Below are 57,179 nucleotides of genomic sequence, written 5' to 3'. Positions count from 1 at the left end.
GGCGGCTCGGCACCGATCATCAGGCGCGAGAGCGAGGCATTGGTTTCCTCGGCCGGGTTGCACACGCCCGTGACCTTGCCGCCGCGCAGCACGGTGCAGGCGGTGCACAGTGCACGGATCTCGTGCAGCTTGTGGCTGATGTAGAGGATGCTGCAGCCTTCGGAGGCGAGCTGGCGCAGCACCACGAAGAGCTTTTCCACCGCCTGGGGCGTGAGCACCGAGGTGGGCTCATCGAGGATCAGCACCTTGGGGTTGGTGAGCAGCGCGCGGATGATTTCCACGCGCTGCATCTCGCCCACGCTCAGCGTGTGCACGGGGCGCAGCGGGTCGATGTCGAGGCCGTATTCGGTGGCCTTGGCGGTGATGCGCTGCGTGACCTGGGCCAGGTCCTGGCTCTTGTCCAGGCCCAGCCAGACGTTCTCGGCCACCGTGAGGGTGTCGAACAGGCTGAAGTGCTGGAACACCATGGCAATGCCCAGGGCCCGCGCCTCCTGCGGGTTGCGCACCTGCACGGCCTGGCCGTTGAAGTGCACGCTGCCCTCGTCGGGTTTGACCGAGCCGTAGATGATCTTCATCAGCGTGGACTTGCCGGCGCCGTTTTCGCCCAGCACGGCATGGATCTCACCGGGCCGCACCGTGAGCGAGACACCGCTGTTGGCCACCACGGCAGGATAGCGCTTGGTGATGCCCGTGAGCTGCAGCCGGGGCGCCAGGCCCGGGGCATGGGGAAGAGGTGGTGAACTCATGCGGTGGATTGTCTCTCAGTTTGGTGGGTCGTTATGGTGTTGAAACTGCCTGCCATCGCTTGATCTGCATACCCGTCAAGCTATTCTTTTCGTAGCGACGCAGCCACGCCCTTCACGCATTCGCGCAACCACACGGCTGCGGCGGAATGGTGGGTGCGGGCATGCCACAGCTGGTAGTACATGAGGCGCGGAAATTCGATGGGGCTTGGCAGGATGGCCAGCGGCAGGTGGCCGAGGTAGCGCTCGCAGAACTGCCGCCCCGTGGTCATGACAAGCAAGCTCGATGCCACGATGGGCGGGATGGCGCTGAAATGCGCGCAGCGCGCCGTGATGTTGCGCGCCAGGCCCAGGCCGTCGAGGTGCACGTCGATCACGCCGCGCGCGCCGGGGTGGGTGGGCGTGGGCGCGATGTGCTCGGCGGCCAGCCAGCTGTCGGCGTCCCAGCCGCGGCGCACGGCCGGGTGGTCGCGGCTGACCAGGCACACCGCCTCGTCGCCGAACAGGCGGCCCATGTGCAGGTCGTCCGGGGGCTGGGGCCAGTTGCCGATGACCACGTCCACATCGCCCTGCGCCAGGTGGGCGTGGTAGTGCGTGTCGCCCGACAGGGGCAGGATCTCGATGGGGCACAGCGGGGCCTCGACCTTGATGCGCGCCACGAGCTGGGGCAGGAACAGCGGGTCCAGGTAGTCGCTGGCGGCCACGCGGAAGGTGCGGGTGGCGGTGCGCGGATCGAAGCCGCGCGCATCGGAGAACAGGGCCTCGGCCGACCGCAGGATGGCGCCCGCAGGCTCCACCATGCGCAGCGCCGCGTCGGTGGGCATCATGCTGGCGCCCGAGCGCACCAGCAGCGGATCGCCCGCCAGGTCGCGCAGCCGCTTGAGCGCGGCCGACACCGCCGGCTGGTGCATTCCCAGACGGACGGCTGCCCTCGATACGCTGCGTTCAGTCAACACGGTGTGCAAGACCCTTATGAGATGGAGGTCTATCTTGTCGAAAAGGGCGTGGTCTCGCATACAGGGGCCTGCATTCTTGTCATACGCCATCACGTATGCCGCGGTGCGCAAGGGATGCGCTGCGCTGCCTGGTGGGGGCCGTGGGGCGTTGTGGGGTGGGGAAAAAAGTGTCGGCGCACTGTACACCGCGCACCTGCTGCGCCGTGCCCCTGGAAATCCCTGTGCGGCCGCGCGCGACCCGGGTCAGGCGCCGCGCAATGCGGCCGCAGCTTCGTCGCGCAGCAGGCCGCCTTGCACGGCCACCGGGGGGCGCGCCTGCGCCAGCAGCTCGGCGCAGGGCGTGGCCAGCTGCGGGCCGCCCAGGGCCTGCGCGATATCGTCCTGGCTGGCCGCATAGACCACACGCGCAATGCCGGCCCAGAACATGGCCCCCGCGCACATGGCGCAGGGCTCGCCGCTGGCGAACACGGTGGCGCCACGCAGGGCCTCGGGGCCGAGCGCGGCCGAGGCCTCGCGCACCAGCACCAGTTCGGCGTGGGCCGTGCAATCACGCGTGGTGTTCTGCTGGTTGCGCGCGGTGAACAGCAGCCCACCGGTGCGCGAGGCCAGCGTGGCGCCAAAGGGGTTGTCGCCCGCGGCCAGTGCCTGGCGCGAAGCCGCGATGGCCTGCCGCATCGCGGCCTGGTCCCGTGCGCTGAAGGCGGGGCTGTCCATGGCGTTCAGATCTCGTCGATGGCCGTGCTGCGCGCCTGGGCGGGTTCGTCCGCGCCGATGGCAAAGCGCTCGCCCGTCTTCACGTAGAAGCTGGCACCAAAACGCCCCACGGGGTGGAAGTCCTGCAGGCGCACGCGCCAGCGCTCGGTGTCCACCAGGCCGTCGCGCACAGCGAGCCACTGCACGCGGCCGATGAAGACGTAGCGGCTGGCGGTCTCCAGCGTTTCGTGCAGCACGCATTCGAAGGCCACGGGCGCCTCGGCGATGCGCGGCGGCGCCACGCTGCGCGAGGGCACGGGCGTGAGGCCGGCGTGCGCGAGCTCGCTCTCGTCCGGCGGCAGGCTGTCGCCGCAGGCATGCATCTGCGCGGCCATGGCCTCGTCGGTGATGTGCACCACGAATTCGCCCGTGCGCAGGATGTTGGCCGCCGTGTCCTTGAGCAGGCCGTCCTTCAGGCGGTTGATGCTGACCATGACCACGGGCGGGTCTTCGCCCAGCATGTTGAACATGCTGAAGGGGGCCGCATTGACGGTGCCGTCCTCGCCCAGCGTGGTGATCAGCGCGATGGGGCGCGGCACGATCAGGCTGGCCATGAGCTTGTAGCGCTGGTAGGCGTCCAGCTGTGCGAAATCGATGTCCATGGCCCGCCAATCAAAAAATCGTATACGAAATTTTATCAGATTTCCTATTAATTCATCCCAACCTAATAAAACGTATACGATTTCAAGAAGCCACCGGAACCTCTTCTGCAGGCAGGCGCAACCGTGCCTCCAGCGCCAGCAGATGGCGCTCCATGGCACCCGCTGCTGCTTCGCCATCGCGCAGCGCCAGCCACTCGACCAGCTGTTCGTGCTCCTCGTGCTCGCAGGTGGCTTCGCCGGGCACCTCGTACAGCGCAACGATCAGCGAGCAGCGCGTCATCAGCTCGCTCAGGATGCGCTGCAGTTCGGCATTGCCCGACAGCTCGGCCAGCGCGAGGTGAAAGCCTCCGGCTAGTGCCACCCAGCGCGCATGGTCCTGCTGGTGCAGGGCCTCGTGCTCGGCGCGCAGGCGCTGGGTGAGGCGCTGCACCTCGCCATGGGTGATGCGCGCAGCCACCATGCGCACGATGCCGGCCTCGACCACGCGGCGGGCGGCGAAGATCTCGCGCGTCTCCTTCGGCCCGGGCCGGGCCACGGTCGCCCCCTTGTTGGGCACGATGTCGAGGATGCGCAACTCGGCCAGCCGGTGCAGGGCCTGGCGCACCACGGTGCGGCTCACGCCGAAGCGCTCGCACAGTGCGGGCTCGCCCAGGCGCTCGCCGGGGCGCAGCTGGCCATGCATGACGGCATCGAGCACGGCCTCGTAGACCGGCTGGTCCAGGGTGGCGGCAGGCACGGCCTTTGCAGTGGCGGTTTTGCGGGGGATCGTGGCGGCAGGCATGGACGGTTGCAGGCGGGACAAAACGGTGAACAATGGTGCAGCGGCAGTGTATCCAGCAGAGGCCGAGCCGGGCCGCCCCATAGCGCGGCAGGCATCCCCGTTATACGCTCCGGCATATGCGTTCTCTCGCAGGCGCGCATACGCTCTGGTTTCGAATATTTGCCCGTTTTGAGCACCCCACGCATGACGATGACCGACCAACCTCTCCGCTTCATCCGCCGCGGCCAGCCCATGGCGCTGCACGACGTACCGCCCGACCGCACGCTGCTCGAAGTGCTGCGCGAGGACCTGGGCTGCACGGGTACCAAGGAGGGCTGCGGCGAGGGCGACTGCGGCGCCTGCACGGTGGTGCTGGGCGAGGAGCGCGGCGGCAAGCTGCACTACAGCGCCGTGAACAGCTGCATCCGCCTGGCCCACTCGGTGGACGGCATGGCGCTGTGGACCGTGGAAGACCTGGCCGAAGACCCGCTGATCCGCCCCGCCAGCCCGGCCCCGGCGGCCGAGAAAACCATCACCCTGCACCCCGCGCAGGAGGCCATGGTGCAGTGCCACGGCTCGCAGTGCGGTTTTTGCACACCGGGCTTCGTGATGAGCCTGTTCGGCATGTACCAGAACCATGTGTGCCAGGGCCAGCCCATCACGCGCGAACTGGCGCAGGAAGAACTCTCGGGCAACCTGTGCCGCTGCACAGGCTACCGCCCCATCCTCGACGCGGCCCAGCAGATGGCGGCCCTGCCCGCCATGGCGGTGGACGAGGCGCAGTTGCTCAGCCAGTTGGCACAGCTGCAGCCCCCTGCGATTGCCGGCACGGCCTACCTGGCCCCCACCACCCTGCCCGCCCTGCTGGCTGCGCGCGCGGAGCACCCCGGCGCCCAGGTGGTGGCCGGTTGCACCGATGTGGGGCTGTGGGTCACCAAGATGCACAAGCAGTACGCGCAGGTGCTGGACGTGACGCGTGCGGCCGAGCTGCTGCAGCTCGGGGAGGACGCGCACCAGATCACCATCGGCGCCGCCGTGTCGCTGACCGATGCCTTTGCCGCGCTCGTGCGCCAGTGGCCGCAACTGCACAGCTTTTCCACCCGCTTTGCCGGGCTGCCGGTGCGCAACTCGGGCACGCTGGGCGGCAATGTGGCCAATGGCTCGCCCATCGGCGATTCCATGCCGCTGCTGATCGCGCTGCGTGCGCAGATCGTGCTGGCCAGCGTGCGTGGCGAGCGCACGCTGCCACTTGAAGACCTGTACACCGGCTACCGCCAGAACGTGATGGCGTCCGACGAGCTGCTGGTGCGCATCATCGTACCCCGCCCCGGGGTGACCGAGGCCCTGCGGGCCTACAAGATCTCCAAGCGCTTCGACGACGACATCTCGGCCGTGTGCCTGGTGGTGAACCTCGACATGGAAGGCGGCGTGGTGCGCCGCGCCAGCATCGGTGCGGGCGGCGTGGCCGCCACACCGGCACGTGCGCGGCACACAGAAGCCGCCCTCACCGGCCAGCCCTGGTCGGCCGAGACGGTGCGCAAGGCGGCTGACGCCTTGCAGGCCGAGTTCAGTCCCATTTCCGACATGCGCGCCAGCGGCGCCTACCGCCGCACCGTGCTGGCCAGCCTGCTGCAGCGCTTCTGGCTCGAAAGCCAGGGCCAGGAGGCGGTGAGCGTGGAGAATTTTCGACTGGAGGCTGCGGTATGAACCAGCGTGACCCCCTTTCCCTGAGCCGCGACGCCGTGGACGACCCGGTGGTGGTGGAGGCCAATGCCCAGGCCGCCGAGCCCCAGGCAGCGCCCGCAGCACCGCCCGCCGAGCTGCGTGCCATGGGGCGCTCCCACATCCATGAAAGCGCACGCGCCCAGGTGGCCGGCGCAGCAAGCTACATCGACGACCTGCCCGAGATCAAGGGCACGCTGTACGCGGCGCCCATTCTCTCCACCGTGGCGCACGGCCGCCTGAACGGCGTGGACGCGAGTGCCGCCCTGGCCCTGCCCGGCGTGCGCGGCGTGGTGCTGGCGGCCGATGTGCCGGGGGACAAGATGCTGGCGGCCTTTGCGCACGACGAGCCGGTGTTCGCCCTGGACACGGTGCAGCACATCGGTCAGGTGATCGGCCTGGTGGTGGCCGACACGGTGATGCAGGCGCGCCGCGCGGTGCGCGCCGTGAAGCTCGACATCACCCCCCTGCCCGCCATCCTCTCGGTGCAGGCCGCACTGGAGGCGCAGAACTATGTGCTGCCCCCGGTGTTCGTGCGCCGTGGCGATGCGGCGGCCGGTCTGGCAGCCTCGCAGCACCGGCTGGAAGGCAGCTTCGAAGTCGGCGGGCAGGAGCATTTCTACCTCGAAGGCCAGATCGCCTACGCCATGCCGCTGGAGCAGAAGCAATGGTGGGTGTACTCCAGCACCCAGCACCCCGGCGAGGTACAGCACTGGGTGGCGCACGCCCTGGGCATCGACAACCACGCGGTGCGCGTGGAGTGCCGGCGCATGGGCGGGGGCTTTGGCGGCAAGGAGACGCAGGCCGGCCACCTGGCCGTGTGGGCCGCCGTGGCCGCGCACAAGCTGGGCCGGCCCATCAAGCTGCGCCTGGACCGCGACGAGGACTTCATGGTCACCGGCAAGCGCCACCCGTTCGCCTACCGTTACGACGTGGGCTTCGACACGACGGGCCGCATCACCGGGCTGAACCTGCACATGGCGGCCAACTGCGGCTTCTCGGCCGACCTGTCGGGCCCCGTGGCCGACCGGGCCGTGTTCCACAGCGACAACGCCTACTACCTGAGCGACGTGGAGATCGCCTCCTACCGCTGCAAGACCAACACCCAGAGCCATACGGCCTTCCGCGGCTTCGGCGGGCCGCAGGGCGTGGTGGTGATCGAGGCCATCCTGGGCGACATCGCGCGCGCCCTGGGCCTGGACGCGCAGGACGTGCGCCTGCGCAACCTCTACGGCCGCGATGCGGGCGAAGGCCGCAACGTCACGCACTACCAGATGACGGTGGAGGACAACATCCTGCACGAGCTCATGCCCCAGCTGGAGCGCGATGCCAACTACCGCAAGCGCCAGGCCGCCATCGCGGCGTGGAACGCCACCAGCCCCGTGCTCAAGCGCGGCCTGGCGATCACGCCGGTGAAGTTCGGCATCAGCTTCACGGCCACCCTGTTCAACCAGGCCGGCGCGCTGGTGCATGTGTACACCGACGGCAGCGTGCAGGTGAACCATGGCGGCACCGAAATGGGCCAGGGCCTGCACACCAAGGTGGCGCAGATCGTGGCCGACGAGCTGGGCGTGCCGCTGCACCGCGTGCTGGTCACGGCCAGCGACACCAGCAAGGTGCCCAACGCCAGCGCCACCGCCGCATCGAGCGGTACCGACCTGAACGGCCGCGCCGCCCAGTTCGCGGCACGCCATGTGCGCGACAACCTGGCGGCGTACGTCTGCGGGCTGGATGGCTGCGGCGCGGGCGCGATCCGGTTCGTGGGCGGCCAGGTGATCTCGCCCAAGCAGGTGCGCGCCTTCGACGACGTGGTCAAGGAGGCGTATGCCAACCGCATCCAGCTGTGGAGCGACGGCTTCTACCGCACGCCCAAGATCCACTACGACAAGATCACCCTCACGGGCCGGCCGTTCTACTACTTCTCGTACGGTGCGGCCTGCTCCGAGGTGGTGGTCGACACGCTGACCGGCGAGAACCGCGTGATCGCCGTGGACATCCTGCACGACGTGGGCCACAGCATCAACCCGGCCATCGACATCGGCCAGATCGAGGGCGGCTTCGTGCAAGGCATGGGCTGGCTCACCACCGAGCAGCTGGTGTGGAACGACAAGGGCTACCTGGCCACCCACGCACCCAGCACCTACAAGATCCCGGCCACGGGCGACATCCCCGCGCATTTCCGCGTGGACCTGTGGCCCGAGGCCAACCGCGAGGACAACGTGGGCGGCAGCAAGGCCGTGGGCGAACCGCCGTTCATGCTGGCCATCAGCGTCTACGAGGCCCTGCGCAATGCCGTGGCCGCAGGGCGTGGTGCGGGCGAGGACAGCCTGGCCCCCGTGCGCCTGACGGCCCCCGCCACGGCCGAGAACGTGCTGCGTGCACTGGGCCGTATCAACGACTGAGGGCCTTCAATACGGGCCTAGAGCCATGCGACCGGATGAAGTCATGTCGCGCGCATGCCGGGTCTCCACCCGGTTGCGCCCGGCGCGCTTGGCGTCGTAGCAGGCCATGTCGGCCGCATACAGCACCGAGGCCACGTCGTGCAGGTGTGCATCGAGCACCACCAGGCCGATGCTCACGCCCAAGGTGAAGCTGCGCCCCTGGTAGGACGGCTCCCAGGCCTGCACCGTGGCGCGCAGCTGCTCGGCCACGGCCTGGCCGCGTGCCAGCGTGCAGCCGGGCAGCACCACGGCGAACTCGTCGCCCCCCAGGCGCGCAGACCAGCCGACCTGGCGCACCTGGGTCTCGATGAGCCGGGCCACATGGCGCAGCACGTCGTCGCCCGCATCGTGGCCGGCCACGTCGTTGACCAGCGTGAAATGGTCGAGGTCGAGGAACAGCACCACGCCATCCTCGCCCGCGTCCGCCTCGCCCGAGTCGCCCGCGCTGGCCGGACCGCGCGCACGCGTGGAGCGCTCGGCCAGCAGCAGGGCCAGGCGGTGCTCGAAGGCCGAGCGGTTGTGCAGTTGGGTGAGTGCATCGTGCGTGAGCTCCCAGGCCTGCTGGTACTGTGCAGCCCGGGCGGCGGTGATGTCCTCCAGCATCCAGACGGTGCTGGCACCCAGCGCCTCCGAGCGCACCGTGCGCCCCTGCACGCGAGCCCAGACGGGGCTGCCGTCCTTGCGCACAAAGCACACATCCCCGTCGAAGGCGCCATGCGCGGCGAAGGCCGCCTGCACGCGCTCGCCCAGGCGGGCGTAGTCCGCGTCCGATCCGTAGAGCGCGCGTGCGGGCCGGCCCTGCAGCTCGCCGTCGGCATAGCCGAGCATGAGGCTGGCCTGCCGCCCCACTACCTCCAGGACGCCGTGGCGCGTGATGACGATGCCCACCGAGGAATGTTCCAGGATGGCTTCGAACTGCCCGCCCACCAGGGTGTGCAGGTGGTCGCGCTGCTGCTTTTGCTGCGCCAGGCCATCGAACACCCGCACCAGGGTGTCCACCTCGCCCCGGCTGACGGGCCACTCCACCACGGCCCGGGCATCGCGGCGCAGCAGCTGCAGTGCGCTGCGGCACAGCTGGGCCAGAGGCTGGGCCATCCACACCATCACGGAGGCCAGCAGCAGCACGCCCAGCGCGATCACCGCCGCAGCCAGCCACCAGGCCTCGCGCTGGGCCCCCTGCAGCGGCGCCAGCAGGGCCTGTGAATTGCTCACGCGCGCCACGAACCACTGCGGCAGCGGCATGCCTGCCACGCTCACGATGTGGTCGGGCAGCACTTCGGTCGATCCGCGCCCGACCACGGGCTGCGCCCGGCGCAGCCAGTCCGCGAAGACGGGCGCCAGCCCCGGCTCGTCGCGCACCTGGCCCATGATGCGCGCCGGATCGGTGTGCGAGAGGATGGTGCCATCGCGCGTGAAGACCACCAGGCGCGAGTCCTCGCGCGCGGGCAGCGCCATGGATTGCGGCAGCAGGCCCTGCGACTGCAGCTTGAGCGCGCCGGCTACTACGCCCAGCACGGTGCCTTCTTCGCTGTGCAAGGGCAGCGTGAACATGATGCGGGCATCGCTGGTGCGCCCGGCGATCAGTTCGGAGACGACCGGCTTGCCATCGATCAGGGTACGGCGCAGTGCATCGCGCTCCGCCGGGTCCAGGTCGGAGGCCTTGGCCAACTGGCCCGCGCGGATGTTGAGCTTGAGCTCGCCATCCTTGCGCACCACCTGCAAGGCATCGAAGAAGCCGGCCGCGGGCAGGCCCTGGCGCAGCATCCAGTCCAGCGAGGCCGGTGCATCCAGCATGCCCGGCGTGATGCCCTGGGCCACCGTGCGCAGCACCTTCTGGCTCTGCTCGATCTTGCTGGCCAAAAGCCGCGCCACGACCTCGACCTCGTCGGTCTGCTGACCCACCACCCGGCGCATGGCCTCCTGCCCTGCCGCGCGCGAAACCAGCCACACCGATGCCGCACTCGCCAGCACCACCACCAGCGCAGCCACCGCCATCAGCCGCAGCACCAGCGAACCTGGCATGTTCCAGGCAGGCGGCTCGGCAGCGGCGACGGGGTTGGCGGGTGGCGTCATGCGCTGTCCCGTGGTGGAGGGCTGCAGGTGTGAACGGCGAACGGGGCGGGCATGGGGCTGTGGGAAACAACAGGCTTTCCCAACAAATATACGCAGCCCCCGCGCGCCCGGGCTTGGGTGGAACCCTCAGGTTCTGCCGAGGAAAACCCTAACGGAGGTCCCCCCTGAGTCGCTTCGCGCCATCCCCCCCAAGGGGGGACGCTCCCGGTGCGGCGGGGCGGCCCTTGCACGGGAGCACTGGCATGGGGCCACGCCAGTTTCTCGGCGCCGCATAAATGGCCAGGCAGGAGGCCGGCTGCATGCCTCAGCCGCCGGCCACCGACTGCAAGGCTATGGGCTGGGGCAGGCGCAGCACGTTGCCGGTGCCGGCGACCAGGCCGTGCTCGCGCAGGTGGCGCATCACGCGCGAGAAGGTCTCGGGGGCGATGCCCAGTTGCGCCGCGATGAGCCGCTTGCGCTGGTGCAGGGTGACGCTCATGGCGCCGCCGCTGTCGGGTTCGGCGTTCTGCAGCAGCCACTGGGCGCAGCGTGCCTGGGCGTCCTGCGCCAGGCGGCTCACGGCCAGGCCCGATTGCTGCTGGTAGCCCGTGGCCATGTTGCGCAGCAGGGCCTGCGCGGCAAAGGGCAGTGCCGCGCAGCTGCTGCGGAACACCTCCACCGGCAGGTGGCGCAGGTGCACCTGGGTCTGCGCCACCATGTCCACCGCGCAGGGCTCGCCGAGCAGAGCCGACGCGGCGTCCAACCAGAACGGGGCCTCCACCACACCCAACTGGTGGCGCATCTGCCCCTGCTCGCACACGCCCAGCAGCACGCGCCCCTTCTCCAGGTGCGCCACGGTGGCCAGGGTCTGGTGGCGGTGGCGCAGCACGTCACCGGCCGCAGCGATCTGGACCTGGGCGGGCAAAGGGAAAAGCGTGGAGGGCAGCATGGCCCGAACTGTGCCGCGGCGCGGCCCGGCGCGCATTGAGCAAGATCAAACCCGGCCCAGCCTGGGCTTCAGTGCAAAGGGCCGTCCGGTGCGTGTAAGCAGCTGTTGCCAAGGGGCATGGAACTTGCGAACCCGGTCGGCTGGTTCCCACCCGCGCACCAAGGTGCGGCATGTGGCGGGTGCCAGATCCCCAAGCCGGACCTCCGGCCCTTTTCCTCACCCCAGGAGTACACAATGAAAACAAACCTGCTTGCACTCTCGCTCGGCAGCGCCCTGCTGTGCGCCGGCGCCGCCGCCCAGGCCCAGAGCTCGGTCCAGCTGATGGGCCTGACCGACGTGTTCGTCGGCTCCATGCGCAATGCCGGCGACGCCGGCCGCGCCACCGTGCTCAACAGCGGCGGCATGACCACATCGTGGTTCGGCGTCAAGGGCACGGAAGACCTCGGCGGCGGCCTCAAGGCCAACTTCGCGCTGACCTCGTTCATCAAGGTGGACACGGGCACGCAGGGCCGCTTCGTGAACGATACCTTCTTCTCGCGTGACGCCAATGTGGGCCTGTCGGGCGGATTCGGCACGGTGACCGTGGGCCGCGGCCTGGCGCCCAACTTCCTGCCCTCCATCCTGTCCAACCCCATGGGCGACTCGTTCACCTTCGCACCGCTGATCTTGCACATGAACGTGCCCCTGTTCAACGGCACGGGCTGGACGGCCACCACGCCGTCGGACACCGGCTGGGCCAACGAGATCATCTACAGCACGCCCAGCATGGGTGGCCTCACGCTGAACGCGCACTACCAGATCGGCGAGATCGCAGGCGACAACGGCAAGAAGAACATCGGCCTGAATGCGCTGTACTTCAACGGCCCGCTGACCCTCACGGGCTTCTACGAGCGCGACCAGATCAGCAACCCCGCCGTGCCCAGCACCTACCTGGGCACCACCAAGAGCGACTGGATGCTGGGCGGCGCCTACGACTTCACCGTGGTCAAGGCCTTTGCCAGCTACGGCCAGGCCAAGGCCGACAACACCACGAACAAGGCCAAGACGGTGCAGGTGGGCGTTTCCGTGCCGGTGTTCGGCACCGGCAAGGTGCTGGCCTCGTGGGCCCAAACCGAGATGTCGGCCACCGACGTGTCGCGCAAGACCTTCACGCTGGGTTATGACCATTTCCTGTCCAAGCGCACGGACCTGTACGCGATGCTGATAAACGACCGCATCACCGCCCGCACCACCGGCAACAGCTTCGGCCTGGGCGTTCGCCACAGGTTCTGATGCTCCCCCTGAGCCGCTTCGCGTCATCCCCCTGAGGGGGGCGCCCCCGGTGCAGCGGGGCGGCCCTTGCACGGGGGCACTGGCTTCGGCCGCGCCAGTTCGATAGCACGCGACCCATTGGAAGGCTGCAGATCTCCGGTGAGTCTGAGGGCTACAACACCAGGATCGCGCGGAAGTCGTTGACGTTGGTGTGCGTGGGCCCGGTGACCAGCAGGTCGCCCAGGGCCGCGAAGTAGTTCCAGGCGTCGTTGCGCTGCAGGGCGTCTTCGATGTCCGCCCCCACGGTGTGGCCGCGCTGCAGCGTGTCGGGCACCACGAAGGCGCCCGCATTGCTTTCCACCCCGTCGATGCCGTCGGTGTCGGCGGCCAGCGCCCAGACCGATGGCTCGCCCTGCAGGGCCTTGGCCAGCCCCAGGCAGAACTCGCCTGCGCGGCCGCCCCGGCCGCGGGGTGCGTCGGGTGCGCGCGGGCGCACGGTGACCGTGGTCTCGCCCCCCGAGAGGATGACGCAGGGTGTGCTGAACGGCTGCCCCCGGTGCACCGCCGAACGCGCCAGCGCCGCGTGCACCTTGCCCACCTCGCGCGACTCGCCCTCGATCTCGTCCGAGAGGATGACGGCGTTGAGCCCCGCGCCACGTGCCGCCGCCGCCGCGGCCTCCAGCGCCTGCCAGGGGGTGGCCACCAGGTGCACGGCATGGCCCTCGAACACGCCGTCGCCAGGCTTGGGTGTCTCCAGCGCACCTTCGCGCAGCGCCCGCAGAGTGGGCTCGGGCACCTCGATGCCGTAGCGCACCAGGATGGCCAGCGCATCGGCGCAGGTGCTCGCATCGGGCACCGTGGGCCCGCTCGCAATGACCGAGGGGTCGTCGCCCGGCACATCGCTGATGGTCAGCGTGACCACGCGCGCCGGCGCGCAGGCCGCTGCCAGCCGCCCGCCCTTGATGCGCGAGAGGTGCTTGCGCACGCAGTTCATCTCGCCGATGTCGGCGCCGCTTTCCAGCAGCGCGCGGTTGATGCGCTGCTTGTCTTCGAGCGTGAGGCCCTCGCCCGGAAGGGTGAGCAGTGAGGAGCCGCCGCCCGAGATCAGGCACAGCACCAGGTCGTCGGCCGTGAGGCCGGCGGTCAGCTCCAGCAGGCGCTGCGCGGCCACCTCGCCGGCAGCATCGGGCACGGGGTGGGCGGCCTCGACCACTTCGATGCGCTGCGCCAGGCCTGCCGGCCGCGGCGGGATGTGGCCGTAGCGCGTCACCACCAGGCCCGACAAGGGCGCATCCTCGGGCCACAGGGCTTCGAGCGCCTGGGCCATGGCGCCACCGGCCTTGCCGCCGCCCAGCACCAGGGTGCGCCCGCGCGGTGGCGTGGGCAGCCAGGCGCGCATGCCGTGCAGGGGCTGGGCGCTGCGCACGGCCACGTCAAAAAGGCCGCGCAGAAAGCCGCGGGGATCGGTCTGGAAGTCAGGCAACGGGCCGGGTGGGAAAGCAGAGGTTTCGGACATGGTGTGCATTGTGCGCGGCCTCCGGCAAACAGGTGTAAACCCGAACCCGCTGTAACCCAACTGTCACAAGCGGCCGGTATGGTGGACCCCCTAGAAGTGACAAATTGCAACCATGAAGCACGAACGTCTCCAGCGCATGCTGGCGCTGCTGTCGCCCGCCGCGCAGCTCGGCGCGGGGCCGCTGGCGCAGCTGATGCGGGATGGTGGCCTGCACTGCGTGTTCCAGCCGCTCGGAGACTTGCGCGAAGGCAGCATCTTTGCCCATGAGGCGCTGATCCGCGGCCCCAAGGGCTCGGCGCTGCACACCCCCGATGTGCTGCTGCAGCGGGCGCGCGACGAGCAGCTGCTGCAGGATTTCGAGCTGGTGTGCGTCTTCACCGCGCTGCAGGACTGGGGCGACCACGGTGCCCCCGGCCGCCTGTTCGTGAACATCAGCGCCGATGCGCTGGTGCACGCCGTGGCCCTGTTCGGCCAAGGCCGCCTGGGCGAGACAGTGCGCAGCTTCGGCGTGAGCGCGCGCATGCTGGTGCTGGAGATTACCGAGCACGAGCGCGTGACCGACATGCCCGCGCTGCGCGAGGCCATCCGCGAGGTGCATGCCTGCGGCGCGCGCCTGGCGCTCGACGATTTCGGCGATGGCCGCTCCAGCCTGCGCCTGTGGTCCGAGGTCAAGCCCGACTTCGTGAAGATCGACCGCTATTTCATCCACGACATCAGCGAGCACCCCGAGAACCTGCAGATGCTGCAGGCCATCAAGGGCATTGCCGACGTGTTCGGCACCACGCTGATCGCCGAGGGCATCGAGACGCGCGACGACCTGCGCGCGCTGCGCGACCTGGCCATTCCCTACGGCCAGGGCTGGGTGCTGGGCCGGCCCGCGCGCGCGCCGCGCGAGGCCATCGACGGGCCCGCGCTCGACGTGCTGCAGGACCGCCGCGTGGCCGTGCTGCCCCACCTGGGCCAGACCGCGCGCCCGGGCATTCTGCGCAGCCTGATGGTGCTGCAGGCCCCCACGGTGACACCGGCCACCAGCAACGACGAGGTGGCCGCCCTGCTGCAGGAGCGCACCGACCTGCACGCACTGGCCGTGGTGAACGGCACGCGCCCGGTGGCGCTGATCAACCGCCAGCAGTTCATGAACCACTACGCCACGCTGTACTTCCGCGAAGTGCATGGGCGCAAGCCCTGCGTCGGCTTTGCCAACAACACGCCGCGCGTGGTGGAGCTCGACTGCGACGTGGACCAGCTCGTGGGCATCCTCACCTCACAGGACCAGCGCTACCTGAGCGATGGCTACATCGTCACCGACAACGGCCGCTACGTGGGCCTGGGCACGGGCGACCAGCTGGTGCGCGCGGTGACCGAGACACGCATCGAGGCAGCGCGCCATGCCAACCCGCTGACCTTTCTGCCCGGCAACATCCCCATCAGCATGCACATGCAGCGCCTGCTGGAGAGCGGTACCGAGTTCGTGGCCTGCTATGCCGACCTGAACAACTTCAAGCCCTTCAACGACCACTACGGCTACTGGCGCGGCGACCAGATGATCCGCCTGGTGGCGCGCCTGGCGACCACGCACTGCGATGCACGACGCGACTTCGTGGGCCATGTGGGGGGCGACGATTTCATGCTCATCTTCCAGAGCAGCAACTGGCTGCAGCGCTGCAAGAACATCGTGGACGAGTTCGCGCGCGAGGCGCTCACCCTGTTCGACGACGGCGCCCGCGCCCTGGGCGGCATCCACTCGGAAGACCGCCACGGCGTGCGCCGCTTCTTTCCGTGCACCACGCTGGCCATCGGGGCGGTTCGCATCCAGCCCGGCGTGCACCGCCATGCCGAAGAGGTGGCCAACCTGGCCGCCATGGCCAAGCACGAAGCCAAGCTGGCGGCCAGCGGCGTGGTGCTGCATGGCGAGCCGTCCGGCGCCCACAACGCCCTGCGCGCACTGCAGAGCGTGCTCGCAGCGTGAACGGGGAATCTGCCTCTTCGCCCCACTCTGTACGTCTGAACCCAGAAGCGATCAAACGCGCACGGCCTGGGCCAGCGACCGCCGCGCTGGCGGTGTCCCCCTTCCCGAACTACGCAGTGGTTCGAGAGAAGGGGGAAGGCGCGAAGCGACTCAGGGGGTTGTCACTTTCGCGCCGTCCTGGAACCAGCGGCCGATGAGCGCGCGCTCGGCATCGGTCATCTGCGTGGCGTTGTTCATGGGCATGAGCTTTTGCACCACCGCCTGCTGGTAGACCGCCTGGGCATGCTGCTGGACCAGGGCCGGCGAATCCAGGCGCAGGTTCTTCATCTGCACCTGGGCGCCATGGCACAGGTAGCAGCGCTGTTCGAGCACCGTCTGCACGGCGGCAAAGTCGCTGCCAGCCCCGGCTGCAGCGGGCGCGGCAACGGGAGCAGCTGCAGCAGCCGTCGCAGGTGCCGCCTGGGACGCGGCGGAAGCCGCGGGCGCTGGTGCCGCAACCGCTGCCGGCTTGGCGGCGGCCACGGGCTCGGGTGCCGGTGCGGGCTTCATCCAGACGATGGCACCCAGCAGGGCCACCACGCCCACCAGGGCATAGGGCAGCGGATTGGGGTTGCGGCCGAGCTTGTAGCCGTGGCGCATCACGAAGAACTGGCGGATGGCGGCGCCCGCGAACATCATGATGATGAGCACCAGCCAGTTCTGCGGGTGGCTCCAGGTGAAGCTGTAGTGGTTGCTCAGCATCGCAAAGATCACTGGCAGCGTGAAGTAGGTGTTGTGCACACTGCGCTGCTTGCCGCGCTTGCCGTGGATCGGGTCCACGTTCTGGCCGGTACGGATCTGGCGCACCACGGTGCGCTGACCGGGGATGATCCAGAAGAACACGTTGGCGCTCATCGAGGTGGCGATCATCGCGCCCACCAGCAGAAAGGCCGCGCGCCCGGCGAACAGATGGCAGGCCAGCCAGGAGGCGATGCACACCAGCACCAGCACCAGGCCGCCGACGATGGCGTCGCCGTTCTTCTTCTGCCCGAAGATGCGGCAGATGCCGTCGTACAGCAGCCAGAACACGACCAGGAAGGCCAGCGCCGCGCCGATGGCCGCGGGCGGCGCCCAGTCCATGCGCGACTTGTCGATCAGGTAGGTGCCCGCGCTCCACAGATAGGACAGGGTGAACAGCGCAAAGCCGCTGAGCCAGGTGCTGTAGCTTTCCCAATAGAACCAGTGCAGGTGCTTGGGCAGCTCGGGCGGGGAGACGGCGAACTTGACCGGGTGGTAGAAGCCGCCGCCGTGCACGGCCCAGAGCTCGCCGCTCACGCCCTGCTTCTTGAGGTCTTCGTCCTCGGGCGGCGTGAGGCTGCTGTCCAGGAAGACGAAGTAGAAGGAGGAGCCAACCCAGGCGATGGCAGTGATGACGTGGACCCAGCGCAAGAGCAGGTTGGCCCAGTCGAGAAGGTAGTGTTCCATTTTTTTCTCAACCTCGGCGGCGTGGGGGGACACACCGCCTGAACAACCTGCTCACCACTGCGGGCGCTCTGAGCAGAAGATGGGGTCGCGCACCATGGCAAGCCAGGCTTGCCGGGGCACCGCTGCGACCCATGGGACCGGTGCCGCAACGGCCGACCATGTCCCGGGTGAAAGTGTATGCAAAAACTGTTTTCAATTCCAGCCCTGCAGTGATCGAATCAGGCCTGGGAATACCCTTGCTGTGGGATTGCCGCCACCTGGACTGCCGCCACTGATTGCAAGAGTTGTGCCGCCACGGCCACCGCAATCACCTCGGGCTCCTTGCCCGGGATGCCCGGCACGCCGATGGGGCAGGTCACGTGCGCCAGCTCGCGCGGGCTGAAGCCGCGCGCCGTGAGCCGGCTGGTGAAGGTGGCCCACTTGGTCTTGCTGCCGATGAGGCCGATGAAGGGCAGGTCGCCGCGCTCGCGCTGGCGCTTGAGGCAGGCGGCCACCACGTCCAGGTCCTCGGCGTGGCTGAAGCTCATGATGAGCACGCGCGAGCCCGGTGCCAGGGTGGGCACGGCCATCTGCACCGGCTCGGAATGCTCGCAGTGCACGTTGGGCGGCGGGGCGTCCGGAAAAATGCCGTCGCGGCTGTCGATCCAGGTCAGCGCAAAGGGCAGCGGCGCCAGCACGCGCGCCAGGGCGTGGCCCACATGGCCGCCGCCAAACAGCGCCACCGGGTGCAAATCGGCCGTGAGGCGCCGGGCCAGGGCGGGCGCGTCCTGCGCGGCCACGCGCTCGAATTCGAGGAACACCACGCCCCCGCAGCACTGGCCGAGCGCCGGGCCCAGGGCAAAGCGCATGGGCGCCGGGTCGTTGGCGGCGCCCGGGGTGGCCAGGCGGCGGCGCGCCTCGGCAATGGCCTGGTGCTCCAGGTGGCCACCACCGATGGTGCCCACCAACCTGTGGGCGAACACGGCCATCCACGCCCCCGATTCACGCGGCACCGAGCCTTGGGTAGACTCCACGGTCACCAGACATGCCGGTTCGGCCGCAAGGCCTGCCAGCAACAAACGCAAGTTCTCCACTGCAGCCGTCCTTTCGTTACACCCGCCCGCCATGCCCGATACCCCGCCCCACCACCGCCCCGGCACAGGCCGCCACTGGCTGCTGGCAGGCATCATGGCCGCTGGTGCCGCCCTGATCGCTGCCTGCAAGTCTGCGCCCGAACCCGCGCCCACGCCAGAGAGCCGCCCTCCTACCAGTACCGATATCCAGGGCGTCAAGGGCCCCGTGCCGGCCGCTGCCGGCTCGGCCCGCCCCTCGGCAGCGGCCACGCCCCGCGCCTACCGGCAGGACGGTGCCAGCCACCTCTATGGGCTGAACGCCGAGCGCATCTTCAAGGGCAAGCTGCCCCCTCAGCTGTACGCCATCGGCGTGATCGAGGTGGACATCGACCGCACCGGCAAGGTCACGCGCGTGAACTGGCTGCGCGCCCCGCGGCATGCGCCCGAGGTGGTCAAGGAGATCGAGCGCACCGTGCGCGCCGCGGCCCCCTACCCGGTGCCCACGCGCCTGGGCAAGGTGACCTACACCGAGACCTGGCTGTGGGACAAGAGCGGCAAGTTCCAACTCGATACCCTCACTGAAGGCCAGCTCTAAGAGCCGTCAAGAACCGCGGTAGGTGGAATAGCTCCACGGGCTCACCAGCAGGGGCACGTGGTAGTGCTGGTCTTCGTGTGCAATGCCGAAGTCCAGGCTCACCTGGTTCAAAAAGTTCGGCTCGGGCAGTTCCACGCCCCGGGCCTTGAAATACCCCGCCACATCGAAACGCAGCCGGTAGGTGCCGGCGCGCAGGCTGGCGTTGTCGAACAGCGGCGCATCGGTGCGCCCATCGTGGTTCAGCACCAGGCGCTTGATCAGCGTGGCGGCGTCGCCATGGGTGGAAAACAGCGCCACTTCCATGCCGGCGGCGGGGCAGCCATTCATGGTGTCCAGAACGTGAGTGCTCAAGCCCATAGGGATTCTCCTGAAGGATGGGAAAGTAAAAAACGCAATCTGTAGACTAAAAGTGTATACACTTTTCGCCAATCCTCCTATCATGTCGCCATGGAATCTTCATCCACCAGTGCCATCGTCGAGGCGTTGACCCGCGCCATCGTCGAACACCGCCTGCAGCCGGGCACCAAGCTGGCCGAGCAGAAGCTGGCCGACCATTTCGGCGTTTCGCGCACGCTGGTGCGCCAGGCGCTGTTCCAGATGGCCCAGAACAAGCTGGTCACGCTGGAGCCCGCGCGCGGCGCCTTCGTCTCCACCCCCTCAGTCGAAGAGGCGCGCCAGGTGTTCGCCGTGCGCCGCATGCTCGAGACCGAGATGACCCGCGCCTTCGTGCGCAGCGTCACGCCCGCCAAGATCAAGGCCCTGCGCGCCCACGTCGCCAGCGAAAAAGCCGCCATGGGCACGGCCGACGCCAGCAGCCGCACCGAACTGCTGGGCGACTTCCACGTGCGCATGGCCGAGCTCATGGGCAACGAGGTGCTGGCCCACCTGCTCGGCGATTTGATCTCGCGCTGCGCGCTGATCACGCTGATGTACCAGTCGGCCAGCGCCGCAGAACATTCGCATGAAGAACACGGCGAGATCGTCACCGCGCTGGCTGCGCGCGACGAGGACCAGGCCGTGGCGCTCATGCAATCGCACCTCGAACACGTCGAGGCCAGCCTGGTCTTCGACCGCAAGCGCCCTGCCAGTGACCTGGCCATGGCGCTTGCCCCCGTGACTTCCGTTTCGTGAGCAGACACACCATGATCTACGACGCCACCCATCCCTATCCCCGCGACCTCGTCGGCTATGGCCGCCACACGCCCCACGCCCAGTGGCCGGGCCAGGCGCGCATTGCCGTGCAGTTCGTGCTCAACTATGAAGAGGGCGGCGAGAACGCCACCCTGCACGGCGACGCAGGCTCCGAACAATTCCTCTCGGAAATGTTCAACCCCGCCAGCTACCCCGAGCGCCACATGAGCATGGAGGGCATCTACGAATACGGCTCGCGTGCCGGCGTGTGGCGCATCCTGCGCGAGTTCGACAAGCGCGGCCTGCCGCTCACCGTGTTCGGCGTATCGACGGCGCTGCAGCGCCACCCCGAGCTGACCCAGGCCTTCGTGCAGGCCGGCCATGAGATCGCCTGCCACGGCCTCAAGTGGATCCACTACCAGAACGTGCCCGAAGAAGTGGAGCGCGCCCACATGGCCGAGGCCATGGCCATCATCGAGCGCATGACCGGCCAGCGCGCCACCGGCTGGTACACCGGGCGCGACAGCCCCAACACCCACCGCCTGGTGGCCGACTTCGGCGGCTTCGAATACGACAGCGACTACTACGGCGACGACCTGCCCTTCTGGATGAAGGTGCAGCGCACCGACGGCAGCGTGGCGCCCCAGCTCATCGTGCCCTACACGCTGGACTGCAACGACATGCGCTTTGCCCTGCCCCAGGGCTACTCGCACGCCGACCCGTTCTTCCAGTACCTCAAGGACACCTTCGACGCCCTGTACGCCGAAGGCGACCCCGACGGCGACAACGCGCCCAAGATGATGAGCATCGGCATGCACTGCCGCCTGCTGGGCCGCCCCGGCCGCATCACGGCGCTGCAGCGCTTCCTGGACCACATCGCCCGGCACGACAAGGTGTGGGTGGCGCGCCGCGTGGACATTGCGCGCCACTGGGCCCAGGTGCACCCCTTCAACGACACCACCGCCACCAGCAAGGCCTGACCACCATGGCACTCACCATCACCCAACTCAACGCGGCCAGCCCGGCCGAGGCCCTGCAGTGGCTGGACGGCGTGTACGAGCACTCGCCCTGGATTGCCGAGCAGGCGCTGGCAGAGCGCCCCTTCCGTTCGCTGGCGCACCTGCGCCATGCCCTGGCCCAGGCCGTGCGCAATGCCCCGCAGGATGCGCAGCTGGCCCTGATCCGCGCCCACCCCGAGCTGGCCGGCAAGGCCATGGTGGCCAACAGCCTCACGGCCGAGTCGACCAACGAGCAGAGCAAGGCCGGCTTGGCCCAGTGCACGCCCGAGGAGTTCGCGCGCATCCAGCAGCTCAATGCGGACTACAACGCGCGCTTCGGCTTCCCCTTCATCCTCGCGGTGCGCGGTCCGCGCGGCGCGGGCCTGCCACGCCAGGAGATCATTGCCACCTTTGCGCGCCGGCTGGACAACCACCCCGACTTCGAGCGCGCCGAGGCGCTGCGCAACATCCACCGCATCGCCGAGATCCGCCTGAACGACAAGTTCGACGCCGAGCCCGTGCTGGGCAACGACGTGTGGGACTGGCAGGAGAACCTGGCCCAGCACTCGGACCCCGGCTTTGCCGAGAAGGGCCAGCTCACCGTCACCTACCTGACCGACGCGCACCGCGCCTGCGCCCAGCGCATCAGCCACTGGATGCGGGACTGCGGGTTTGACGAGGTCGAAGTGGATGCCGTGGGCAACGTGGTGGGCCGCTACCACCCAGTCCCCGGCGCCGCACAGGCCAAATACCTGATGACCGGCTCGCACTACGACACGGTGCGCAACGGCGGCAAGTACGACGGGCGGCTGGGCATCTTCGTGCCCATGGCCTGCGTGCGCGAGCTGCACCGCGCCGGCAAGCGCCTGCCCTTCGGCATCGAGGTGATCGGCTTTGCCGAGGAAGAAGGCCAGCGCTACAAGGCCACCTTCCTCGGGTCGGGCGCGCTCATCGGCCACTTCAACCCCGCCTGGCTGGACCAGAAGGACGCCGACGGCGTGACCATGCGCGAGGCCATGCAGCATGCCGGCCTGTGCATTGACGACATCCCCAAGCTGCAGCGCGACCCGGCGCAGTACCTGGGCTTCATCGAGGTGCACATCGAGCAGGGCCCGGTGCTCAACGAGCTGGACCTGCCTCTGGGCGTGGTCACCTCCATCAACGGCGGCGTGCGCTACGTGGGCGAGATGATCGGCATGGCCAGCCATGCCGGCACCACCCCCATGGACCGCCGCCGCGACGCCGCCGTGGCCGTGGCCGAGCTGGCCCTGTACATCGAGCAGCGCGCCGCGAAGGACGGCGACTCGGTGGGCACCATCGGCCTGCTGAACGTGCCCGGCGGCTCCATCAACGTGGTGCCGGGCCGCTGCCAGTTCAGCCTGGACCTGCGCGCCCCCAACGACCCGCAGCGCGACGCGCTGGCCAAGGACGTGCTGGCCGAGCTGGCCCGCATCGCCGAGCGGCGCGGCATGCGCTACACGCTGGAGGAATCCATGCGCGCCGCCGCTGCCCCCAGCGCCCCGGCCTGGCAGCAGCGCTGGGAACGCGCAGTGGACGCCCAGGGCGTGCCGCTGTTCCGCATGCCCAGCGGCGCCGGGCACGATGCGATGAAGCTGCACGAGATCATGCCCCAGGCCATGCTCTTCGTGCGCGGCCTGAACTCCGGCATCAGCCACAACCCGCTCGAATCCACCACCAACAACGACATGCAGCTGGCCGTGGACGCCTTCACGCACGTGCTGCAACAGCTCTCCGAGGAAACCCCCGCATGACCACCCCACAAAACGACTACAGCGCACTGGATGCGTGGATCGACCAGCACTTCGACGAAGAGGTGCAGTTCCTGCAGGCCCTGGTGCGCGTGCCCACCGACACGCCGCCGGGCAACAACGCCCCCCACGCCGAGCGCACGGCCGAACTGCTCAAGGACTTTGGCTACGAGGCCGAAAAGCACGCCGTGCCCGCGGCCGATGTGCAGGCCTACGGCATGGAGTCCATCACCAACCTGATCGTGCGCCGCCAGTACGGTGCAGACAAGAAGGGCCCCACCATCGCCCTGAACGCCCACGGCGACGTGGTGCCCCCCGGCGAGGGCTGGACGCACGACCCCTACGGCGCCGAGATCGTGGACGGCAAGATGTACGGCCGCGCCACCGCCGTGAGCAAGAGCGATTTCGCGAGCTTCACGTACGCCGTGCGCGCACTGGAGGCCGTGGCCAAGCCCAGCACCGGCGCGGTGGAACTGCACTTCACCTACGACGAAGAATTCGGCGGCGAGCTGGGCCCCGGCTGGCTGCTGCAAAAGGGCCTGACCAAGCCGGATTTGATGATCGCGGCCGGCTTCTCGTACGAAGTGGTCACCGCCCACAACGGCTGCCTGCAGATGGAAGTGACGGTGCACGGCAAGATGGCGCACGCCGCCGTGCCCCATACCGGCGTGGACGCGCTGCAGGGCGCCGTGCACATCCTGAACGCGCTGTACGCGCAGAACCAGGAGTATTTGAAGGTCACCTCCAACGTGGCCGGCATCAAGCACCCCTACCTGAACGTGGGCCGCATCGAGGGCGGCACCAACACCAACGTGGTGCCCGGCAAGGTAACGTTCAAGCTCGACCGCCGCATGATCCCCGAAGAAAACCCGGTGGAGGTGGAAGCCAACATCCGCCGCGTGATCGAAACCGCTGCGGGCGAGCGCGCCGGCATCTCGGTGGAGATCCGCCGCCTGCTGCTGGCCAACGCCATGACGCCGCTGGCCGGCAACAAGCCGCTGGTCGATGCGATCCAGAAGCACGCGCAGGAACTGCTGGGCGAGCCCGTGCCCGCCGTGGGCACGCCCCTGTACACCGACGTGCGCCTGTACGTGGAGCGCGGCATTCCCGGCGTGATCTACGGCGCCGGCCCGCGCACCGTGCTCGAATCGCATGCCAAGCGTGCCGACGAGCGCCTGGACCTGGAAGACCTGCGCCGTGCGACCAAGGTCATCGCGCGCACCTTGAAGGACTTGCTGGCGTAAGCCCGCCCCTTGGGGCTGGGCAAGCCATACACGCCCGGCCCCACAACCGCCCCCTATCCGCCCACCGCAGGCGGTGGACGGACGAACCGCAAGGGTGCTTGCGTGGCACCATCAGATTGCGCCCCCGTGGACCTTTTTCGGGCTCCGCAACACATCTAGAGTCATGGGCTTGCACCACTCTTCCTGGCCTTTCAGGACTGCGTAGCCATGACCTCCCCATCCCCGACCGATTCACCCGGCCCGCAACTTGCGTGGGTGCCTGCCTGCCGGCAGGGGATGACGCCCATGCACTGCGCGCATACCCAATCGGCATGACCCGCTGGCCCCCCAGCGGCCCGGCCCCCTCTAAACTCACTCTGGGCTATTTCGCGCACCGATTGCGTACCGGTTCGCGGCACTGCCTTCCAAAAGATCCTACAGAGCAATAACCAAGGAGCACCTACCAATGAACCGCATCCGCCATACCCTGCTGGCCAGCAGTGTCGCGCTGGCCCTGGCCAGCCTGACCGCTTGCGGCAGCACCACCCCGGCCGTTACGACCAAGCCGGCCACCGCGCCGGTCGCCGCGGTACAGCAGACGGCAGCGGCCCAAGCCGCCAGCGCCGCTTATGACTTCGACATGGATGTGTTCCACCCCGTGGTGGCACGCAACGGCATGGTAGCCACCGAGCAGGAACTGGCCTCGCAAGTGGGCCTCGATATCCTGAAAGCCGGTGGCAATGCGGTGGACGCAGCCGTGGGCATCGGCTTTGCGCTGGCCGTGGCCCTGCCCAATGCGGGCAACCTGGGCGGCGGCGGGTTCATGATGGTGCACGACGCCAAGACCGGCAAGAGCGTGGCCCTGGACTTCCGCGAGGTGGCGCCCATCAAGGCCACGCGCGACATGTACCTGGACGACAAGGGCAATGTGGTCGACGGCAAGTCGCTGTTCACCCACTACGCCGTGGGCGTGCCCGGCACCGTGGCCGGCATGGAGCATGCGCTCAAGAGCTGGGGCACCCTGCCCCTGTCGCGCGTGATCGCCCCGGCCATCGAGCTGGCGGACAAGGGCTTCCCCGTGAGCGAAACGCTGGCCAAGATTCTGCAGCAGGAAAAGAAGAACATGGGCAAGTGGCCCGCCACCCAGGCCATCTTCTGGAAGAACGGCGAGCCCCTGAAGGTGGGCGATGCGCTGGTGCAGAAAGACCTGGCCCAGTCCATGCGCCTGATCGGCCAGCAAGGCGCCAAGGCGTTCTACGAAGGCGAGATCGCCCAGAAGATCGCCGCCGAAATGGCATCGCACGCCGGCGCCATCACACTGCAGGACCTGCGCGAGTACAAGGTGGCCGAGCGCGTGCCCACGCGCGGCACCTACCGCGGCTATGAGATCGTGACCATGCCGCCACCCTCCTCCGGTGGCCCGCACCTGGTGCAGATCCTCAATATGCTGGAGCCCCTGCCCCTGGCCCAGTGGGGCCCCAACAGCGCGCAGACCATCCACTACATGGCCGAGAGCATGAAGCTCGCGTACGCCGACCGCTCCGAGTACCTGGGCGACCCGGACTTCGTGAAGATCCCGCTGAAGGGCCTGACCTCCAAGCGCTATGCCGAGTCGCTGGCCAAGGGCATCGACGCCAACACCGCGCGCAGCGGCAAGAGCATCAAGCCCGGCCAGCCCCAGCCCTATGAGAGCGACCAGACCACCCACTACTCGGTGGTGGACAAGGCCGGCAACGCCGTGGCCGTGACCTACACGCTGAACACCAACTTCGGCAGCGGCATCGTCGCCAAGGGCACCGGCATTCTGCTCAACAACGAGATGGACGACTTCTCGGCCAAGCCCGGCGTGGCCAATGCCTACGGCCTGGTCGGCGGCGACGCCAACGCGGTCGCAGCCAAGAAGCGCCCCCTGTCGTCCATGACGCCCACCCTGGTGCTGAAAGACGGCAAGCCCACCCTGGTGACCGGCAGCCCCGGCGGCGCCCGCATCATCACCACGGTGCTGCAGACCGTGGTGAACACGATTGACTTCGGCATGAACCCCGCTGAAGCCGCCGCCGCACCACGCGTGCACCACCAGTGGACGCCCGATGAGTTGCGCGTGGAAAAGGGTTTGTCGCCCGACACCCTGGCACTGCTCAAGCAGCGCGGCCACAACATCGCGGTGAAGCCGTCGATGGGGCGCACGCAGACGATCCAGCTGCGCGGTGGCGCGATGTACGGGTACTCGGATCCGCGCAATCCGGATGGGAAGACGTTGGGGTATTGATGCATGGCCTGACGGGCCCGCGCCGCAGGCCCGTCATGGTTGATCCATAGCTCAGCCGACAAGGCACCAACGAACAAAGGCCGCGCCCTGTGAGGGGCGCGGCCTTTGTCTTTGTAGCGCTTGTGCCGGCCGGCTTCTTTTGTGCTCGCGCTGAATGCAGCGAAGCGACTGTAGGGCGCTTCGACGTACCCCGGCCCGAGTGGCGCTGGAGAAGGTACTGCTGCCATATCGTTTCGCGATCCAACTGGTACCGCGCTACCGACCACTTCTCAATAACTTAGACTGACGGTTTCAACTCGTGGTTTATGGCACGAGCCTGCCCAAAACCCCTGCCATACTTGATCTGGTGCGGTTGATTTTCCTATCCGTTGGCTTCACCTGACTCCCCTTTTGCGACAGCCCTGCATGCCAGCCACTCTCACGCCGTCCGCAAAATTGCTGCAACTGCTACCCGAGGCGGTGGTGCAGACCGATGCGCTGTGGGAGATCACTTACCTGAATCCGGCGTGGACAACGCTCACCGGCCATGCGGTGGAGGCAGCGCTCGGCAGGTCTCTGCTTGAATTTGTGCATCCCGGCGACATTGGCACCATGCGCTCGGGCATGCCGGTATTCCGCTTGCGCTTTGTCGACGCGGACTATCGCTGGGTACGTCTGCAACTCCACCCGGAGACGGATGCTGCGGAGCGCTTGATCAGCCGCCAGGGCGTCCTGATCGAGATCACCGAGGTCACCGAGCAGGTGCTGGTGGAGATTCGCCAGCGCTTTCTGCGCTTGCTGGAAACCATTGACGGCGTGGTGTGGGAGGCTGAAATCGGGGTGGGCAATACCTTTCTGAGCCCACAGGTCGAACGCTTGTTCGGCTACTCCGTCGAGGAGTGGCGGGCCGACCCGGGCTTCTGGCGAGCGCATGTGCATCCCGACGACCTGGAGGCGGCCTTGGTGATCGACGATGCCGCCTACAACGCCACGCACAGCCATGCCTACGAGATGAGCTACCGGTTGATTGCCAAGTCGGGCAAGGTCGTGTGGGTGCGCGACCTGTGCCGCGCAGTGGTCGAGCCAGGTCGGCCGAACCGCATGATCGGCCTGATGATCGACGTCACCCAGCAGAAGAACACCGAACTTGAGTTGTTGCGCTCCGAAAACCGCTATTCGCTGGCGACCCTCGGATCCAATGACGGCATCTGGTACTGGGACTTGCGAACTGACGCCCTGCATGTGTCCGGGCGCTTTCACCAGATCGTCGGGCTGGGTAGCGGCGATCATGTACACGACGGTGGCTGGAGCTTTCTGGAGCAACTCATCGATCCCGAAGATCGCGTGCGCGTGCAGGCGGCCTACCGCAGGCATCTGTCGGGAAACAGCCCGAACTTTTCGGTGGATTTCCGCGCGTTCCACGCGGCTGGACGGCTGGTGTGGGTCAATTGGCGCGGACTCGCCGAGTTTGAAGACGGCGTTGCGGTACGCATGGCGGGCTCGTTGAGCGATCTGGCTGACCGTGGCAGTTCCTACGATGCGCTCACCAGCTTGCCCGGCCGGCCGTTGTTCCGCGATCGCCTCGCGAATCTCATGGCGCTGCACCAGAACGAGGCTGCGAATGGTGATGGCGGGCCAACAACACGCGATGGAGCCACCATGTTCGCCGTGCTGCTGCTGGATCTCAACGGGTTCAAAGCCGTCAATGACAACTACGGGCACCATGTGGGCGACCGGCTGTTGCAGCTGGTGGCGCGGCGGCTCGAATCCTGCGTGCGGGCGGTTGATCTGGTCGCCCGCATGGGTGGCGACGAATTCAATGTGCTGTTGGAGTCCATTGATCCCGCCGAAGCCAGCAACCGCGCTCAACAGATCGCCGCCGCCCTCGCAGCGCCTTATGTGGTCGGCGAACACACCGTGATCAGTGGCGCGAGCATCGGACTTGTCAGCAGTGCATCCAGGCTGGCGACGGTGGACGAATACCTGCGCGCCGCAGACACCGCAATGTACCAAGCCAAAAGCCAGTCATTGGGCGTGTGCGTGTTTCAGTAAAGGGGGCCAGTGACGACTTCCTGCGCGGCTGGCTGACGCATGGCTCGTTTGACTTGCCCCCTTGTGGTCCGGACAGGACATGAACCTGCCCCGCCGAAGCCACCGCCGCACCGCGTGTGCACCACCAGTGGGCGCCGGACGAACTACACGTGAAATAGGCCTGTCGCCCGACACCCTGGCACTGCTCAAGCAGCGCGGCCACAACATCGCGGTGAAGCCGTCGATGGGGCGCACGCAGACGATTCAGCTGCCTTGTGGCGCGGTGTATGGGTACTTGGATCCGCGCAATCCGGATGGGAAGACGTTGGGGTATGGATGCATGACCTGACGGGCCCGCTCAGCAGGCCAGGCATTGAATGATCCATACATCAGCCGAAAGGCCTCCAATGAACAAAGGTCGCGGCCCTCACAAGGCGCTGCCTTTCTTTGTTTTTTTGTACAGCGCTGCGTCCCTGTCCGCGTCATCGCCTCAGCAGGCTGATCCAGAAGTCATCGCCATAGCGGACCGCGCAGAACGCAAACACCAGACAGAAAGCCCCGGTGATGGCCAGCAGCGCCAGAAAGCTGGAAAGCTCGATTCGAAGACCCGTCCAGAAGCCCACGATTGCGCCGGCCAAGGCGCCACATACAAAGCGCACCACGGTCTCAAGCGGGTCAGGTTCTTTGCTGCTTGGCATTCAGATCATCCTTCGCCATTCAAAGGCATGGCTGCATTCTGACTGAATGCCGGAGTGAGCTGGGTGGCCCTGAGGGCCGCCCGGCGCAATCGCTGCATGGCCTTGCCTGCATGCCGCCAGCGCCGCTGCTGCTGGCGGGCGAAATCAGGAAACCCAGTGGAACACTCCGCGCCCCTTCGCAGCCATGTCGCGGTAGTAGTCCCTGAGCGGCTCGTAGTGCATGAGGATGTACTCCAATCCCTGCGCACCATCGCGCACCCAGATCCTGGGGTAGATGTCCGCCGCATCCATCGCGGCAGGGGCATAGCGCTTGGCGAATTCCTTCGGAGGCAAGCCGTCCAGGAAACGGGCCACTTCGCGGACTTGCTCGGGGGTCAGGTAGCGTGCCGGGCCATAGTTCTCGTCATCGCCCAACTCCGTACCACCCATGATGACCAGCACACCGGGCTCTTCGCCTTCGTAGGGTTCACCGCACAGCATGTAGTGGATGGCATGCCAGGTTTTGTCCACGTCGAACCAGTCCGGGGGATCGCTGGTTTCGGAGTGCAGGTATTCCTGCAATTCGGACGGATTGGACTGGAAGCGGCGGAGATCCTCGGGAGACACCGAGGCGAAACAGGTCACCATACCCATGGAGCAAGTCCCTTCTTTCTTTGAAATGGGTTCGATGAAAAAGACATGCCGGCACAATTGACAGCTGGCAACTCTCAGTCTGCGGTCTAAACTCGCGGCCCTCTGGGTGCGTTACGCACTATTACTCGCCCACAAGATCCTGAAGCCGCTCACGCATGGACTTCCTCGTTCTGGGAATTTCGGTCATTGCCTTTGGTCCGCCGCTGTTCTTTCTGGCGATGGCCATTCGCCACTTCATTCCCTTGCAGCGCGGAATGAAGCATCCTTGGTGGGCCCCCCTGTTGGGTCCGATGATCTTCTTTAACAACCGCTATTTCTCCCCTGAAGCAGCCCGGCACAGAACGCCATTCATTTGCTACTCCGCTGCCTTTATGGGCTGGACTTCGGTGCTGGTATTCGTGGTGGGTTCATGGATCGCTCCCATTCCAAGAGCTTGAACACGCGTCGTCGTGCCCTGCCAATACGAGCCAACAGCAGGTCCCCAATTGGCGATGCTGAAGCTGGTTTTTGGCCGGCACGGCATCGTTAGGCACTTGGCGCTCCTGCAAAAGTGAGTGCCAACATTTTTCCTCCGTGGCGGGCACCGCTGTTCCAGACCACCGCTTCTGGATTGACCTTTCGCATTGGCTACGCCGCCCCCGGGCATACCCTCATACGCCCAAGCCCCAACTTGCCTACAGTTCTTGTATGCAAGATTTGCTTGCAAGACAGCTGAACTGAAGGAGACATAGGCATGCCCCGGTTTTTCAAATCCCTGTTCGGCCAGGTCGTCCTGGCCGTGATCCTTGGCGTGGTGGTGGGCCTGGTATGGCCCGATACCGCCGTAGCCCTCAAGCCCCTGGGCGATGGCTTCATCAAGCTGATCAAGATGCTGATCCCGCTGATCGTGTTCTGTGTGGTTGTGCATGGCATCGCGGGCACGGGGGATCTGAAGCGGGTGGGCCGGGTGGGGGTGAAGTCGCTGATCTACTTCGAGGTGGTAACCACGATTGCGCTGGTGCTGGGGCTGGTGCTGGCCTTTGTGTTCCAGCCCGGCGTGGGCATGAATGTGGACCCCAAGGCGCTGGACCCCAAGGCCATGGGCGCCTATGTGGAAAACGCGGGCAAGCTCACGGGCGGGGGGTTCACGGAGTTCTTGCTCAAGCTGATCCCCAACACGGCCGTCAGCGCGTTTGCCAATGGCGATGTGCTGCAGGTGCTGCTGTTCTCCATCGTGTTCGGCTGTGCGCTGGCCATGCTGGGTGAGCGCGGGGCGCGGGTCACGGTGCTGATCGAAGACCTGTCGCATGTGCTGTTCAAGACCATGGGCATCATCATCAAGCTGGCGCCGCTGGGCGTGCTGGGTGCCATTGCCTTCACGGTGGGCAAGTACGGCATCGGCTCGCTCAAGCAGCTGGGCATGTTGGTGGTGCTGTTCTATGCGGCGGTGGTCATCTTTGTGGTGGTGGTGTTGGGCACGATCATGCGGGTGTCGGGCTTCAGCCTGTTCAAGCTGCTGCGCTACCTGCGCGAAGAGCTGGCGGTGGTGTTTGCCACCACCTCGTCGGACAGCGTGCTGCCGCAGATCATGGCCAAGCTCAAGCACATGGGCATTCGCGATTCGACAGTGGGGCTGGTGATCCCCACGGGTTATTCGTTCAACCTGGACGCGTTTTCGATCTACATCACGCTGGCGGCGGTGTTCATTGCGCAGGCGACCAACACGCCGATCTCGATGGCGGATCTGCTGACGATTCTGGCGATTTCGCTGGTCACATCCAAGGGCGCACACGGCGTGCCGGGCTCGGCCATCGTGGTGCTGGCGGCCACGCTGCAGGCGATTCCGGCCATCCCTGCCATTGGCCTGGTGCTGGTGCTGTCGGTGGACTGGTTCATGGGCATTGCCCGCGCCCTGGGCAACCTGATCGGCAACTGCGTGGCCACGGTGGCAATTGCCGCATGGGAGGGTGACATCGACCGCGAGCGCGCGCATGCGGTGCTGGACGGCAAGGCCGTGGAATCGCTGAAGGAATGAGCGTGCAGCCGCACCATTCACTGACGCGCAGGCTGCTGGTGCTCAAGGGTGCTGCCGCCGCTGCCGGTCTGGGCTGGGGCGGATCCGCCCTGGCACAGGGCGCCGCAGCGCCTGCGGACCAGTTGGACCGCATCCTGCGCAGCAAGGTGCTGCGCGTGGCGGTGCCGCAGGATTTCCCGCCGTTTGGCTTCACGCGCAATGGCGTGCTCGACGGCTTTGACATTGCCGTGGCACGCATGCTGGCGGCCGACCTGCGGGTGAGCCTGAAGACCGTGCCCGTGGCCAGCGGCGAGCGCATGGCCGCCCTGCTCGAGGACCGGGTGGACATCATCATCGCCAGCCTGGGCAAGACGGCCGAGCGCGAGAAAGAGATCGACTTTTCCAGCGCCTACGCGCCCACCTACATCGGAGTGTTTGGCGAGGGCCCCGCGGGCACGGCCGATGCTGCCGCACTCAAGGGGCGGCGCGTGGGCGTGGTGCGCGGCAGCCTGGAAGAGGCCGAGCTCAAGGCCCAGGTACCGCAGACCACGGCCGTGCTGTTCGACAGCTCGGCCCCGCTGCTCGATGCCTATGTGCGCCACACCATCGACGCCTTTGCGGCGGGCAATGTGGTTGCCGAGTCGATCCCCGACACCGCCATGCGCGAGCGCGTGCGCCGCCTGGTGGTGCTGCGGCAAAGTCCCTGCCACATCGGCGTGCGCAAGCGCGAGCCGCGCCTGCTGGCGCGGGTGGACGCCTTCCTGGTGCAAGCCCGGTCGTCGCAGGCGCTGATGGTCAACGCCATGCAGTGGTTCAAGCACAGCCTGTCGCCCGACATGTTCCGCGAGGGCAAGGGCTGAGACGGATGGGCCTTCAACCGATATAGCGCCGTTGGGTGGCCGGTGGAATCCCAATCCGCAGGCACTCCCCTTCTTTTCCCGGCCTGGATGAATCCAGGCCAGCCTCCCCTCCACCACCCGAGGCACTCCCCATGATCACCTCCCTTCGCACCCGCATCCTGCTCATCACCACCGTTGCGGTCACGGCCGCCCTGGCACTGACGGGGGCGGCTACCTATTCGATCGTGCGCTCGGCCACGCTGCAGACCATCGAGGACAACCTGGCGGCCATTGCCTCGGGCAATACGCTGGCCATCGAAAAATGGGTGGCCGGCAAGGCCCAGGCCGTGCAGGCCACGGCCGCCGCCGTGGAGCCCGGCGACCCGCGCAGCATCGTGCTGCTGATGAACAAGGCCAACGGCTTTCCGGTGACCACGGCAGGCTGGCAGGACAAGCGCTGGGTGTCGAGCAGTTCCACCACGCCGCCCACCTACGACCCCACGGCACGCCCCTGGTACCAGAGCGCGGTGGCGGCCGGCAAGCTGGTGGTCACCAAGCCGTACGGCGATGCATCCACAGGCGAGCCTTTCGTATCTTTCGCAGCACCCATCCTGCGCGACGGGGCGGCGCAGGGCGCGGTGAGCGGGGCCGTGCCGCTCAAGGGCGTGCAGGACGTGGTGGCCGCCGTGCACCCTACGCCCAGCAGCCTGGGCCTGGTGATCGACAAGGACGGGCTGGTGCTGGCCCACCCCGACGCACAGCGCATGCTCAAGCCCGCGGCAGAGCTGTCGCCCGCGCTCACGCCGGCGGTGGTGGCATCGCTGGCGGGGGCCACGCGCGCGCTGGAGGTGGAGCTGTCCGGCGCAGCCAAGCTGCTGCGCGCCCTGCCCGTGCCGGGCACGGACTGGTACCTGGTGGTGGCGCTGGACAAGGCCGAGGCCACGGCGGGCCTGGCCAGCGTGCTGCGCACCTCGGCCATCGCCACGGTGATGCTGGCCCTGGCGGCGGCGGGTGCCTGCGCGCTGCTCACGGCGCAGTCGTTCCGGCGGCTGTCGCAGGTGCGCGATGCGATGGATGAAATCGGCTCCGGCGGGGGCGACCTGAGCCACCGCCTGCCCGTGACCGGGCGCGACGAGGTGGCGCAGATCGCCTCGTCGTTCAACGCCTTCGTGGACAAGATCGGTTCGGTACTGCTGGACGTGCGCCAGGGCGTGGAATCGATGAAGACGGCCACCGACGAGATCAAGGCCGGCAACCACGACCTGTCGCACCGCACCGAGACCTCGGCCAGCAACCTGCAGGAGACGTCGGCCTCGCTGTCTCAGCTCACGGCCACGGTGCAGCATTCGGCCGATTCGGCCGCACAGGCGGCGCAGCTGGCGCGTGCGGCCAGCACCTCGGCCACGCGCGGCGGCGAGGTGGTGGCCAGCGCGGTGAGCACCATGGACGAGATCTCCAGTGCCTCGGCCCGCATCGGCGAGATCATCGGCGTGATCGACTCCATCGCCTTCCAGACCAATATCCTGGCGCTCAACGCCGCGGTGGAGGCGGCCCGCGCGGGCGAAAACGGCCGGGGCTTTGCCGTGGTGGCCAGCGAAGTGCGCAGCCTGGCGCACCGCAGCGCCACCGCAGCGCGCGAGGTGCGCGAGCTGATCAACAGCTCCGGTGCCAGCGTGGCCACGGGCACGCAGCGCGTGCGTGCGGCCGGCCAGACCATGGAAGAGATCGTGCAGAGCATCCAGCGCGTGGCCCAGATCGTGGGTGAGATCAACGGCTCCATGACCGAACAGAGTGCCGGCATCGGGCAGATCAACCAGGCCGTTGCGGAAATGGACCGCGCGACGCAGCAAAATGCGGCCTTGGTCGAGGAATCGACCGCCGCATCGGCGGTGCTCAACGACCAGGCCCACCATCTCTCGCGCACGGTGGCGGGCTTTACCCTCGAAACAGCCCCCGCGCATACCCGGGCCCGCCTGCCGGCTCCGCACTACTGACAAAGACCCCGCCCATGAGCACCAGCCAGACCCAGATCGCACAGCAGGTGGTCGAATCCATCCTGGCCCAGAAACTCGCGCCCGGCGAGCGCCTGGGCGAGCAGGAGCTGGCCGACCTGTTCGGCGTGAGCCGCACCCTGGTGCGCGAGGCGCTGATGCAGCTGCAGGCGCGCGGCTTTGTCGAGGTGCGCCCGCGCAGGGGCTGGTATGTGGTGGAGCCTTCGGTGGAGGATGCGCGCGACGCGTTCTCGGCCCGGCGCATCATCGAGTCGGGCATCCTGGCCGACGCGGGGCGGCCGCTGCAGGCGGTGACGCCGCGGCTGCGCGCCCACATTGCCGAGGAGCAGCAGGCCATCGAGGGGGCGGATGCGGCCACGCGCGCCTTCTTGCTGGCCGATTTCCACGTGTGCCTGGCCGAGAGCATGGGCCACCGCAGCCTGAGCGACATCCTGCGCGACCTGACGGCGCGCACCACGTTGGCGGCATCGCTGTACCAATCACGGCACGAGGCCAGCCAGTCGTGCGCGGAGCATGAAGCCATTGTGGAAGCGCTGGAGGCCGGCGATACGGCCCTGGCGCGCGAGCGGCTGCTGGCGCACATCGGGCATGTGGAGTCGGCCCTGAACCCGGACCAGCCGCTGGTGCGAGATAGGCTGCGCGATTCGCTGAGCCCGCTGGCGCAAAGCACACGCTCGGGCACGGACGGCTGAGCGCCCGCCCCTTCCCTTCTTCTCCATAGCCGCCCCGGCCGCCAAGGCCCGGGCGGCTTTGTTTTGCGCGCCCCACAGGTACCGCGGGTAAACCCCAGGAATTTCCCGCCCAGGCGGTGTTTTATTGCATCCATTTTTTGTATACAAATATAGGGTGCAAACTTCAACCAGGCCGTAGATGCCTGGAAACCGTCCTTTTCCACACGAGGAGACACCCGTGAACACAGCCGTCAGCAGTAGCAGCACACCGATAGCAGCCGCAGGCGCGCAGCCCGCCGGGCCGCACCATGGCAATGCCCTGATCAAGCCGGGCTACGACCCGCGCCTGACCAATGAGGACCTGGCGCCCCTGAAGCGCCAGACCTGGGGCCAATACAACATCTTTGCGTTCTGGATGTCCGACGTGCACAGCGTGGGCGGCTACATCACGGCGGGCAGCCTGTTCGCGCTGGGCCTGTCGAGCTGGCAGGTGCTGGTGGCGCTGCTGGTGGGCATCGTGATCGTGCAGTTCTTCTGCAACCTGGTGGCCAAACCCAGCCAGGTGACGGGCACGCCCTACCCGGTGATCTGCCGGGCGTCGTTCGGGGTGCTGGGGGCCAATATCCCGGCCATCATTCGCGGGCTGATCGCGGTGGCGTGGTACGGCATCCAGACCTACCTGGCGTCGGGCGCATTTTTGCTGCTGGCGCTGCACTTCTTTCCCCACCTGGCGCCGTATGCCGATGTGGCGCAGCACGGCTTTGCCGGGCTGTCCACCCTGGGCTGGGTGGCGTTCATGGTGATGTGGGTGCTGCAGGCGCTGGTGTTCTGGCACGGCATGGAGGCGATCCGCAAGTTCATCGACTGGGCAGGCCCGGCCGTGTACGTGGTGATGGCCGTGCTGTGCGGCTGGCTGGTGTGGAAGGCGGGCTGGAAGAACATCGACCTGAACCTGGGCGGCGTCAAGTTCCAGGGTTGGGATGCGCTGCCGGTGATGCTGTCGGCCATTGCGCTGGTGGTGAGCTATTTCAGCGGGCCCATGCTGAACTTTGGCGACTTCTCGCGCTACGGCAAGAATTTCGACGCGGTGAAGAAGGGCAACTTCTGGGGCCTGCCGGTGAACTTCGTGTTCTTCTCGCTGCTGACGGTGGTGACCACGGCGGCCACGCTGCCGGTGTTTGGCGAGCTGATCACCGACCCGGTGCACACCGTGAGCAAGATCGACAGCACCACGGCCGTCGTGCTGGGCGCGCTGACCTTCATGATCGCCACGGTGGGCATCAACATCGTGGCCAACTTCGTGTCGCCGGCGTTTGATTTTTCCAACGTGGCGCCGCAGCACATCAGCTGGCGCACGGGCGGCATGATCGCTGCGGTCGGCTCGATCTTCATCACGCCCTGGAACCTGTATGCCAACCCCGAGGTGATCCACTACACGCTGGACGTGCTGGGCTCGTTCATCGGCCCGCTGTTCGGCATTCTCATCGCCGACTACTACATCGTGCGCCGCCAGCAGGTAGACGTGGATGCCCTCTACACCATGAGCAGCCGCGGCGCCTACTGGTACAGCAAGGGCTACAACCCGCGCGCCGTGTGGACCATGGTGCCATCGGCGCTGATCCCCATCCTGTGCGTGATCGTGCCCACGCTGCGGCCCGCGGCCAACTATGCCTGGTTCATCGGCATGGGCCTGGGTTTCATCATCTACGTGGCATTGAACCGAAAAAACTGAGAGCAACCGAGAAAGAGAGAGCCGAGCCGTGCGCATCAAGATCATCAACCCCAACACCACCTGGAGCATGACCGAGAAGATCGGGGCCTGCGCGCGCGCCGTGGCGCGGCCGGGCACCGAGGTGGTGGCGGTGAGCCCCGCCATGGGCCCGGCCTCCATCGAGAGCCACTACGACGAGGCGCTGGCCGTGCCCGGCCTGCTGCAGGAGATTGCAGCCGGCGAGCGCGAGGGGGTGGACGGCTATGTGATCGCCTGCTTTGGCGACCCGGGCCTGAAGCCCGCGCGCGAGCTGGCGCGCGGCCCGGTGGTGGGCATTGCCGAGGCGGCCATGCACCTGGCCAGCATGGTGGGTTCGCGCTTCTCGGTGGTGACCACGCTGGGCCGCACCATGGGCCAGGCCTGGCACTTGGCCGAGATCTACGGCATGCAGCGCTTTTGCGCCAATGTGCGCGCCTGCGAGCTGCCGGTGCTGGAGCTGGAGGTGCCCGGCTCGAACGCACGCGAGCGCATCACCGACGAATGCCGCCGCGCCCTGGCCGAAGACGGCTGCGACACCCTGGTGCTGGGCTGCGCCGGCATGGCCGACCTGTGCGAGCACATTTCGCAGGCGCTGGGCGTGCCGGTGATCGACGGGGTGGCGGCCGCCACTTCGATGGTGGAATCGCTGGTGCTGCTGGGCCTGCGGACCAGCAAGCACGGCGAGCTGGCGCGCCCGCTGCCCAAGGCCATGGCCGGGGCGTTGACGGGCTTTGCGCTGGCGCCGGTAACAGCCGTGCCGCCAGCGCGCATATCCCGCGCGGCCTGAACGCCAATCACAGGGCTTGGCCGAATCGGGCCACAATCGCAACCCATGCCCCGCGCCCGCACGAGCCCCCAAGCCCTTCCCGCCGATCTGGCGCCTGCTGCCGACCCCGCACCCGAAGCGGCGGCGGACGGGCGCCTGGCCTCCACCGAGAGCATTGCCCAGGACCTGGCCACCGCCATTGTCGAAAAGCGCCTGCCGCCGGGCACCTGGCTGCGCGAGGAGGCGCTGGGCCGCGTCTACACCGTGAGCCGCACCAAGATCCGCGCGGCGCTGGTGATGCTGTCCAAGGACAAGCTGATCGAGATCATTCCCGACAAGGGCGCCTTCGTGAGCCGGCCCAGCGTGCAGGAGGCGCGCGAGGTGTTCAGCGTGCGCCGCGTGCTGGAGGCCGAGGTGGTGCGCCTGTTCATCGCCAGCGCCACGCCGGCCGACTACCAGATGCTGGAGCAGCACATCCGCTTCGAGCGGGCGGCGCTGCGCGAAAGCACCACCACGGGCCGCGTGCGCGAAAAGCTGCTGGGCGACTTCCACGTGGTGCTGGCCGAGGCCGCCGGCAACCAGACCCTGGCCCAGCTGGTGCGCGACCTGGTGGCGCGCAGCTCGCTGATTGCCATGCTGTACGACTCGTCGAACGACCCGCACTGCTCGTCGGAGGAGCATGCGGACTTCCTGGCGCTGTGCAAGACCGGCGACGTGGCCGCTGCCGTGACCAGCATGACCGAGCACCTGGAGCGCATCGAGGCCAACCTGGCGCTGGACAACGGCCGGCCGGACCGGCAACTGGACCTCGTCAAGGCCTTACTCGCCTGATCTTCCCCCCAACGACAACAGCGCCTGCCACTCAAGGGTAGCGCAAAGCCAAGTCTTTGCGATGGCGCGTGCCCTGATTTGAGATGGGCTGCTAGGCGCTAAGCGCAGCCATAGTGGTGCTATGGCGAGCATTTGCAACGACGCAGACCGCTCAAAGCAGGGTGCGCGGCGCGCAATGGACTTGGCTTTGCGCTGCCCTAGGGTTTACCGGGATAAGAGTGTCGCCATATCGTGTATACACTTTTTGTATGGATGGTTGTACACGGAAGATGGATACCGTCCCCTATCCCCAACAATGAACCCCTGAAGGAGCCCTCCCATGTCCACCTCCGTGCACCCTGTGGATGAACAACTGCCCATAGGGCGCCTCGGGGCGCTGGGCTTGCAGCATGTGCTGGTGATGTATGCGGGGGCCGTGGCGGTGCCGCTCATCGTGGGGCGGGCGCTGAACCTCACGCCCGACCAGGTGGCCAAGCTGATCTCGGCCGACCTGTTCGTCTGCGGCCTGGTGACGCTGATCCAGGCGCTGGGGGCCACGCGCTGGTTCGGCATCCAGTTGCCGGTGATGATGGGGGTGACGTTCGCCTCGGTGGCGCCCATGGTGTCCATGGCGCAGAGCACGGGTGGCACGGCGGGGGCGGGGCTGATCTTCGGCTCGGTGATCGGGGCGGGGGTGATCTCGATCGCCATCGCGCCGCTGGTCAGCCGCATGCTGCGCTTCTTTCCGCCGGTGGTCACGGGCACCATCATCGCGGTCATCGGCATCAGCCTGATGCGCGTGGGCATCAACTGGATCTTCGGCAACCCGGTGGGCCCCACGGCGCCCAATGTGGTGAACCCCGAGCACATCAAGTGGCTGACCGAGGCGCAGTCGGCCGCCGGCGCCCCGGGCTCCTCGCTGCCGCCGGTGCCCAAGGGCTTTGCGGTGGTGCCCACGGTGCCCAACCCGCGCTATGCGGACCTGACGGGCGTGGGCATCTCGACCCTGGTGCTGGTGTCCATTCTCTTGATCGCCAAGTTCGCCAAGGGCTTCATCGCCAACATCTCGGTGCTGCTGGGCATTGTGATCGGCGGCGTGGTGGCAGCTGCCATGGGGCTGATGTCGTTCGAGAAGGTGGGCAAGGCCGACTGGTTCGATCTGGTGCTGCCGTTCGAGATCGCGCTGCCGGTGTTCGACCCCATCCTGATTCTGACCATGACGCTGGTGATGATCGTGGTGATGATCGAGTCGACCGGCATGTTCCTGGCGCTGGGGGACATGACGGACCGCAAGATCGAGCAGGACGACCTGACCCGCGGCCTGCGCACCGACGGCCTGGGCACGCTGCTGGGCGGCATTTTCAACACCTTCCCGTACACCAGCTTCTCGCAGAACGTGGGCCTGGTGGCGGTGACGGGCGTGAAGAGCCGATTTGTCTGCGTGGCCGGCGGCGTGATCCTGATCGTGCTGGGCGTGCTGCCCAAGATGGCGGCGCTGGTGGAGTCGCTGCCTACCATGGTGCTGGGCGGCGCCGGGCTGGTGATGTTCGGCATGGTGGCGGCCACGGGCATCCGCATTCTGGGCGGCGTGGATTTCCGCAACAACCGTTTCAACGCCATGATCGTGGCCGTCTCCATCGGCGTGGGCATGATCCCGCTGATCGCCCCCAACTTCCGCCAGTGGATGCCGCATGCCATCCACCCGCTGATCGAGTCGGGCATTCTGCTGGCCTCGATCACGGCGGTGGCGCTGAATGTGTTCTTCAACGGTGCACGCGGCGATACCTCCGCAGTGATCAACGCTGCCCGCCAGGCCGACGCGCACTGACCCGTTGGCACCCCAAAAAAGAGGGCCCCCGGCTGACCGCCGGGGGCCTTTTTTTGGTTGGGCGGGCCGCCCGTGCAAAAAAGTCCATGCAACACCGATGGAAAAGCGGGTACCTCCCTGGCGGGCGCTTCCCCCTCTGAAGCGTGGCATCGGACACACTTTGCAGGCGCGCAACTTGCACCGGTGCAAGCTGGCGTACCGTGCGGTACGTTACATTGATTGCTCCTTTGCGAGGAATCCCATGCGCACGAAATTCAGCAAGATGTTGGCGGCCACCGGGCTTGTGACGCTCGACCCGGAAGACCACGCCCAGGACGACACGCCTGCCGAGGCCTATTCCGAGCCCGAGCCCCAACCGGAGCCGGACCCTGCGCCTGCGCCCGCCGCCGCGGCACCGCAGCCCGTGCTGGCACCCGAGCAGAGCGTGGTGGCGGAGCAAAAGGATTTTGCCGACCTGTACCGCGAGGCCAATGTGCCCGTGGTGGCCTATACCGCCGAGAAGCTGCTCAAACTGATGGCGGGGCTGGAAAGCATGCCCATGGAGGTGCGCAAGCAGGCGGTGCGCGCCATGGACGAGGCCGACGATACCTGGACGGTGGACGATTCCGTGCTGGACGCGCAACGCAAGGTGAAGGCGCTGGCCATTGCCAAGCAGAAAATCGCCCAGCAAGTGGCTTCCGCACTGCAAAATGCGGACCGGGAGATCGCGGCCATCCAGGCCGAAGAGCAGGACAAGAGCGCGCAGGTGCGCAAGCAGATCGCCGAGCTGACGGCGCTGCTGGACCGCGGCGTGGCACGTGCCGCGCAGCAGATGGCCGATGTGCGCGCGGCCGCCAAGACGAACCAGGAGGCGGGGGACAGGGAGTCGGCCCGGCTCGATGCGGAGATGAGCCGCCTCGGCCAGATCGTCATCACGTTCTCCGGTGGTTCACCGATTCAAAAATAACAGGAGTAGAGCAATGCAACTGACTGGTCTGGGCAAGGCGCTGATCGCGGTCATCGTCGTGGGGGCTGCCGGTTCCGTTCTGTGGAACATGGGCGGCAAGATGTGGGTGCAGGACAAGCTCGGCAAGACCGAGGCCTCGCACGAGGTCGCCAACCAAAGCAGCGGCTCGGCGCCTGCCGTGGCGGCCGGCAACAACAGCGCGCCCTCGGCTCCGGCAGCCGCCGCACCCAAGGGCGGCGCCCTGGGCTCGCCCGGCAACCCGCTCAAGGTCAGCATCGTGAGCTTTCACGGCTATGCGCCGGCCCTGGTGGCCAACGGCAACAGCCTGAAGACGCAGCCGGGCTCGATCTTCCAGAAGGCGGGGGTGAACGTGGAGTTCATCATCCAGGACGATATTCCCACGCTGACCACCATCTTCGAGAGCAACACCGCGCAGTGCGCGTGGCGCACCTCGGACTTCTGGGCGCAGGAGCAGCCCAACCTGATCAACACCAAGCTCGATGGCCGCGCCATCATGATCGTGGACAACACCCAGGGTGCCGACGCGGTGATCGCGCGCGACCCGGAGATCAAGCGCATCGAGGACCTGGTGGGCAAGAAGGTGGCGCTGCTCAAGTACACGCCCTCGCACGGCCTGTTCATCAACGCCATCAACAACTCCAGCCTGAGCGCCAAGCAAAAGGCCAATGTGCTGGACCGCGTGGTCTACATCAACGCCGACGAGGGCACGCCCGGCGTGCGCGCGGCCTTTGCCGCCGGCAGCGTGGACGCGGCCGTGCTGTGGGACCCGGACCTGTCGCTGGCCGTCAAGTCCACCCCCGGCGCGCGCGTGGTGTACTCCACCAAGGTGGCCACCAACCTGATCTACGACGTGATGGTCTGCAACCAGAAGCTGCTGCAGGACCCGGCCAACCAGCAGGCCTTCCAGGGCTTCGTCAAGGGCTGGATGGACGGCGTGACCGCCGCCCGCGCCAACCCTGCGGGCGCGGCCGAGGCACTGGTGCGCACCGAGCCTTTCTTCGACCAGTTGGCCAAGAAGGAAGGCATGCCCTTCATCAGCAGCCTGTTCTCCAACCTGGTGTGGACGGGGCTGGACGACAACGCCCGCATTCTGGGCCTGGCGGGCGACACCAACCACTATGAGCGCGTGTACCGCGAGTTCGACGCGATCTACCGCGCCGCCGGCTCGCTGGCCAACCCGAACTCGCCCGTGGTCTCGCCGCAGAACTCGTTCGACTACCGCTTCATCAACGCCCTGCTCAAGGACAACCAGGCCGCGCGCGCTGCCGCTGCCAAGCCCGAGTTCACCTTCGACACGGCCGGCATGCAAAAGGCCGAGGCCCGCCCCGCCGCGCTGACCAAGCCGGTGAGCGTGAACTTCCCCGTGGGCCAGGCCGAGCTGACCAAGAAGGCGCAGGAGGTGATCGACACCCAGGTCGTGCCCTTCATCAACAGCAATGGCTCGGCGTACTTCGAGATCTCGGGCAACACCGACTCCACCGGCAGTGCGCAGGCCAACCAGCGCCTGTCCAAGGCGCGCGCCGATGCGGTGACCAAGTACGTGGTGACGCAGTGGGAGATTCCGGCCGCGCGCTTCAAGGTGGTGGGCAATGGCTCGAACAACCCGATCTGCAACGAAGCCAACCCCGGTGCGCTGGAGGTGGACCTGGACACCTGCCGCCAGATGAACCGCGCCACGCGCATCGCCGTGCTGGCCCGCTGAGGGAGCGGCAGCGATGGCGCATTTCTGGAACCCCAGCCACCCGATCGCGCCCCAGACCCAGCGCATGCTGGGTGTGGGGGCCGTGGTGGCGGTGCTGGTGGCCTGGGCGCTGGTGAGCGCCTCGGGCCTGGTCAGCTCCAACCGCCTGCCCGCCCCCTGGGAGGTGGCCACGGCCTTCTACCGCCTGGCCTGGGACCCGGTGCGCCAGGAGAGCCTGCTGCTGACCTCGGTGCTGTGGTCGGGCGGGCGCCTGGTGGTGGCCGGCATCCTGGTGATCCTGATCGGGCTGCCCATCGGCATCCTGATGGGGGCCTCGCCGCGCATCAATGCCACGCTGTCGCCGCTGATCGACCCGTTCCGCTCGGCGCCCATCGTGGCGCTGCTGCCCATCATGGTGATGTGGTTCGGCATTGGCGAAGAAATGAAGATCTTCTTCCTGTTCTCGGGCGCCGTGGTCTACCTGATTCCGCTGGTGCGCGATGCGATCCGCTCGGTGCCGCAGTCGTACTGGGTGAGCGCGCGCGACCTGGGCGCCACGCCGTGGGAGTGCATACGCCGCGCAGTGATCCCCATGGCCATGCCACGCATCGTGGACGGCATCATCATCGCGGTGTCGGTGATGTGGACCTACATCACCGTGGCCGAATACGTGAACGCCAAGGAGGGCCTGGGCCAGCTGATCCAGAACGCGCGCCGCTTCTCGGCCATGGACCAGGTGTTCGCGGGCATCATCACCATCATCGCGCTGGCGCTGATCACGCACCGGCTGATGACGTGGGCCAAACGCAAGATGTTCCCGTGGGAAAGCACGGTGTGATCGCCCTGAGAACCCCTACGACAACAAGCCAAGCATGACATCGAGCCCTGTGAGCATTTCCATCCAGATGACCGGCATCGTGCAGGAGTACCCTGCCGCCAACGGCCGGGGCGTGCTGCGCGTGATCGACGGCATCGACCTGCACCTGGAGAACCCCAGCATCAACATGCTGCTGGGCCCTTCGGGCTGCGGCAAATCGACGCTGATGCGCATGATGGGCGGGGTGCGCCCGTTCAATGTGAAGACGCCCACCCAGGGCCGGGTGGAAATCGACGGCAAGGAGTGCCTGGACCAGCACGACGATGCGGTGACGGTGTTCCAGCAGTACGCCAACCGGCCCGACCTGACGGTGTGGGACAACGTGGCCTTCCCCTTCACGCTCAAGCTCTGGAAAGGCCGCATCAGCCCGGCCGAGGTGAAGGAGCGCGTGGACACCATCCTCGCCGCCGTGGGCCTGGCCGACAAGAAGGCCATGCGCCCGGCGCAGCTCTCGGGCGGGCAGAACCAGCGCGTGGCGCTGGCGCGTGCGCTGGTGCTGCGCCCGCGCATTCTGCTGATGGACGAACCCTTCGGCGCGCTCGACCCGCAGACGCGCGAGGAGATGCAGCGCCTGCTGCTGGCGCTGTGCAAGGCCAACCCCTGCCTGGTGGTGTTCGTCACGCACGATGTGAGCGAGGCCCTGGCGCTGGGCGACCGGGTGATCGTGCTCTCGCCCCAGCCGGCCAGGATCGCCGATGACTTCATGATCCATGCCGAGCACCCGCGCTCGGAGGCCTGGGCGCGCTCGACCGAGACGCTGCGCATGCAGGACCGCATCCTCACGTCGCTGCGCGACGCCAAGGGCCATGGCCAGATCACGCTGAGCGTATGAAATTCGCCCCGGGCGAACGGGAAGAGCCCCCCTACATCCAGGAGTTTCTGACCAGCAAGTGGAACGTCACGGCCTCGCTGGGCGCGGCGGCGCTGGCGGTGCTGGCCTCGTTTCCCTATGGCTTGCCGGGCTTCATCTTCGTGGGCACGGCGTACGCGGCCGTGGAGGGCCTGGCCTTGCTCTATGTGCCTGGCATGTCCACCTTCCGCTACAGCGTGCGGCGCAAGTACGCGGCCATGCGCTACCAGGCGCAGATCGACAGCCTGCTCAAGGAGCTGGACAGCCGTGGCCAGTGCGACCCCACCTCCAAGCGCATGCGCGTGTACCTGCAGACGCTGGAGCGCATCGACGCGCTGGAGCGCATGGTCAAGGCCCGCACCTGCGCGCTGAGCGTGGAGGACATCGACCGCCTGAAGGACGTGACGCGCGACTACCTGGCACGCTGGCTAGCCATCGTGAGCGCCAACGAGCGCCAGAGCCAGCTCAGCCGCAAGGAGATCGCCGACCGCCTGCGCAGCGTGGAAGACCAGTTGGCCGCCACCACCGACGAGCGCGAACGCCGCCAGTTGCTGCAGGCTCGCAAAGACTACCAGCGCCTGCTGGAGAGCAGCAGCCGCCTGAGCAGCCGCATGTTCGCCATCGAAGCGGCCATGGTGTCCATGCCGGACATCATCGAAGAGGTGTTCCAGCAGGCCGTCTCCATGCCCATGGCCAGCGATGCCTCGGCCCGGCTGCGCGAAAGCGTGGACCGCCTGGCCATCGAGGAGAACCTGGAAGCCGACATCAGCGAGGAGCTGGACACCATCGGCGTGCATGTGCCCAGCCCTGCCGCAGCCAAGGCCAGCGCCGCACCCGCGGCACCCCGCCCCGTTGCCCAATCCGTGAAATGAGGCCCCGATGACCACCACCGTACAGAAGTCCCACTTGCAGACGCTTGTCGATTTCGACGAGTACACGCGCCTGATGGAGGCATCGCTCAAGGCCGCCATCGTGTCCGACGAGCCGGGCAAGCTGGTGCGCTTTTTCGCGCGCTACATCGCCTGGAACGGCTACTTCGGCTGCAGCGTGGCCTCGCTGGCGGGCAAGATCGGCTGTGCGCGCCACCTGTTCACCGACCCGGCCGAGCCCTTTCTGCCCGCGGCCGACCGCAATGTGCTGGTGGCCAGCTACATCTTCGATGCGGCACGCGACGAGTTCGACGACCACTCCACGCGCGCCCGCGACCCGCACCGCAACCTGGCGCAGGCCTTCCTCAAGGGCATCGTGCAGACCACCATGCCCGGGGCCGACATGGCCACGGTGAATGCGCTGGCGGCCGAGCCTGCCTGGCTCAAGGTGCTGAACCAGGGCGTGCTGCGCGGCTACGGCGGCGGCCAGCCAGACACGCTGGAGGCCATCTTCCACGCGATGGGTTACCACCTGGGCAGCGAGCTGCTGGCCGACCGCGAATTCACCGTGATCGGCGCCACGCTGCGCGAGGCCGACGGCGGCCTGGCCGAGCGCCTGTTCCACACCGAGGTGGACATCGGCGGCACCCGGCACAAGGCCCTGTCCTGGGTGGGCATCCACTCGGGCGAAGGCGGGGCCGTGGAGGCCGACCACTTCGAGTGGGCCACCCAGGGCGTGAACGCCGCCTTTGCCTACATCCCCCCCGCCCAGCATGCCGCCATGCTGGCCCAGGTGGAGCAGGGCTTCGTCGCCTTCGCCCAGGACCACCGCACCTTCTTCGACAACGTCAACAACAGCTAAGCAAAGCAAGGAACCTGCACCATGGCTTCTTCCAACTTCTTCGGCCGCATCGGCAACCTGTTCTCGGGCTTTTTGTCGCTGTTCGTCTCGGGCATCGAGAAGAACAACCCCGAAATCGCCTACGAGAACTCGATCAACAGCATGAAGGCCAACTACGACCGCCTGAAGACGGCGGCGGCCGCCATCATCCGCCAGCGTGACGACGTGACCACGCGCCTGCACAACGCCAAGCAAAAGCAGGCGCAGCTCGAAGCCAACCTGCAGCAGGCCATGGACACCAACCAGGACGACCTGGCCGTGAGCATCCTGCAGATGAAGAACGACAACGACCAGGCGGTGACCGAGCTCACGGCCGAGGCCGAGACGGCCATGGCCGAGGCCGAGAAGATCAAGGACGCGCTCTTGGAGATGAAGAGCGAGATCAAGCGCGTGGAAGAAGAACGCGACCGCAACCTGGCCAAGCTGGCCGGCGCCAAGGCCAAGATCCAGATCCACAACCAGCTCGAAGGCCTGTCCATCGACGCCGAGATCCGCGCGCTGGACAACGTGCGCGGCCACATCGCCAACGTGATCTCCGAAGCCAACCTGGGCGACGAGCTGCGCGGCGCCGACCTGGACGTGCGCATGAAGGGCCTGCAAAAGGGCGCCTCGCGCGCCACGGCCGAGGCGCAACTGGCGCAGCTCAAGGCGGCGCGTGCCCAGGGCGGCGCGGCCAAGCAGATGTAGTAAGCCAGCAGAGCAGCACCACCGTCGCCAAGGAACCCCGTGAGCACACCCTCCCCCTCCGCAGTGCCCGCTACGCCCGCCTGGGTCGACACCGTGCGCCGGCGCTACCTGAGCGGCGATGCATCGGTCTTCGTGCTGTACCGCAACATCTACGACCGCATCCTGCTCGATGGCAAGTTCGTGGAGCTGGAGCAGTACCTGTTCCGCTCGCTGCTCGAGGGCAAGAAAAAGCGCGTGCTCTCGCACAGCATCGCCTCGGGCACGAGCGCGCTGGCGGGCCGGGCCTTCGATGCCGAAGCGGAGCCCCTGGAGGGCATCGAGCAGGCGCTGATGCACGAGAGCGGCACGGCCGTGGTGATCCACTACGCGGGCTCCCTCTTCCCTGCGGGCGACCCGGGCATGATGACCATGCACGACCGCCAGGCCATCGCCAAGCTGCACCGCTGGTCGCTGAGCCCGCAGATCGGCGACAGCGACAACGTGGTCTTCCTGCTGGTGGAATCGCTGACCGAGCTGAACGCGCAGATCCTGTCGAACCCGCGCATCGCCGCGGTCGAGATCCCCATGCCTGGCCAGGCCGAGCGCGAGACCACGATCCGCATGGCCGATGCCTCGCTGCACGCCGACCAGGTGACGCGGCTGGCGCAGCAGGCCTCGGGCCTGCGCCTGGTGCAGCTGTTCGGCCTGCTGGGCAACGACGCCAATGCGCAGGCGCCCAACGATGCCGAGCGCGAAGCGCTGATCCAGGAGCTGATTGCCGGCACCGAGGACGCCGAGGCGCGCGCCAAGCAACTGACCAAGCTCACCAGTGGCCAGACCAATGAGCAGATACGCCACCTGCTGCAGCCGGGCAGCAAGGCGCCAGCCAAGGGCAACAATGCCTTCGAGGAGATCGCCGCGCTGCTGCGCACGCGCAAACGCGAACTGGTGACGCAGGAGTGCTTTGGCCTGATCGAGTTCGTCGAGCCCAAGATGGGCCTGGAAGGCGTGGGCGGCATGACCATGGTCAAGGCCGAGCTGGCCGCCATTGCCGCCGCCGTGCGCTCGGGCACCGTGGCGCGCATCCCCATGGGCATTCTGGTCGTGGGGCCCATGGGCTCGGGCAAGACCTTCGTGACCAAGGCCTTCGTGCGCGAGGCCGGCATACCGGCGGTGATGCTCAAAAACATCCGCTCCAAGTGGGTGGGCGCGACCGAAAGCAACCTGGAGAAGGTGCTGGCCATGGTCAAGGCCATGGGGCCGATCGCGCTCATCATCGACGAAGGCGACCGCAGCCTGGGCGGTGAGGGTGACGAGGACGGCGGCACGTCGTCGCGCGTCACGGCGCGGCTCAAGGAGTTCATGTCGGACACCGACAACCGCGGCCAGGTGCTGTTCATCATGATGACCAACCGGCCCGACAAGCTCGACGCCGACATGAAGCGGCCCGGGCGCTTCGACACCAAGATACCGCTGTTCTTCCCCGAGAACGGGGCCGAGCGCGCGAACATCGTGCGTGTGATCCTGAAGCGCTTTGGCAAGGCGGTCGAGCCGCTGTCGCAGCAGGAGCAGGACGATGGCGCCGATGAAGCCTGGATGGAGGCCGCGCTCGAAGACACCGAGTTCTCCAACGCCGAGCTGGAGGCGCTGACCCTGCTGTCCATCGACCTGGCCGAGCGCGGCGATGGCCGGCTCACGCGCGAGGTATTTCTGCAGGCCGCCGTGGACTACATGCCCACGCGCGACACGCTGATGATCGAGTACATGGAGCTCTTGGCCATCTCCGAGGCCTCGCGCCGCAGCCTGCTGCCCGAGAAGTTCAAGCACCGCACCACCGACGAGCTGCACGCCGAGATGAAGCGTGTGCGCGCCCAGTTGCGCCTGTGATGCCATGCGCAGCGACGGCGCCCCAAATGTCCACGCCCTGGCCAAAGACCAGGTGCGTCGGGCCCTGACTGCGGCCAAGAACGACAAGCACTGGGGCTGGCAGGAGGTCTCGGAGCTGCTCACCGAACTGGGCATCGACCAGACCGCCAACAACCTCACCACCAAGCAGAGCCGGGGCGCCTTCAAGGCCGCCGACTTTCTGCTGTTGCTGCGCAGCATGGGCGTGACGCAGCTGGACCTGACGCAACTGGAGATCCCCGGCCTGGCGCCGGCCACCCGCAAGGTGGAAGCCAACAAAAAGGCACGACTGACCAAACCTGGATAAGCCTATTGGCTTTCCGAAAAGGAAGACAATCCGGCTTTTGCCATGCACCGGGGCCCACAGCCCCCCCGCCTCACCTGCCCCACCGGGCAAGGCCAGGCCTCCACCCTGAGCCCACTCCACCGATGGAACCCAGGTTGGACTCCATGCAATCAACGCATTAACCCTCACTCCGACAGCTCTCTCCTTGGAGTAAGCTCATTTTCGGCATTTGCTGAGAATCTCCTGCAGGATTTCCGTATGACACAGAACCTTTCCGCCGCCGAAGAGGCATTGCGCGACGCGGCCCGTGAATACCACCGCAACCCCAGCCGGGGCAAGATTGCGGTCACCCCCACCAAGCCCCTGTCCAACCAGCGCGACCTGTCGCTGGCCTACTCGCCCGGCGTGGCCTACCCCTGCCTGGACATCCAGGCCGACCCGTCCAAGGCGTTCGACTTCACCTCGCGCGGCAACCTGGTCGGCGTGGTCACCAACGGCACGGCCGTGCTGGGCCTGGGCGACATCGGCCCGCTGGCCAGCAAGCCAGTGATGGAAGGCAAGGGCTGCCTGTTCAAGAAGTTCGCGGGCGTGGACGTGTTCGACATCGAGCTGGCCGAGCGCGACCCCGACAAGCTGGTGGACATCATCGCCTCGCTGGAGCCCACGCTGGGCGGCATCAACCTGGAAGACATCAAGGCGCCCGAGTGCTTCTACATCGAGAAGAAGCTGTCGGACCGGCTGAACATCCCCGTCTTCCACGACGACCAGCACGGCACGGCCATCATCTCCAGCGCCGCGCTGCTCAACGGCCTGGAGCTGGTGGGCAAGGACATTGGCGCAGTGAAGATCGCCGTGTCGGGCGCGGGCGCCGCGGCCATTGCCTGTGTGGACGTGATGGTGGGCCTGGGCGTGAAGCGCGAAAACGTCTACATGGTCGACTCCAAGGGCGTGATCTATGACGGCCGCCCCGGCGGGCTCGATGCCTCCAAGCAGCGCTATGCGCAAAAGACAGAGGCACGCACCCTGGCCGACGTGGTCAACGGTGCCGACGTGTTCCTGGGCTGCTCGGCCGCCGGCGTGCTCACGGCCGAGATGGTCAAGACCATGGGCACCAAGCCCATCATCCTGGCACTGGCCAACCCCGAACCCGAGATCCGCCCCGAGCTGGCCAAGGCCGTGCGGCCGGACTGCATCATCGCCACGGGCCGTTCGGACTACCCCAACCAGGTCAACAACGTCCTGTGCTTCCCCTACATCTTCCGTGGCGCACTCGATTGCGGCGCGACCAAGATCACCGAGGCCATGAAGCTGGCCTGCGTGCGCCAGATCGCCGACCTGGCCAAGGCCGACATCAGCGAAGAAGTGGCCAGCGCCTATGCGGGCAAGGAACTCACCTTCGGCCCCGACTACCTGATCCCCACGCCGTTCGACTCGCGCCTGATCCTCAAGATCGCGCCTGCCGTGGCCAAGGCAGCGGCCGAATCGGGCGTGGCCACGCGCCCCATCACCGACATGGAGGCCTACAAGGAGGCCCTGTCGCGCTTCGTCTACCAGACCGGCATGCTGATGCGCCCCGTGATCAACGCGGCCAAGACCCTGCCCGAAGGCAGCAAGCGCGTGGCCTACGCCGATGGCGAGGACGAGCGCGCGCTGCGTGCCGCGCAGATGGCCATTGACGACAAGATCGCCCAGCCCATCCTCATCGGCCGCCCCGCCGTGATCGCCGCCCGCATCGAGAAGGCCGGCCTGCGCATGCAGCTGGGCAAGGACGTGGAGGTCTGCAACCCCGAGGACGATCCGCGCTTCCGCCAGTACTGGGAGCACTACCACGGCCTCATGAAGCGCAACGGCGCCACGCCCGAAGTGGCCAAGGCCATGGTGCGCCGCTCCAACACCATCATCGCCTCGCTGATGGTGGCGCTGGGCGATGCCGACGCCATGATCTGCGGCCTGGTGGGCACCTACGAGACGCACCTGGAGCGCATCCACAGCATCCTGGGCCGCCAGGAGGGCGTGAACGACTACGCCGCGCTCAACGCGCTGATGACCAACCGCGGCACGCTGTTCATCGCCGACACCTATGTGAACGAAGACCCCACGGCCCAGCAGCTGGCCGACATCGCCTGGATGTCGGTGCAGGAAGTGCAGCGCTTCGGCCTGCCGGCCAAGGTGGCCTTTCTGTCGCATTCGAGTTATGGCTCGTCCAAGCGCGCCTCGGCCCGCAAGATGCGCGAAGCACGCGACCTGTTCGTGGCCGCCCACCCCGAGATCGAGTGCGACGGCGAACTGCACGGCGACGCCGCGCTGGAGCCCAACATCCGCAATGCCTACATGGCGGATTCCACGCTCACCGACTCGGCCAACCTGCTGATCTGCCCCAACCTGGACGCGGCCAACATCCTGTACAACGTGCTCAAGACCACCACAAGCGGCGGTGTGACCGTGGGCCCCATCCTCATGGGTGGTGCCGCCACGGCCTACATCCTGACCCCTGCGGCCACGGTGCGCCGGGTGTTCAACATGACCGCCCTGGCTGTGGCCAGCGCGGCCACGCGCGCACGCTGATCTGCAGCAGCGCCAATGACAAAGGGGGCCTCGGCCCCCTTTGTCGTTTCAGAAGATGACCCTCAGCGTACCGAAACGTCTACATAGTTGGCCACAGGCGGCAGGTGCTCGATGAGCCAGTCGGCATCGAGCTGCAGGGCCTTGGTCACATCGGCCGGCAGGCTGGCGATGGTGTCGGCGGGCGACTTGGGCTCTTCGAGCCCGATCTCGGCCAGCAGCGTGGCCACGTGCAGGATGCCGCCCAGGCGGCAGAACGGTGCCGAGGCGACAGGGTCCTCGGCCGTCTCCAGCGCGCGCACGATGGTGTCGGGGAAGCGCCAGCGCCGCGCCAGCTCGCCCGTGACCTGGGCCTCGGTAAAGCCCAGCAGCGAGCGCTCACGCTCCCAGCGGCCGCCCGCGTGGTGGGGCAGCTGTTCGATGGCAGGGATCTGCTCGGGCATCTTCTGCGCAATGATGAGTTCGCCCAGGCGCACCAGAAAGCCCGCGAGCCACGACTCCTGCACGTCCGACCCCAGGGTACGCGCCAGCCACTGCGAGTAGCCGGCAATGGCCATGCTCTCTTTCCAGAAGGCGTCGGCATCCACGCCCGCGGCGTCCTTGAACACGCCGGACATGCACGACGCCAGGGCCAGCGTGCGCACCTGGTTCAGGCCCACCATGGTGATGGCATCGTCGAGCGAGGCCACCTGGCGCGGCAGGCCGAAGCGCGCGCTGTTGGCCAGGCGGATGAGCTTGGCCGTAAGGGCCGGGTCCTTGGAGATCGCCCCGCGCACCTTCTCGAAGGGGATGTCGTCCTCCTTCATGGTGGCGATCAGCTCGCGCGCCACGTCGGGGATGGTGGGCAGCTGCACGTTTTCGAAGAATTCCTGGATATTCGCCATGAGATCCTCCCTTGACCATGGGGTATGAATGGACTTTCGTTGTACCACCGGCACGGTTTTGCGGGGGCAGGTTTTTTCCCAATCCCGCACCCCTGTGGTGAATACGTGGTGTGCCACGGTGGCATACACGCCTGGTGCACCATTTCGGGAAAACCTGCAGTCCGGCATGCACCAATGTGGCGAACAATAGTCCGCAAAACGGCCCCGCGAGTCTGAAAGCGGGCATCGTTTTTGCTGATTCCCCTGCATGGCACAGCGGCGGTGCTTGCGCACCGCCCCGCCGTCCTCTGCCACCCACTGACAGGAACCCAAGCATGAACAAACGTACCCTCCTGCAAGCCGCTGTGCTGCTGGCCGCCGCTGGCGGTTTCTCCCTGGCTGCCCAGGCCCAGGCCACCACGCCCATCAAGTTCCAGCTCGACTGGCGCTTTGAAGGCCCTGCCGCCCTGTTCCTGCAGCCCGTGGCCAAGGGCTACTTCAAGGCCGCCGGCCTGGACGTGACGGTGGACGCCGGCAACGGCTCGGGCGGCGCCGTGCAGCGCGTGGCCTCGGGCACCTACGACATGGGCTTTGCCGACCTGGCTGCGGTGATGGAATTCCACGCCAACAACCCCGACGCGCAGAACAAGCCTGTGGCGGTGATGATGGTATACAACAACACGCCCGCCTCGGTCATGGCGCTCAAGAAGAGCGGCATCACCAAGCCGGCCGACCTGGCAGGCAAGAAGCTGGGCGCCCCGGTGTTCGACGCCGGCCGCCGCGCCTTCCCCATCTTCCAGAAGGCCAACAGCGTGGGCAACGTGCAGTGGACCGCCATGGACCCCCCGCTGCGCGAAACCATGCTGGTGCGCGGCGATGTGGACGCCATCACCGGCTTCACCTTCACCTCGCTGCTGAACCTGGAGGCGCGCGGCGCCAAGGCCGCCGACGTAGTGGTGCTGCCCTATGCCGACTTCGGCGTGAAGCTGTACGGCAACGTGATCATCGCCTCGCCCAAGCTCATCAAGGAGAACCCCGAGGCGATCAAGTCCTTCCTGAAGGCCTTCACCAAGGGCGCCAAGGAAGTCATGGCCAACCCGGCCGCCTCCATCGAGCATGTGAAGGCACGCGACGGCATCGTCAACGTGCCGCTGGAAACGCGCCGCCTGCAACTGGCCATCGACACCGTGATCAACAGCCCCGACGCACGCGCCGAAGGCTTTGGCAAGGCCGTGCCCGGCCGCCTGTCGCTGATGGCATCGCAGGTGTCTGACGCCTTCAACACCAAGACCCGCGTGAAGGCCGACGACGTGTGGACCGACAGCTTTTTGCCCCCTGCCGCCGAGCTGAACATCCTGCCCAAGAAGTAAGTGATTGGTTGATGGACCCCCACGGCCAGCGGCAGCAAGCCGCTGCTGCTGGCCGAAGCCTTGCATTCCCCTAGAACCGCCCGCACTGCCCGCCTTGACTGATGGGCAGGCGGGCCCAGCCCACAAGAACACCACCCAATGACGGCTGCCGATTCCTATTTCGTGGACTTCCGCGATGTCTGGCTTGCGTACAACGAAGAGCTGCTCGCCAAGAACCACTTTGCCGTCGAGGCCATCGACCTGCAGATCCGCCAGGGCGAGTTCATCGCCATCGTGGGCCCGTCGGGCTGCGGCAAGTCGACCTTCATGAAGCTCGCCACAGGCCTGAAGATGCCCTCGATGGGCAAGATTCTGATCGACGGCAAGCCCGTGACCGGGCCGCTCAAGATCTCGGGCATGGCCTTCCAGGCGCCTTCGCTGCTGCCCTGGCGCACCACGGTGGACAACGTGCTGCTGCCGCTGGAGATCGTGGAGCCCCACCGCAGCCAGTTCAAGCAAAAGCGCAAGGAGTACGAGGCCCGCGCCCGCGCCCTGCTGCAGAAGGTGGGCCTGGGTGGGTATGAGGACAAGTTCCCCTGGCAGCTGTCGGGCGGCATGCAGCAGCGCGCCAGCATCTGCCGCGCGCTGATCCACGAGCCCAAGATGCTGCTGCTGGACGAGCCCTTTGGCGCGCTCGACGCCTTCACGCGCGAAGAGCTGTGGTGCATTCTGCGCGACCTGCAGGCCGAGCAGAAATTCAACGTGATCCTGGTGACGCACGACCTGCGCGAGTCGGTCTTTCTGGCCGACACGGTGTACGTGATGAGCAAGAGCCCCGGCCGCTTCGTGGTGCGCCGCGACATCGAGCTGCCCCGCCCGCGCGACCTGGAGATCACCTACACCAAGGAGTTCACCGACATCGTGCACGAGCTGCGCGGCCACATAGGCGCCATGCGCAAGACCGGCGCCCCCATCCAGCAATAGGAGCGGCTAACAAAACTCTTCTGGCGTCGTTGCTGCGTCTTGTCGTACTAACCGTACTGCCTGCGACGCAGCGCCTAGCCAGAACCGCTTCACTGAGTTTTTTTATCCGCTCCAAGAACAAACAAAACCAGAAACACCATGCACAAGAAAACTGCGGAACGCTGGTCCCCCTGGATCCTGCTCGTCGCCATCGTCTTGCTGTGGCAGATCATCTGCTCGGCGTTCAATGTGTCGGAATTCATCTTCCCCAGCCCCTGGGCCATCGGCTCGCAGCTGGTAGAGTTTGGCGGCGTCATCGCCGGCCATGCCTGGCGCACCTTCTGGGTCACCATGGCGGGCTTTGGCCTGGCCATCGTGGTGGGCGTGCTGCTGGGCTTTTTGATCGGATCGTCGCGCCTGGCATATGCCGCCGTGTACCCGCTGATGACGGCCTTCAACGCCCTGCCCAAGGCCGCCTTCGTGCCCATTCTGGTGGTGTGGTTCGGCATTGGCGTGGGGCCGGCCATCCTCACGGCCTTTCTCATCAGCTTCTTCCCGATCATGGTGAACATCGCCACCGGCCTGGCCACGCTGGAGCCCGAGCTGGAAGACGTGCTGCGCGTGCTGGGCGCCAAGCGCTGGGACGTGCTCACCAAGGTGGGCCTGCCGCGCTCCATGCCGTACTTCTACGGCTCGCTCAAGGTGGCCATTACCCTGGCCTTTGTGGGCACCACCGTGTCGGAGATGACTGCCGCCAACGAGGGCATCGGCTACCTGCTGATCAGCGCTGGCTCGTCCATGCAGATGGGCCTGGCCTTTGCCGGCCTGATGGTGGTGGGCGCCATGGCCATGGTGATGTACGAACTGTTCAGCTGGGTGGAAAAGCGCACCACCGGCTGGGCCCACCGCGGTTCTCAAGGTGAATAACACGACGGTGCTGAGCGAAGCCCAAACGGCCGCCCTGCTGCGCCGCGCCAATGCCGTGGCGCAGCGCGCCATGGGCATGGGCCGCCACCCCTTCGGCGCCCTGCTGGTGGCGCCCGATGGCGAAACCGTGCTGGCCGAACAGGGCAACATCGACACCGTGAACCATGCCGAAAGCACGCTGGCGCGCACGGCCGCGGCCAACTACCCCGGGGCCTACCTGGCCCAGTGCACGCTGGTCACCACCTTCGAGCCCTGCGCCATGTGCGCGGGCACCATCTACTGGGCCGGCATTGGCCGCGTGCTGTACGGCGCCGAGGAGTCGGCCCTGAAGGCATTGACCGGCGACCACCCCGAGAACCCCACGCTGGACCTGCCCTGCCGCACGGTCTTTGCCGCCGGCCAGCGCGCCACGGAGGTGCTGGGCCCGGTGCCGGCGCTGGAAGACGAAATCACCGCACTCCATAGAGACTTCTGGCGCTGACCCTGGCCGCGACTGCGGAAAGGTGCCGCCGATATACTCGCCGCCCTGTGGTTGATACAGGATCTTTCGGCACCATCATGCGCCTGCACATTCATCTGCGCCCCCTGGCGCTTGCACTGGCCGTGGCCGGCCTGTCCGCATGCGGGGGTGGCACCGCTCCCAGCCAACCCACCACCACTGCTGCACCAGCAACCCCGGCCGCAGCACCCGCCCCCATCAAGGTCGGCATTGCCCTGGGCGGCGGCGCGGCCAAGGGCTTTGCGCACATCGGCGTGATCAAGATGCTGGAGGCCAATGGCTATGCGCCCGCCGTCGTCTCGGGCACCAGCGCGGGCGCCGTGGTGGGCGCGCTGTACGCCAGCGGCATGAACGCCTTTGACATGCAGGAAAAGGCCGTGGCGCTGGACGAAGCCAAGATCCGCGATTTGCAGTTGTCGTCCGGCGGGCTGGTGGTGGGCAAGAAGCTCGAGGACTACGTCAACGAACAGGTGGGCCGCAAGACCCTGGAGCAGATGGCCAAGCCTTTCGTGGCCGTGGCCACGCGGCTGGAAGACGGCGAGCGCACCGTGTTCGCCCGCGGCAACACCGGCCAGGCCGTGCGCGCATCGAGCAGCGTGCCCGGCGTGTTCCAGCCTGTGACCATCGGCAAGTACCACTTTGTGGACGGCGGCATCGTGAGCCCCGTGCCCGTGGACGCCGCACGCCAACTGGGCGCCGACGTGGTGGTGGCCGTGGACATATCGAACAAGGCCCGCGGCAAGACGCCCGGCGACATGCTGGGCACCCTGGGCCAGTCCATCGCCATCA

49 protein-coding genes and 1 pseudogene (2 of these 50 running past the window's edge) are annotated in these 57,179 nt (G+C 67.2%); 36 read left to right on the top strand and 14 right to left on the bottom strand.

Translation table 11 applies throughout. From position 1 onward, the window contains the following. The 5 genes from AC3WOH_RS08230 to AC3WOH_RS08210 form a co-directional block, all read right to left on the bottom strand. On the bottom strand, nt 1-746 hold the 5' end (the start) of the coding sequence (locus AC3WOH_RS08230; protein WP_492228868.1) for an ABC transporter ATP-binding protein. It extends 847 nt beyond the left edge of the window; only the first 746 of its 1,593 coding nucleotides appear in the window; the start codon lies at nt 744-746; the stop codon falls past the left edge of the window. Nucleotides 747-826: 80 nt separating this feature from the next. After that, nucleotides 827-1,759, bottom strand: coding sequence for a LysR family transcriptional regulator (locus tag AC3WOH_RS08225; protein WP_492228867.1), 933 nt, complete (start codon nt 1,757-1,759; stop codon nt 827-829). A gap of 183 nt (nt 1,760-1,942) precedes the next feature. Beyond that, the gene (locus tag AC3WOH_RS08220) at nt 1,943-2,413 is read right to left on the bottom strand and encodes a nucleoside deaminase (RefSeq protein WP_492228866.1); all 471 of its coding nucleotides are present in this window, start codon (nt 2,411-2,413) and stop codon (nt 1,943-1,945) included. Nucleotides 2,414-2,418: 5 nt separating this feature from the next. Next, the gene (locus AC3WOH_RS08215) at nt 2,419-3,054 is read right to left on the bottom strand and encodes a flavin reductase family protein (RefSeq protein ID WP_492228865.1); all 636 of its coding nucleotides are present in this window, start codon (nt 3,052-3,054) and stop codon (nt 2,419-2,421) included. A gap of 82 nt (nt 3,055-3,136) precedes the next feature. Then, nucleotides 3,137-3,835, bottom strand: coding sequence for a GntR family transcriptional regulator (locus tag AC3WOH_RS08210; protein WP_492228864.1), 699 nt, complete (start codon nt 3,833-3,835; stop codon nt 3,137-3,139). Nucleotides 3,836-4,024: 189 nt separating this feature from the next. Between AC3WOH_RS08210 and xdhA the strand changes: the two genes are divergently transcribed. Both xdhA and xdhB read left to right on the top strand, forming a co-directional pair. Further along, nucleotides 4,025-5,521 (top strand): xanthine dehydrogenase small subunit, encoded by a 1,497-nt coding sequence (gene xdhA / locus AC3WOH_RS08205; protein ID WP_492228863.1) that lies wholly within the window; start codon nt 4,025-4,027, stop codon nt 5,519-5,521. Beyond that, a complete protein-coding gene (gene xdhB / locus AC3WOH_RS08200) occupies nt 5,518-7,938 on the top strand; it encodes a xanthine dehydrogenase molybdopterin binding subunit (protein WP_492228862.1) in 2,421 nt (806 codons plus the stop codon). The genes xdhA and xdhB overlap by 4 nt, the downstream gene beginning before the upstream one ends. Before the next feature lie 6 nt (nt 7,939-7,944). Here the strand turns inward: xdhB and AC3WOH_RS08195 are convergent, their stop codons facing one another. After that, nucleotides 7,945-10,050 carry a sensor domain-containing diguanylate cyclase gene (locus AC3WOH_RS08195; protein WP_492228861.1) on the bottom strand — a complete coding sequence of 702 codons (2,106 nt, stop codon included), beginning with the start codon at nt 10,048-10,050 and terminating at the stop codon, nt 7,945-7,947. 304 nt (nt 10,051-10,354) lie between these two features. Then, on the bottom strand, nt 10,355-10,978 hold the full coding sequence (locus AC3WOH_RS08190) for a Crp/Fnr family transcriptional regulator (protein ID WP_492228860.1): 624 nt from the start codon (nt 10,976-10,978) through the stop codon (nt 10,355-10,357). 234 nt (nt 10,979-11,212) lie between these two features. On the opposite strand from AC3WOH_RS08190, the gene AC3WOH_RS08185 reads away from it, so the two are divergent. Further along, entirely contained in the window at nt 11,213-12,250 is a 1,038-nt protein-coding gene (locus tag AC3WOH_RS08185; protein WP_492228859.1) for a porin, read from the top strand. Between the two features lie 151 nt (nt 12,251-12,401). Here the strand turns inward: AC3WOH_RS08185 and AC3WOH_RS08180 are convergent, their stop codons facing one another. After that, nucleotides 12,402-13,754 (bottom strand): glycerate kinase type-2 family protein, encoded by a 1,353-nt coding sequence (locus AC3WOH_RS08180; protein WP_492228858.1) that lies wholly within the window; start codon nt 13,752-13,754, stop codon nt 12,402-12,404. A gap of 103 nt (nt 13,755-13,857) precedes the next feature. On the opposite strand from AC3WOH_RS08180, the gene AC3WOH_RS08175 reads away from it, so the two are divergent. Then, nucleotides 13,858-15,714, top strand: a complete 1,857-nt coding sequence (locus AC3WOH_RS08175) for an EAL domain-containing protein (protein ID WP_492228857.1) — start codon at nt 13,858-13,860, stop codon at nt 15,712-15,714. Between the two features lie 150 nt (nt 15,715-15,864). On the opposite strand, the gene AC3WOH_RS08170 is transcribed toward AC3WOH_RS08175, so the two are convergent. Further along, nucleotides 15,865-17,178: a urate hydroxylase PuuD gene (locus AC3WOH_RS08170; protein WP_492228856.1), complete on the bottom strand. Its 1,314-nt coding sequence runs from the start codon at nt 17,176-17,178 to the stop codon at nt 15,865-15,867. A gap of 218 nt (nt 17,179-17,396) precedes the next feature. Then, nucleotides 17,397-18,284 (bottom strand): xanthine dehydrogenase accessory protein XdhC, encoded by an 888-nt coding sequence (gene xdhC, locus AC3WOH_RS08165; protein ID WP_492228855.1) that lies wholly within the window; start codon nt 18,282-18,284, stop codon nt 17,397-17,399. Between xdhC and AC3WOH_RS08160 the strand changes: the two genes are divergently transcribed. Then, complete coding sequence (locus AC3WOH_RS08160; protein WP_492228854.1) at nt 18,283-18,825, top strand: energy transducer TonB; 543 nt, start codon at nt 18,283-18,285, stop codon at nt 18,823-18,825. The genes xdhC and AC3WOH_RS08160 overlap by 2 nt on opposite strands. Before the next feature lie 6 nt (nt 18,826-18,831). Here AC3WOH_RS08160 and uraH read toward each other — a convergent pair whose 3' ends face one another. Next, entirely contained in the window at nt 18,832-19,182 is a 351-nt protein-coding gene (gene uraH, locus AC3WOH_RS08155) for a hydroxyisourate hydrolase (protein WP_184856856.1), read from the bottom strand. Nucleotides 19,183-19,272: 90 nt separating this feature from the next. On the opposite strand from uraH, the gene AC3WOH_RS08150 reads away from it, so the two are divergent. From AC3WOH_RS08150 to AC3WOH_RS08120, 7 genes and pseudogenes are all read left to right on the top strand, one after another. After that, nucleotides 19,273-19,956, top strand: coding sequence for a GntR family transcriptional regulator (locus AC3WOH_RS08150; protein ID WP_184856857.1), 684 nt, complete (start codon nt 19,273-19,275; stop codon nt 19,954-19,956). A gap of 11 nt (nt 19,957-19,967) precedes the next feature. Next, a complete protein-coding gene (gene puuE / locus AC3WOH_RS08145; protein WP_492228853.1) occupies nt 19,968-20,936 on the top strand; it encodes an allantoinase PuuE in 969 nt (322 codons plus the stop codon). A 5-nt stretch (nt 20,937-20,941) separates the two neighbouring features. After that, complete coding sequence (gene uraD / locus AC3WOH_RS08140; protein WP_492228852.1) at nt 20,942-22,726, top strand: 2-oxo-4-hydroxy-4-carboxy-5-ureidoimidazoline decarboxylase; 1,785 nt, start codon at nt 20,942-20,944, stop codon at nt 22,724-22,726. Beyond that, a complete protein-coding gene (locus AC3WOH_RS08135) occupies nt 22,723-23,967 on the top strand; it encodes a M20 family metallopeptidase (protein ID WP_492228851.1) in 1,245 nt (414 codons plus the stop codon). The genes uraD and AC3WOH_RS08135 overlap by 4 nt, the downstream gene beginning before the upstream one ends. Before the next feature lie 445 nt (nt 23,968-24,412). Continuing rightward, on the top strand, nt 24,413-26,215 hold the full coding sequence (gene ggt, locus AC3WOH_RS08130; protein ID WP_492228850.1) for a gamma-glutamyltransferase: 1,803 nt from the start codon (nt 24,413-24,415) through the stop codon (nt 26,213-26,215). A gap of 405 nt (nt 26,216-26,620) precedes the next feature. Further along, nucleotides 26,621-28,246, top strand: a complete 1,626-nt coding sequence (locus AC3WOH_RS08125; RefSeq protein WP_492228849.1) for a PAS domain-containing protein — start codon at nt 26,621-26,623, stop codon at nt 28,244-28,246. A gap of 89 nt (nt 28,247-28,335) precedes the next feature. Continuing rightward, nucleotides 28,336-28,574: pseudogene (locus tag AC3WOH_RS08120) on the top strand (gamma-glutamyltransferase); the annotation flags it as partial. A 133-nt stretch (nt 28,575-28,707) separates the two neighbouring features. Here AC3WOH_RS08120 and AC3WOH_RS08115 read toward each other — a convergent pair. Together AC3WOH_RS08115 and AC3WOH_RS08110 are read right to left on the bottom strand one after the other, a co-directional pair. Further along, nucleotides 28,708-28,923, bottom strand: a complete 216-nt coding sequence (locus tag AC3WOH_RS08115; protein WP_492228848.1) for a hypothetical protein — start codon at nt 28,921-28,923, stop codon at nt 28,708-28,710. 144 nt (nt 28,924-29,067) lie between these two features. Next, the gene (locus AC3WOH_RS08110; protein WP_492228847.1) at nt 29,068-29,556 is read right to left on the bottom strand and encodes a YfbM family protein; all 489 of its coding nucleotides are present in this window, start codon (nt 29,554-29,556) and stop codon (nt 29,068-29,070) included. Nucleotides 29,557-29,711: 155 nt separating this feature from the next. Here AC3WOH_RS08110 and AC3WOH_RS08105 point away from each other — a divergent pair, with 155 nt between their 5' ends. The 19 genes from AC3WOH_RS08105 to AC3WOH_RS08015 all read left to right on the top strand — a co-directional run bounded on the left by AC3WOH_RS08105 (nt 29,712) and on the right by AC3WOH_RS08015 (nt 51,792). Then, entirely contained in the window at nt 29,712-29,993 is a 282-nt protein-coding gene (locus AC3WOH_RS08105) for a hypothetical protein (RefSeq protein ID WP_492228846.1), read from the top strand. Nucleotides 29,994-30,289: 296 nt separating this feature from the next. Then, nucleotides 30,290-31,570, top strand: coding sequence for a C4-dicarboxylate transporter DctA (locus AC3WOH_RS08100; protein ID WP_492228845.1), 1,281 nt, complete (start codon nt 30,290-30,292; stop codon nt 31,568-31,570). Then, nucleotides 31,567-32,409 carry a transporter substrate-binding domain-containing protein gene (locus AC3WOH_RS08095; protein WP_492228844.1) on the top strand — a complete coding sequence of 281 codons (843 nt, stop codon included), beginning with the start codon at nt 31,567-31,569 and terminating at the stop codon, nt 32,407-32,409. The genes AC3WOH_RS08100 and AC3WOH_RS08095 overlap by 4 nt, the downstream gene beginning before the upstream one ends. 131 nt (nt 32,410-32,540) lie before the next feature. Beyond that, complete coding sequence (locus tag AC3WOH_RS08090) at nt 32,541-34,382, top strand: methyl-accepting chemotaxis protein (protein WP_492228843.1); 1,842 nt, start codon at nt 32,541-32,543, stop codon at nt 34,380-34,382. 14 nt (nt 34,383-34,396) lie between these two features. Continuing rightward, nucleotides 34,397-35,092: a GntR family transcriptional regulator gene (locus AC3WOH_RS08085; RefSeq protein ID WP_492228842.1), complete on the top strand. Its 696-nt coding sequence runs from the start codon at nt 34,397-34,399 to the stop codon at nt 35,090-35,092. A gap of 217 nt (nt 35,093-35,309) precedes the next feature. Next, nucleotides 35,310-36,803 (top strand): NCS1 family nucleobase:cation symporter-1, encoded by a 1,494-nt coding sequence (locus AC3WOH_RS08080; RefSeq protein ID WP_492228841.1) that lies wholly within the window; start codon nt 35,310-35,312, stop codon nt 36,801-36,803. A gap of 28 nt (nt 36,804-36,831) precedes the next feature. After that, complete coding sequence (locus tag AC3WOH_RS08075; protein ID WP_492228840.1) at nt 36,832-37,608, top strand: aspartate/glutamate racemase family protein; 777 nt, start codon at nt 36,832-36,834, stop codon at nt 37,606-37,608. Between the two features lie 45 nt (nt 37,609-37,653). Further along, nucleotides 37,654-38,418 carry a GntR family transcriptional regulator gene (locus AC3WOH_RS08070; protein WP_492228839.1) on the top strand — a complete coding sequence of 255 codons (765 nt, stop codon included), beginning with the start codon at nt 37,654-37,656 and terminating at the stop codon, nt 38,416-38,418. Between the two features lie 319 nt (nt 38,419-38,737). Continuing rightward, nucleotides 38,738-40,225, top strand: coding sequence for a nucleobase:cation symporter-2 family protein (locus AC3WOH_RS08065; RefSeq protein WP_492228838.1), 1,488 nt, complete (start codon nt 38,738-38,740; stop codon nt 40,223-40,225). A gap of 241 nt (nt 40,226-40,466) precedes the next feature. Beyond that, nucleotides 40,467-41,171: a hypothetical protein gene (locus tag AC3WOH_RS08060; RefSeq protein ID WP_492228837.1), complete on the top strand. Its 705-nt coding sequence runs from the start codon at nt 40,467-40,469 to the stop codon at nt 41,169-41,171. 13 nt (nt 41,172-41,184) lie between these two features. After that, nucleotides 41,185-42,894: a phosphate ABC transporter substrate-binding/OmpA family protein gene (locus tag AC3WOH_RS08055; RefSeq protein ID WP_492228836.1), complete on the top strand. Its 1,710-nt coding sequence runs from the start codon at nt 41,185-41,187 to the stop codon at nt 42,892-42,894. Nucleotides 42,895-42,907: 13 nt separating this feature from the next. Continuing rightward, nucleotides 42,908-43,711 (top strand): ABC transporter permease, encoded by an 804-nt coding sequence (locus AC3WOH_RS08050; RefSeq protein ID WP_184856872.1) that lies wholly within the window; start codon nt 42,908-42,910, stop codon nt 43,709-43,711. A gap of 34 nt (nt 43,712-43,745) precedes the next feature. After that, nucleotides 43,746-44,582: an ABC transporter ATP-binding protein gene (locus AC3WOH_RS08045; protein WP_492228835.1), complete on the top strand. Its 837-nt coding sequence runs from the start codon at nt 43,746-43,748 to the stop codon at nt 44,580-44,582. Beyond that, nucleotides 44,579-45,472 (top strand): hypothetical protein, encoded by an 894-nt coding sequence (locus tag AC3WOH_RS08040; protein WP_492228834.1) that lies wholly within the window; start codon nt 44,579-44,581, stop codon nt 45,470-45,472. Before AC3WOH_RS08045 ends, AC3WOH_RS08040 begins: the two co-directional genes overlap by 4 nt. A 7-nt stretch (nt 45,473-45,479) precedes the next feature. Continuing rightward, nucleotides 45,480-46,331: a hypothetical protein gene (locus AC3WOH_RS08035; RefSeq protein WP_492228833.1), complete on the top strand. Its 852-nt coding sequence runs from the start codon at nt 45,480-45,482 to the stop codon at nt 46,329-46,331. Nucleotides 46,332-46,352: 21 nt separating this feature from the next. Then, nucleotides 46,353-47,057 carry a PspA/IM30 family protein gene (locus tag AC3WOH_RS08030; protein ID WP_492228832.1) on the top strand — a complete coding sequence of 235 codons (705 nt, stop codon included), beginning with the start codon at nt 46,353-46,355 and terminating at the stop codon, nt 47,055-47,057. Nucleotides 47,058-47,096: 39 nt separating this feature from the next. Further along, complete coding sequence (locus AC3WOH_RS08025) at nt 47,097-48,923, top strand: ATP-binding protein (protein WP_492228831.1); 1,827 nt, start codon at nt 47,097-47,099, stop codon at nt 48,921-48,923. A 4-nt stretch (nt 48,924-48,927) separates the two neighbouring features. Continuing rightward, a complete protein-coding gene (locus tag AC3WOH_RS08020; RefSeq protein ID WP_492228830.1) occupies nt 48,928-49,248 on the top strand; it encodes a DUF6471 domain-containing protein in 321 nt (106 codons plus the stop codon). A 237-nt stretch (nt 49,249-49,485) separates the two neighbouring features. After that, nucleotides 49,486-51,792 (top strand): NADP-dependent malic enzyme, encoded by a 2,307-nt coding sequence (locus tag AC3WOH_RS08015; protein WP_492228829.1) that lies wholly within the window; start codon nt 49,486-49,488, stop codon nt 51,790-51,792. A gap of 62 nt (nt 51,793-51,854) precedes the next feature. On the opposite strand, the gene AC3WOH_RS08010 is transcribed toward AC3WOH_RS08015, so the two are convergent. Continuing rightward, nucleotides 51,855-52,673: an HDOD domain-containing protein gene (locus AC3WOH_RS08010; protein WP_492228828.1), complete on the bottom strand. Its 819-nt coding sequence runs from the start codon at nt 52,671-52,673 to the stop codon at nt 51,855-51,857. 314 nt (nt 52,674-52,987) lie between these two features. On the opposite strand from AC3WOH_RS08010, the gene AC3WOH_RS08005 reads away from it, so the two are divergent. From AC3WOH_RS08005 to AC3WOH_RS07985, 5 genes are all read left to right on the top strand, one after another. Further along, entirely contained in the window at nt 52,988-54,022 is a 1,035-nt protein-coding gene (locus tag AC3WOH_RS08005; protein WP_492228827.1) for an ABC transporter substrate-binding protein, read from the top strand. Nucleotides 54,023-54,160: 138 nt separating this feature from the next. Next, complete coding sequence (locus AC3WOH_RS08000; protein WP_492228826.1) at nt 54,161-54,985, top strand: ABC transporter ATP-binding protein; 825 nt, start codon at nt 54,161-54,163, stop codon at nt 54,983-54,985. 138 nt (nt 54,986-55,123) lie between these two features. Next, nucleotides 55,124-55,891: an ABC transporter permease gene (locus AC3WOH_RS07995; protein ID WP_184856883.1), complete on the top strand. Its 768-nt coding sequence runs from the start codon at nt 55,124-55,126 to the stop codon at nt 55,889-55,891. Further along, nucleotides 55,884-56,372, top strand: a complete 489-nt coding sequence (locus tag AC3WOH_RS07990) for a nucleoside deaminase (protein ID WP_492228825.1) — start codon at nt 55,884-55,886, stop codon at nt 56,370-56,372. The genes AC3WOH_RS07995 and AC3WOH_RS07990 overlap by 8 nt, the downstream gene beginning before the upstream one ends. 77 nt (nt 56,373-56,449) lie before the next feature. Then, nucleotides 56,450-57,179, top strand: the 5' portion of a protein-coding gene (locus tag AC3WOH_RS07985) for a patatin-like phospholipase family protein (protein ID WP_492228824.1). 314 nt of this gene lie beyond the right edge of the window; the window shows 730 of its 1,044 coding nt (coding positions 1-730); its start codon is at nt 56,450-56,452; the stop codon falls past the right edge of the window.

It is taken from the genome of Acidovorax sp. FW305-C-20-28 (assembly GCF_058783375.1).
Note: the sequence above shows the minus strand (reverse complement) of the source record. Positions and strands in the feature narration are given on the sequence as shown.

What these genes read in the sequence shown, in the direction of transcription:
- AC3WOH_RS08225 (WP_492228867.1), bottom strand. Translation starts at nt 1,759, where the DNA reads ATGCGAGACCACGCCCTTTTCGACAAGATAGACCTCCATCTCATAAGG.
- AC3WOH_RS08220 (WP_492228866.1), bottom strand. Translation starts at nt 2,413, where the DNA reads ATGGACAGCCCCGCCTTCAGCGCACGGGACCAGGCCGCGATGCGGCAG.
- AC3WOH_RS08215 (WP_492228865.1), bottom strand. Translation starts at nt 3,054, where the DNA reads ATGGACATCGATTTCGCACAGCTGGACGCCTACCAGCGCTACAAGCTC.
- AC3WOH_RS08210 (WP_492228864.1), bottom strand. Translation starts at nt 3,835, where the DNA reads ATGCCTGCCGCCACGATCCCCCGCAAAACCGCCACTGCAAAGGCCGTG.
- xdhA (WP_492228863.1), top strand. Translation starts at nt 4,025, where the DNA reads ATGACCGACCAACCTCTCCGCTTCATCCGCCGCGGCCAGCCCATGGCG.
- xdhB (WP_492228862.1), top strand. Translation starts at nt 5,518, where the DNA reads ATGAACCAGCGTGACCCCCTTTCCCTGAGCCGCGACGCCGTGGACGAC.
- AC3WOH_RS08195 (WP_492228861.1), bottom strand. Translation starts at nt 10,050, where the DNA reads ATGACGCCACCCGCCAACCCCGTCGCCGCTGCCGAGCCGCCTGCCTGG.
- AC3WOH_RS08190 (WP_492228860.1), bottom strand. Translation starts at nt 10,978, where the DNA reads ATGCTGCCCTCCACGCTTTTCCCTTTGCCCGCCCAGGTCCAGATCGCT.
- AC3WOH_RS08185 (WP_492228859.1), top strand. Translation starts at nt 11,213, where the DNA reads ATGAAAACAAACCTGCTTGCACTCTCGCTCGGCAGCGCCCTGCTGTGC.
- AC3WOH_RS08180 (WP_492228858.1), bottom strand. Translation starts at nt 13,754, where the DNA reads ATGCACACCATGTCCGAAACCTCTGCTTTCCCACCCGGCCCGTTGCCT.
- AC3WOH_RS08175 (WP_492228857.1), top strand. Translation starts at nt 13,858, where the DNA reads ATGAAGCACGAACGTCTCCAGCGCATGCTGGCGCTGCTGTCGCCCGCC.
- AC3WOH_RS08170 (WP_492228856.1), bottom strand. Translation starts at nt 17,178, where the DNA reads ATGGAACACTACCTTCTCGACTGGGCCAACCTGCTCTTGCGCTGGGTC.
- AC3WOH_RS08160 (WP_492228854.1), top strand. Translation starts at nt 18,283, where the DNA reads ATGCCCGATACCCCGCCCCACCACCGCCCCGGCACAGGCCGCCACTGG.
- xdhC (WP_492228855.1), bottom strand. Translation starts at nt 18,284, where the DNA reads ATGGCGGGCGGGTGTAACGAAAGGACGGCTGCAGTGGAGAACTTGCGT.
- uraH (WP_184856856.1), bottom strand. Translation starts at nt 19,182, where the DNA reads ATGGGCTTGAGCACTCACGTTCTGGACACCATGAATGGCTGCCCCGCC.
- AC3WOH_RS08150 (WP_184856857.1), top strand. Translation starts at nt 19,273, where the DNA reads ATGGAATCTTCATCCACCAGTGCCATCGTCGAGGCGTTGACCCGCGCC.
- puuE (WP_492228853.1), top strand. Translation starts at nt 19,968, where the DNA reads ATGATCTACGACGCCACCCATCCCTATCCCCGCGACCTCGTCGGCTAT.
- uraD (WP_492228852.1), top strand. Translation starts at nt 20,942, where the DNA reads ATGGCACTCACCATCACCCAACTCAACGCGGCCAGCCCGGCCGAGGCC.
- AC3WOH_RS08135 (WP_492228851.1), top strand. Translation starts at nt 22,723, where the DNA reads ATGACCACCCCACAAAACGACTACAGCGCACTGGATGCGTGGATCGAC.
- ggt (WP_492228850.1), top strand. Translation starts at nt 24,413, where the DNA reads ATGAACCGCATCCGCCATACCCTGCTGGCCAGCAGTGTCGCGCTGGCC.
- AC3WOH_RS08125 (WP_492228849.1), top strand. Translation starts at nt 26,621, where the DNA reads ATGCCAGCCACTCTCACGCCGTCCGCAAAATTGCTGCAACTGCTACCC.
- AC3WOH_RS08115 (WP_492228848.1), bottom strand. Translation starts at nt 28,923, where the DNA reads ATGCCAAGCAGCAAAGAACCTGACCCGCTTGAGACCGTGGTGCGCTTT.
- AC3WOH_RS08110 (WP_492228847.1), bottom strand. Translation starts at nt 29,556, where the DNA reads ATGGGTATGGTGACCTGTTTCGCCTCGGTGTCTCCCGAGGATCTCCGC.
- AC3WOH_RS08105 (WP_492228846.1), top strand. Translation starts at nt 29,712, where the DNA reads ATGGACTTCCTCGTTCTGGGAATTTCGGTCATTGCCTTTGGTCCGCCG.
- AC3WOH_RS08100 (WP_492228845.1), top strand. Translation starts at nt 30,290, where the DNA reads ATGCCCCGGTTTTTCAAATCCCTGTTCGGCCAGGTCGTCCTGGCCGTG.
- AC3WOH_RS08095 (WP_492228844.1), top strand. Translation starts at nt 31,567, where the DNA reads ATGAGCGTGCAGCCGCACCATTCACTGACGCGCAGGCTGCTGGTGCTC.
- AC3WOH_RS08090 (WP_492228843.1), top strand. Translation starts at nt 32,541, where the DNA reads ATGATCACCTCCCTTCGCACCCGCATCCTGCTCATCACCACCGTTGCG.
- AC3WOH_RS08085 (WP_492228842.1), top strand. Translation starts at nt 34,397, where the DNA reads ATGAGCACCAGCCAGACCCAGATCGCACAGCAGGTGGTCGAATCCATC.
- AC3WOH_RS08070 (WP_492228839.1), top strand. Translation starts at nt 37,654, where the DNA reads ATGCCCCGCGCCCGCACGAGCCCCCAAGCCCTTCCCGCCGATCTGGCG.
- AC3WOH_RS08065 (WP_492228838.1), top strand. Translation starts at nt 38,738, where the DNA reads ATGTCCACCTCCGTGCACCCTGTGGATGAACAACTGCCCATAGGGCGC.
- AC3WOH_RS08060 (WP_492228837.1), top strand. Translation starts at nt 40,467, where the DNA reads ATGCGCACGAAATTCAGCAAGATGTTGGCGGCCACCGGGCTTGTGACG.
- AC3WOH_RS08055 (WP_492228836.1), top strand. Translation starts at nt 41,185, where the DNA reads ATGCAACTGACTGGTCTGGGCAAGGCGCTGATCGCGGTCATCGTCGTG.
- AC3WOH_RS08050 (WP_184856872.1), top strand. Translation starts at nt 42,908, where the DNA reads ATGGCGCATTTCTGGAACCCCAGCCACCCGATCGCGCCCCAGACCCAG.
- AC3WOH_RS08045 (WP_492228835.1), top strand. Translation starts at nt 43,746, where the DNA reads ATGACATCGAGCCCTGTGAGCATTTCCATCCAGATGACCGGCATCGTG.
- AC3WOH_RS08040 (WP_492228834.1), top strand. Translation starts at nt 44,579, where the DNA reads ATGAAATTCGCCCCGGGCGAACGGGAAGAGCCCCCCTACATCCAGGAG.
- AC3WOH_RS08035 (WP_492228833.1), top strand. Translation starts at nt 45,480, where the DNA reads ATGACCACCACCGTACAGAAGTCCCACTTGCAGACGCTTGTCGATTTC.
- AC3WOH_RS08030 (WP_492228832.1), top strand. Translation starts at nt 46,353, where the DNA reads ATGGCTTCTTCCAACTTCTTCGGCCGCATCGGCAACCTGTTCTCGGGC.
- AC3WOH_RS08020 (WP_492228830.1), top strand. Translation starts at nt 48,928, where the DNA reads ATGCGCAGCGACGGCGCCCCAAATGTCCACGCCCTGGCCAAAGACCAG.
- AC3WOH_RS08015 (WP_492228829.1), top strand. Translation starts at nt 49,486, where the DNA reads ATGACACAGAACCTTTCCGCCGCCGAAGAGGCATTGCGCGACGCGGCC.
- AC3WOH_RS08010 (WP_492228828.1), bottom strand. Translation starts at nt 52,673, where the DNA reads ATGGCGAATATCCAGGAATTCTTCGAAAACGTGCAGCTGCCCACCATC.
- AC3WOH_RS08005 (WP_492228827.1), top strand. Translation starts at nt 52,988, where the DNA reads ATGAACAAACGTACCCTCCTGCAAGCCGCTGTGCTGCTGGCCGCCGCT.
- AC3WOH_RS08000 (WP_492228826.1), top strand. Translation starts at nt 54,161, where the DNA reads ATGACGGCTGCCGATTCCTATTTCGTGGACTTCCGCGATGTCTGGCTT.
- AC3WOH_RS07995 (WP_184856883.1), top strand. Translation starts at nt 55,124, where the DNA reads ATGCACAAGAAAACTGCGGAACGCTGGTCCCCCTGGATCCTGCTCGTC.